46 protein-coding genes, 1 tRNA gene and 2 pseudogenes (1 of these 49 running past the window's edge) are annotated in these 57,671 nt (G+C 67.0%); 30 read left to right on the forward strand and 19 right to left on the reverse strand.

What is annotated here, in order from left to right; translation table 11 throughout:
- Positions 1-167: 167 nt before the first annotated feature.
- A tRNA-Ser gene (locus GFD21_RS04465) sits at positions 168-255 on the reverse strand.
- A gap of 627 nt (positions 256-882) precedes the next feature.
- Here GFD21_RS04465 and GFD21_RS04470 point away from each other — a divergent pair.
- From GFD21_RS04470 to rpsI, 7 genes are all read left to right on the forward strand, one after another.
- Positions 883-2,286: a CapA family protein gene (locus GFD21_RS04470; RefSeq protein ID WP_163196749.1), complete on the forward strand. Its 1,404-nt coding sequence runs from the start codon at positions 883-885 to the stop codon at positions 2,284-2,286.
- Between the two features lie 229 nt (positions 2,287-2,515).
- On the forward strand, positions 2,516-3,514 hold the full coding sequence (locus tag GFD21_RS04475; protein WP_225431692.1) for an NAD(P)-dependent oxidoreductase: 999 nt from the start codon (positions 2,516-2,518) through the stop codon (positions 3,512-3,514).
- Positions 3,514-4,155, forward strand: a complete 642-nt coding sequence (locus GFD21_RS04480; RefSeq protein ID WP_163196751.1) for an IMPACT family protein — start codon at positions 3,514-3,516, stop codon at positions 4,153-4,155. The genes GFD21_RS04475 and GFD21_RS04480 overlap by 1 nt, the downstream gene beginning before the upstream one ends.
- The gene (locus GFD21_RS04485; RefSeq protein ID WP_404801556.1) at positions 4,152-4,793 is read left to right on the forward strand and encodes an AbrB family transcriptional regulator; all 642 of its coding nucleotides are present in this window, start codon (positions 4,152-4,154) and stop codon (positions 4,791-4,793) included. Before GFD21_RS04480 ends, GFD21_RS04485 begins: the two co-directional genes overlap by 4 nt.
- Positions 4,794-4,874: 81 nt before the next feature.
- Entirely contained in the window at positions 4,875-7,040 is a 2,166-nt protein-coding gene (malQ, locus tag GFD21_RS04490) for a 4-alpha-glucanotransferase (protein ID WP_163196753.1), read from the forward strand.
- A 352-nt stretch (positions 7,041-7,392) separates the two neighbouring features.
- A complete protein-coding gene (rplM, locus tag GFD21_RS04495) occupies positions 7,393-7,842 on the forward strand; it encodes a 50S ribosomal protein L13 (protein WP_163196754.1) in 450 nt (149 codons plus the stop codon).
- A gap of 20 nt (positions 7,843-7,862) precedes the next feature.
- Positions 7,863-8,354: a 30S ribosomal protein S9 gene (gene rpsI / locus GFD21_RS04500; protein WP_163196755.1), complete on the forward strand. Its 492-nt coding sequence runs from the start codon at positions 7,863-7,865 to the stop codon at positions 8,352-8,354.
- A gap of 140 nt (positions 8,355-8,494) precedes the next feature.
- On the opposite strand, the gene glgX is transcribed toward rpsI, so the two are convergent.
- Entirely contained in the window at positions 8,495-11,194 is a 2,700-nt protein-coding gene (gene glgX / locus GFD21_RS04505; protein ID WP_163196756.1) for a glycogen debranching protein GlgX, read from the reverse strand.
- Positions 11,195-11,511: 317 nt separating this feature from the next.
- On the opposite strand from glgX, the gene GFD21_RS04510 reads away from it, so the two are divergent.
- The 3 genes from GFD21_RS04510 (at position 11,512) to GFD21_RS04520 (ending at position 14,615) form a co-directional block, all read left to right on the forward strand.
- The gene (locus GFD21_RS04510; RefSeq protein ID WP_163196757.1) at positions 11,512-12,516 is read left to right on the forward strand and encodes a zinc-dependent alcohol dehydrogenase family protein; all 1,005 of its coding nucleotides are present in this window, start codon (positions 11,512-11,514) and stop codon (positions 12,514-12,516) included.
- 154 nt (positions 12,517-12,670) lie between these two features.
- On the forward strand, positions 12,671-14,035 hold the full coding sequence (locus GFD21_RS04515; RefSeq protein ID WP_163196758.1) for an MFS transporter: 1,365 nt from the start codon (positions 12,671-12,673) through the stop codon (positions 14,033-14,035).
- Between the two features lie 178 nt (positions 14,036-14,213).
- Complete coding sequence (locus tag GFD21_RS04520; RefSeq protein WP_163196759.1) at positions 14,214-14,615, forward strand: VOC family protein; 402 nt, start codon at positions 14,214-14,216, stop codon at positions 14,613-14,615.
- A 460-nt stretch (positions 14,616-15,075) separates the two neighbouring features.
- Here the strand turns inward: GFD21_RS04520 and GFD21_RS11255 are convergent, their stop codons facing one another.
- Positions 15,076-15,204 carry a hypothetical protein gene (locus tag GFD21_RS11255; RefSeq protein ID WP_263862643.1) on the reverse strand — a complete coding sequence of 43 codons (129 nt, stop codon included), beginning with the start codon at positions 15,202-15,204 and terminating at the stop codon, positions 15,076-15,078.
- A 363-nt stretch (positions 15,205-15,567) separates the two neighbouring features.
- Here GFD21_RS11255 and GFD21_RS04525 point away from each other — a divergent pair, with 363 nt between their 5' ends.
- The 4 genes from GFD21_RS04525 (at position 15,568) to GFD21_RS04540 (ending at position 21,871) form a co-directional block, all read left to right on the forward strand.
- The gene (locus GFD21_RS04525; RefSeq protein ID WP_163196760.1) at positions 15,568-16,872 is read left to right on the forward strand and encodes an MFS transporter; all 1,305 of its coding nucleotides are present in this window, start codon (positions 15,568-15,570) and stop codon (positions 16,870-16,872) included.
- A gap of 113 nt (positions 16,873-16,985) precedes the next feature.
- Positions 16,986-18,026 (forward strand): NAD(P)-dependent alcohol dehydrogenase, encoded by a 1,041-nt coding sequence (locus GFD21_RS04530; RefSeq protein ID WP_163196761.1) that lies wholly within the window; start codon positions 16,986-16,988, stop codon positions 18,024-18,026.
- A 185-nt stretch (positions 18,027-18,211) separates the two neighbouring features.
- Positions 18,212-19,111, forward strand: coding sequence for a helix-turn-helix domain-containing protein (locus GFD21_RS04535; RefSeq protein WP_163196762.1), 900 nt, complete (start codon positions 18,212-18,214; stop codon positions 19,109-19,111).
- A gap of 243 nt (positions 19,112-19,354) precedes the next feature.
- Positions 19,355-21,871, forward strand: coding sequence for a glycoside hydrolase family 31 protein (locus GFD21_RS04540; RefSeq protein ID WP_225431693.1), 2,517 nt, complete (start codon positions 19,355-19,357; stop codon positions 21,869-21,871).
- A gap of 15 nt (positions 21,872-21,886) precedes the next feature.
- Here the strand turns inward: GFD21_RS04540 and GFD21_RS04545 are convergent, their stop codons facing one another.
- Positions 21,887-23,017, reverse strand: coding sequence for an ROK family transcriptional regulator (locus tag GFD21_RS04545; protein WP_191996859.1), 1,131 nt, complete (start codon positions 23,015-23,017; stop codon positions 21,887-21,889).
- 473 nt (positions 23,018-23,490) lie between these two features.
- On the opposite strand from GFD21_RS04545, the gene adhE reads away from it, so the two are divergent.
- The 3 genes from adhE (at position 23,491) to GFD21_RS11075 (ending at position 28,153) form a co-directional block, all read left to right on the forward strand.
- On the forward strand, positions 23,491-26,220 hold the full coding sequence (gene adhE / locus GFD21_RS04550) for a bifunctional acetaldehyde-CoA/alcohol dehydrogenase (protein ID WP_163196764.1): 2,730 nt from the start codon (positions 23,491-23,493) through the stop codon (positions 26,218-26,220).
- A 217-nt stretch (positions 26,221-26,437) separates the two neighbouring features.
- The gene (locus GFD21_RS04555) at positions 26,438-27,616 is read left to right on the forward strand and encodes a lactonase family protein (RefSeq protein WP_191996860.1); all 1,179 of its coding nucleotides are present in this window, start codon (positions 26,438-26,440) and stop codon (positions 27,614-27,616) included.
- A gap of 192 nt (positions 27,617-27,808) precedes the next feature.
- On the forward strand, positions 27,809-28,153 hold the full coding sequence (locus GFD21_RS11075) for a hypothetical protein (RefSeq protein WP_225431664.1): 345 nt from the start codon (positions 27,809-27,811) through the stop codon (positions 28,151-28,153).
- A 42-nt stretch (positions 28,154-28,195) separates the two neighbouring features.
- On the opposite strand, the gene GFD21_RS04565 is transcribed toward GFD21_RS11075, so the two are convergent.
- Positions 28,196-28,894, reverse strand: coding sequence for a LysE family translocator (locus tag GFD21_RS04565; protein ID WP_163196765.1), 699 nt, complete (start codon positions 28,892-28,894; stop codon positions 28,196-28,198).
- A 139-nt stretch (positions 28,895-29,033) separates the two neighbouring features.
- Here GFD21_RS04565 and GFD21_RS04570 point away from each other — a divergent pair, with 139 nt between their 5' ends.
- Complete coding sequence (locus GFD21_RS04570; protein WP_163196766.1) at positions 29,034-29,669, forward strand: HAD-IA family hydrolase; 636 nt, start codon at positions 29,034-29,036, stop codon at positions 29,667-29,669.
- Positions 29,670-29,771: 102 nt separating this feature from the next.
- Positions 29,772-30,320: a GNAT family N-acetyltransferase gene (locus tag GFD21_RS04575; RefSeq protein WP_191996861.1), complete on the forward strand. Its 549-nt coding sequence runs from the start codon at positions 29,772-29,774 to the stop codon at positions 30,318-30,320.
- Between the two features lie 42 nt (positions 30,321-30,362).
- Here GFD21_RS04575 and GFD21_RS04580 read toward each other — a convergent pair whose 3' ends face one another.
- Entirely contained in the window at positions 30,363-30,728 is a 366-nt protein-coding gene (locus tag GFD21_RS04580) for a VOC family protein (protein ID WP_163196767.1), read from the reverse strand.
- Between the two features lie 651 nt (positions 30,729-31,379).
- Positions 31,380-32,660: an MFS transporter gene (locus GFD21_RS04585; protein ID WP_191996865.1), complete on the reverse strand. Its 1,281-nt coding sequence runs from the start codon at positions 32,658-32,660 to the stop codon at positions 31,380-31,382.
- 545 nt (positions 32,661-33,205) lie between these two features.
- On the opposite strand from GFD21_RS04585, the gene GFD21_RS04590 reads away from it, so the two are divergent.
- Entirely contained in the window at positions 33,206-34,654 is a 1,449-nt protein-coding gene (locus GFD21_RS04590) for an InlB B-repeat-containing protein (RefSeq protein ID WP_163196769.1), read from the forward strand.
- Between the two features lie 190 nt (positions 34,655-34,844).
- Here GFD21_RS04590 and GFD21_RS04595 read toward each other — a convergent pair whose 3' ends face one another.
- Positions 34,845-36,038, reverse strand: a complete 1,194-nt coding sequence (locus GFD21_RS04595; RefSeq protein ID WP_225431665.1) for a PfkB family carbohydrate kinase — start codon at positions 36,036-36,038, stop codon at positions 34,845-34,847.
- A 347-nt stretch (positions 36,039-36,385) separates the two neighbouring features.
- On the opposite strand from GFD21_RS04595, the gene rpmB reads away from it, so the two are divergent.
- From rpmB to GFD21_RS04615, 4 genes are all read left to right on the forward strand, one after another.
- Positions 36,386-36,580, forward strand: a complete 195-nt coding sequence (rpmB, locus tag GFD21_RS04600; RefSeq protein WP_163196770.1) for a 50S ribosomal protein L28 — start codon at positions 36,386-36,388, stop codon at positions 36,578-36,580.
- 152 nt (positions 36,581-36,732) lie between these two features.
- The gene (locus GFD21_RS04605) at positions 36,733-39,279 is read left to right on the forward strand and encodes an ATP-dependent DNA helicase RecG (protein ID WP_163196771.1); all 2,547 of its coding nucleotides are present in this window, start codon (positions 36,733-36,735) and stop codon (positions 39,277-39,279) included.
- A 103-nt stretch (positions 39,280-39,382) separates the two neighbouring features.
- The gene (gene rsmD / locus GFD21_RS04610) at positions 39,383-39,985 is read left to right on the forward strand and encodes a 16S rRNA (guanine(966)-N(2))-methyltransferase RsmD (RefSeq protein WP_163196772.1); all 603 of its coding nucleotides are present in this window, start codon (positions 39,383-39,385) and stop codon (positions 39,983-39,985) included.
- 75 nt (positions 39,986-40,060) lie between these two features.
- Positions 40,061-40,660 carry a nitroreductase family protein gene (locus tag GFD21_RS04615; protein WP_101621814.1) on the forward strand — a complete coding sequence of 200 codons (600 nt, stop codon included), beginning with the start codon at positions 40,061-40,063 and terminating at the stop codon, positions 40,658-40,660.
- Between the two features lie 58 nt (positions 40,661-40,718).
- On the opposite strand, the gene trmD is transcribed toward GFD21_RS04615, so the two are convergent.
- From trmD to cysS, 7 genes are all read right to left on the reverse strand, one after another.
- Positions 40,719-41,552, reverse strand: a complete 834-nt coding sequence (trmD, locus tag GFD21_RS04620; protein ID WP_163196773.1) for a tRNA (guanosine(37)-N1)-methyltransferase TrmD — start codon at positions 41,550-41,552, stop codon at positions 40,719-40,721.
- Between the two features lie 76 nt (positions 41,553-41,628).
- On the reverse strand, positions 41,629-42,243 hold the full coding sequence (gene rimM / locus GFD21_RS04625) for a ribosome maturation factor RimM (RefSeq protein WP_163196774.1): 615 nt from the start codon (positions 42,241-42,243) through the stop codon (positions 41,629-41,631).
- A gap of 55 nt (positions 42,244-42,298) precedes the next feature.
- The gene (locus GFD21_RS04630) at positions 42,299-42,532 is read right to left on the reverse strand and encodes an RNA-binding protein (protein WP_163196775.1); all 234 of its coding nucleotides are present in this window, start codon (positions 42,530-42,532) and stop codon (positions 42,299-42,301) included.
- 89 nt (positions 42,533-42,621) lie between these two features.
- The gene (gene rpsP, locus GFD21_RS04635) at positions 42,622-43,080 is read right to left on the reverse strand and encodes a 30S ribosomal protein S16 (protein ID WP_163196776.1); all 459 of its coding nucleotides are present in this window, start codon (positions 43,078-43,080) and stop codon (positions 42,622-42,624) included.
- Between the two features lie 203 nt (positions 43,081-43,283).
- A complete protein-coding gene (locus tag GFD21_RS04640; RefSeq protein WP_163196777.1) occupies positions 43,284-44,324 on the reverse strand; it encodes an endonuclease/exonuclease/phosphatase family protein in 1,041 nt (346 codons plus the stop codon).
- Between the two features lie 168 nt (positions 44,325-44,492).
- Entirely contained in the window at positions 44,493-46,130 is a 1,638-nt protein-coding gene (gene ffh / locus GFD21_RS04645; RefSeq protein WP_163196778.1) for a signal recognition particle protein, read from the reverse strand.
- A gap of 91 nt (positions 46,131-46,221) precedes the next feature.
- Positions 46,222-47,871: a cysteine--tRNA ligase gene (cysS, locus tag GFD21_RS04650; RefSeq protein ID WP_163196779.1), complete on the reverse strand. Its 1,650-nt coding sequence runs from the start codon at positions 47,869-47,871 to the stop codon at positions 46,222-46,224.
- Between the two features lie 159 nt (positions 47,872-48,030).
- On the opposite strand from cysS, the gene GFD21_RS04655 reads away from it, so the two are divergent.
- From GFD21_RS04655 to GFD21_RS04670, 5 genes and pseudogenes are all read left to right on the forward strand, one after another.
- Positions 48,031-48,795: a type 1 glutamine amidotransferase gene (locus tag GFD21_RS04655; RefSeq protein WP_163196780.1), complete on the forward strand. Its 765-nt coding sequence runs from the start codon at positions 48,031-48,033 to the stop codon at positions 48,793-48,795.
- A gap of 42 nt (positions 48,796-48,837) precedes the next feature.
- Positions 48,838-50,752: pseudogene (locus GFD21_RS04660) on the forward strand (ABC-F family ATP-binding cassette domain-containing protein); the annotation flags it as partial.
- Between the two features lie 122 nt (positions 50,753-50,874).
- Positions 50,875-51,108 (forward strand): annotated as a pseudogene (locus GFD21_RS11420) (ABC transporter C-terminal domain-containing protein); the annotation flags it as partial.
- Between the two features lie 59 nt (positions 51,109-51,167).
- A complete protein-coding gene (locus GFD21_RS04665) occupies positions 51,168-51,749 on the forward strand; it encodes a hypothetical protein (protein WP_163196782.1) in 582 nt (193 codons plus the stop codon).
- A gap of 29 nt (positions 51,750-51,778) precedes the next feature.
- The gene (locus tag GFD21_RS04670) at positions 51,779-53,488 is read left to right on the forward strand and encodes a tetratricopeptide repeat protein (RefSeq protein WP_163196783.1); all 1,710 of its coding nucleotides are present in this window, start codon (positions 51,779-51,781) and stop codon (positions 53,486-53,488) included.
- A gap of 48 nt (positions 53,489-53,536) precedes the next feature.
- Here the strand turns inward: GFD21_RS04670 and GFD21_RS04675 are convergent, their stop codons facing one another.
- The 4 genes from GFD21_RS04675 to GFD21_RS04690 all read right to left on the reverse strand — a co-directional run bounded on the left by GFD21_RS04675 (position 53,537) and on the right by GFD21_RS04690 (position 56,705).
- Positions 53,537-54,046, reverse strand: coding sequence for a YbjN domain-containing protein (locus GFD21_RS04675; RefSeq protein WP_163196784.1), 510 nt, complete (start codon positions 54,044-54,046; stop codon positions 53,537-53,539).
- A 118-nt stretch (positions 54,047-54,164) separates the two neighbouring features.
- Entirely contained in the window at positions 54,165-54,593 is a 429-nt protein-coding gene (locus tag GFD21_RS04680) for a type II toxin-antitoxin system VapC family toxin (RefSeq protein WP_191996862.1), read from the reverse strand.
- Positions 54,577-54,897: a FitA-like ribbon-helix-helix domain-containing protein gene (locus GFD21_RS04685; RefSeq protein ID WP_163196785.1), complete on the reverse strand. Its 321-nt coding sequence runs from the start codon at positions 54,895-54,897 to the stop codon at positions 54,577-54,579. Before GFD21_RS04685 ends, GFD21_RS04680 begins: the two co-directional genes overlap by 17 nt.
- 170 nt (positions 54,898-55,067) lie before the next feature.
- Positions 55,068-56,705 carry a DUF3825 domain-containing protein gene (locus tag GFD21_RS04690; protein WP_163196786.1) on the reverse strand — a complete coding sequence of 546 codons (1,638 nt, stop codon included), beginning with the start codon at positions 56,703-56,705 and terminating at the stop codon, positions 55,068-55,070.
- A 237-nt stretch (positions 56,706-56,942) separates the two neighbouring features.
- On the opposite strand from GFD21_RS04690, the gene GFD21_RS04695 reads away from it, so the two are divergent.
- Positions 56,943-57,671: the 5' portion of a hypothetical protein gene (locus GFD21_RS04695; RefSeq protein ID WP_163196787.1), read on the forward strand. The gene runs 513 nt beyond the window's last position; 729 of the gene's 1,242 nt are visible here — the first part of the coding sequence; the start codon lies at positions 56,943-56,945; the stop codon falls past the right edge of the window.

The raw sequence follows: 57,671 nt of genomic DNA on the forward strand, positions 1-57,671 counted from the left end.
TGGGCAGGACGCTCAAAATAATCCACGCCACGCCGATGACACGCGCGGATAAGACCCACGTTTCTTTACTTAACCCCTAAAACACCACGTTTAGTTCCTATAGGCCCAATGCCGCCGTTTTCGGCATGAAAAAAGGGATTCATGGCGAACCATGAATCCCTGTCTTGCGGAGTGAGGGGGATTCGAACCCCCGAGCCGCTCAAAGCAGCTAACACCTTAGCAGGGTGCCCCTTTCGGCCACTCAGGCATCACTCCACATTGTGCAATAAGCACAACAGCATGCAACTATACACCATCGCGCGGATGTGACCCGCCGAAATCGGAAAACGGGCAAAGAAAAAACTCCGACCCCGCTTCATGCTCATGCGATGACGCATGTAGGCGGAGCCGGAGGTACGCCATTGTCCGTCCGTCTCCGCGGTCAAGTCTAATCCAACCGTTTTCGCGACACCCACACACACCGCACATCAAAACGAGCAATATCTCACAATAACTTCACGTGGGGCGGGGTGCGACGTGGGAGCGGCGTGTGCGTGGAAACGGATGGGTGAGCCATGGAGACCATATCCGGTGGAGGGGCCGGCAGAGGCGCATGAGCCGGGTCGTGTGGAGGGGACGTGAGCGGCCTGGACGGATCAGGCCGGAGCCGTCTGTTTGAGTTCGGTGCAGGAGGGATTGTGAGCGGCCTGGACGGGTACGCCACCCCCCGGATGGGCTCCTCCATCGCGGAGGATGCGGCACGGTTCTGGATATTGAGGCGCGAACCCCGTACGGGGGCACCGGGCGATACGCTCGTGATACGAGAGTCGCAGAAGATGCGGGAAACGCAGGGAGCCACGACGGCCGCGGAGAGGGCGGCCGGTCGGGGAAGGCGGGAGAAGGATGAACCATATCAACGGACATGGGCGTCACGCGCCGTTGCAGGAAAAGCCGTCCAGGGCCGTGATCGCCGCGGCCGTCGCGTTGGTCGCATTGCTGGCCGTCGTGCTCGGCGTGGGCGCGTGGGCGGTCTCCACGGGCAGGCTCGGTTTCGGCGCGGGCCCGGTCGGCGGCGCCTCCGTCTCGAACACGGCATCGGGCTCCGCGCTCGACAAGGCGGAGACCGCCCCCAAGCCGGCCGCCGAACATCACGGCAACTCCCCGGACTGCCCGGACACGGACTGCATCTCGATGCTCGTCAACGGCGACCTGCTGTTCCATGAGGGCCTGTGGGAGCATTTCGCCGGACCGAACACGTCCGCCACCGACGGCACCGCGTTCGACTTCGACCCGTTGTTCGAACCGATGAGGAAGTACATCCAGGCCTCCGACATCTCCGTATGCGAGTTCGAGACGCCGATCGCCCCGCGCGGCGGCCCCTACTCGGCCTATCCGATCTTCAACATCCCGCCCGAGGTGGCGGACGCCGCCAAGCACGTGGGATACAACGCGTGCACGCATGCCACGAACCATTCGTGGGACCAGGGCGCCGACGGCATCGCCCGCCTGTGGGACACGCTCGAATCGGAGGGCATCGCGCAGACCGGCTCGTACAAGACCGAAGCGGATTCCGTCAAGCCCCTCGTCATCGACTCGCCGACCGGCGGCGGCAAGCTGGGCCTCGTCACCGGCACCGTGTCGCTCAACGGCATGAGCGCCGACCAGGACTGGCAGGTGGACCGTCTACGCGAGGACGGCGACCCGCACCATGATTCCGACATCCAGCGCGCGGTCGACAAGGCGAACAAGGCGCGCGAGCAGGGCGCCGACGTGGTCGCCATCTCCATGCATTCGGTGCAGGAGTATCTCGACGACGCCGACTCGTGGCAGGTGTCCGAGGCGCACGAGCTCGCCGACACGGGCGCGTTCGACGTGATCTACGGCGCCGGATGCCATTGCGTGCAGCCCATCGAGCACTACAACAACACGTGGATCATCTACGGCACCGGCAACGCGGTCACCGTCACCTCGTACATCCCCGGCAACGAGGTGAACAACCAGGGCATGACGGCGCGCATCCAGTTCGCCGGCAAAAAGGGCGTCAAAGGATCGTGGCGCGTGAACCGCATCGACTGGCTGCCTACCGCGAACATGCGCCAGGGCCAGTACGTGTGGTGCCCGATCTCCTCCGACCATCCGGACGGCACCTGCTGGAACGACGCGGAGGACGCCAAACAGCGCCAGCGCATCTCGGACGTCATCTACAAGATGGGCGCCGACCCGAACGTCGTGCGCGAATGGAACATCACCGCCGAGCAACAGGCGAAGCAGGCGCAACAAACGGGGCAGGCGGACCAGGACAAGTAGACCCGGTGGGAACCCCGGCGACCCGGCCGCAACGTCCCCGGCACACTCCCGGCGGTAAGGTGAAGCCATGACCGAGACCGAGAAGACCGAGACTCCGGGCACCGGGCCCGAAACCCACCCCGGGAACGCAACCCCAAACGCCCCGAACACCCCGGACGCCCTCCACGACGCCGCCCACCCCGTCATCGCCGACACGCAGCCCGACCGCCCCGACCTGCCGCTGGTCGTCATGCCCGCCGTGCTCGACTCGATGGTCGCGCCGCTCACCGCGCGGTTCGACATGCTGCGCGACGTGGCCCGCGTGCGCCTGTACGGCGATTTCACGGAGGACGAGGACCTCATCGCCGCCCGCTGCGCCGACGCGGACGTCATGCTCAACGGCGGGCCGCACCTGTCCGACCGGCTGCTGCGCCGCCTGTGCGGCGGCGTGCGCGGCGGCGAGGGCGGCCACGTGCGCTGCATCGTCTTCTCCGGCACCGGCGTGGCCAGCTACATCAACCTGGCCCTGGCGCGCGAGCTCGGCGTGCGCGTGTGCAACGCCGTGCACTACGGCGACGCGGCCGTGGCCGAACACACCTTCGCGCTCATCTTCGAACTGCTGCGCCACGCCGGCGCGTTGGACGCGGGCATCAAGGCGGGCGGATGGTCGGGCGCGCTCGCCGACGGCCGCCAGCTCTCCGGCCGTCGTCTCGGCATCATCGGCCTTGGCGGCATCGGCGCCACCGTGGCGCGCATCGCCCGCGCGTTCGGCATGGAGGTGTCCGCGTGGCGTTCCGGTCACACGCCGGAAAGCCGGTTCGCCGAATCGGGCGTCACGCCCGTCGACGACCTGAACGCGCTCATCGACGGCTCCGACGTCGTCTCCGTGCATCTGCCGCTCATCGACGGCGCCACGCGCGGCCTCATCACCGCCGACAACCTCGCGCACCTGAAGCCCGGCACGCTGTTCGTCAACACGGCGCGCGCGGAGGTCATCGCCCCCGGCGCGCTCCTCGCGAGGCTGGAACGCGGCGACGTGCCGGCCGCGCTCGACGTGTTCGACCGCGAACCGCTGCCGGCGGACGATCCGTTGCGCCGTCTGCCCGGCGTCGTCCTGACGCCGCACGTCGGCTGGCGCACCGACGGCGCGTTCGTCGACCTGACGCGTCAGATGGTCGAGGCGACGCGCGCGTTCCTCACCGGCGGCGAGATGAACGTCGTCGTCTCCGAGCACGACGCGGAGACCTGATGCGCACGATCCTCGATCCGGTCGACCGGCCCGCGCATGACGCGTTCGTCGAGAAGAAATCCGAGTTCATCGGCGACGCCGCGCACGTGGATTCGCTCGATGAGGCGCTCGCCTTCGTCGAAACGATCCGCGACCTGCACCCGAAATCGCGCCACGTCGCCTACGCGGCGGTGTGCGGCGGCGCCGACGGGCGCGTCGCCGAGCGCATGAGCGACGACGGCGAGCCGTCCGGCACCGCCGGCAAGCCGATCCTCGACGTGATCCGCGCGAACGACCTCACCGACTGCGTCGTGGCCGTGACCCGCTATTTCGGCGGCATCCTGCTCGGTTCGGGCGGGCTCATCCGCGCGTATTCGACCGGCGCGTCCATCGCCGTCAAGGCGGCCCGGCAGGCGGCCATCGTGCCGTGCCGGCGGTATCTCGTCGCGTTGCAGTACCCGCAGCTCAAGCGTTTCGGGCAGATCCTCGCCTCGCTGGACGGCATGCAGTCCGACGAGACGTACGCGGCGGACGTCACGCTCGTCGCGTCGCTGCCGGCCGACGCCGCCGCGCGCTTCGAGGACCTCGTGCGCGAGACGTTCAACGCGACCGTCACGCCGGAGCCGATCGACATGGTGAACCGGGCCGTCGCCCTCGGCTGAGGCGCGTCTCGGCTAAGCTGGGGCGCATGACCGACTTCGAACCGCTGACCGTCACCTACGAGCATCTGCGCCATTCCACCGATTCCGCCGAACTGTCCGAGTTCGCGCGCCGCGACCTGCCCGACCGTGCCGACCAGGCCGCGTTCTCCCGCGCCACCGCACTGCTCGAGGCGGTGGGCGGCAATCCGAACACCCCGGTGGAGGACCGCGTGTTCCTCGCCGAGACGATGCCGTTCCCGAACGTGCTGGTCAAGCTGGCGGCGGACCCGGAGCCCGCGGTGCGCAAGGCGGTGGCCGGCAACGCGAGCGACAAGAACTGGCTGGTGGGCCGGCTGACCAAGGACCCGGTCGCCGAGGTGCGCGACACGGCGCTGCGCAACAAGAAGACCTCGTGGAAGATGCGCCTCGAGGGCGCGCAGAACCCGGAGGTGGACGCGGCCACGCTCGCGTTCCTCGCCACGCTGGGCACCGAGCTCGAGCCGGACGCCCCCGCCGTGCTCTCGTCGATGGTGCGCCGCGCGGTGGCGCTCAACCCGAACGTCACCCCGGAGACGTTGGAATCATTGGCCGCGGACCCCTCCGAGGAGGTGCGTCACGCGGTGGCCAGGAGGAGGGCCTCGCAGGTGGCCAACGGCTGAACGGGAGGTGAAGTGTACGACACCTTGCGTGGATGACCGTGGCGTCGGCGTTTTCTCCACATCAGCGTTACACTGGGAACCATGACTGAGAGAACGGAAAGTGATGAGCGTCTTGCCCGTCCGCTGATCCAGTTGGCCAAATTGGTCGGCATCGGAACCAGTTACGTCGGGATGAGCGACGACTACCACGAGATCGACGATGATGTCCTGGTGGCCGTGCTCGCCGCGCTCGGCGTCGACGCCTCGAACGACGAGGCGATCGCGCGATCGACCAAGCAGATCAAGGATTCCCGGCGCAGCCGCCTGGTCGCCCCGACCGTGTTGCACACGGTCGGCGAGGAGACCCGCGTGCTGGTCAACAACGGCGTGTTCGAACTGCCCTCCGCGCGCATCACGCTGGAGAACGGCGAGGACTATGGCAAGCCTCTGGCGTTCGGCGCGGGCGACGGCGCCAAGGCCTACGTGCTCAACGACAAGTTCATCACCACCTCCGCGATCGTCATCCCGGCGGACCTGCCCGCCGGCTACCATACGCTGCACGTCGAGGTCGGCGGCCGCAGGCAGGACGCCACGCTGATCAGCGCGCCCTCCCGCGTCGAGCTGCTCGACGAGATGAAGGACGGCCACCTGTGGGGCTGGATGGCGCAGCTGTACTCCATCCGCTCCGCCGACTCGTGGGGCGTGGGCGACTTCCAGGATCTCGCCGACCTGCTCAGGGACGCGAAGGCCCATACGGGCAGCGACTTCGCGCTCATCAACCCGGTGCACGCCGCCGAGCCGGTCTCGCCGCTCACCCCGTCGCCGTACCTGCCGATCTCGCGCGGACTGCTGAACTTCACCTACATCCGGCCCGAATCCATCGAGGAGTACAACCTGCTCGGCAAGGAGAGCCTCGAGCAGGTGCAGCAGCTGCACGCCTCGGTCGAACCGCTCAACGGCGACGCGCAGCTCATCGACCGCGACGGCATGTGGCGCGCCAAGATGCACGCGCTGTGGATCATCTTCAAGCTGGGCCGCTCCCCGGAACGCCAGCAGGCGTTCTCCGACTTCTGCGCCAAGGCCGGCGACGACCTCGAGGGCTACGCCACCTGGTGCCTGTGCTACGACAAGTGGGGCGCGCCGAGCATGGACCCGGAGAACTGGGAACGCAAGTTCACCAAGGACTCGCCCGAGGTGCAGGGACTCAAGCAGCAGTTCCCGGACACGCTGAACTTCTACCGCTGGCTCGAATGGATCGCCACCGAGCAGCTCGACCGCGCGCAGGCGCAGGCCCGCGAGGCCGGCATGCGCATCGGCGTCATGGCCGACATGGCCGTGGGCGTGCATGCGCTCGGCTCCGAGGTGTGGTGGCATCCGGAGAACTTCGCCAAGGGCGCGACCGTCGGCGCCCCGCCGGACATGTTCAACCAGCAGGGCCAGGACTGGAGCCAGCCGCCGCTCAACCCGATCGCGCTGGAGAACACCGGCTACGCCCCCTACCGCAACCTCGTGCACAACATGTTCGCGCACGCGGGCGCGGTGCGCATCGACCACATCCTGGGCCTGTTCCGCCTGTGGTGGGTGCCCGCCGGCCGCAAGCCGCTGGACGGCGCGTACGTGCACTACGATTCCGAGATCATGCTGGGCATCCTCGCGCTCGAGGCGTCCCGTGCGGACGGCGTGGTCGTCGGCGAGGACCTCGGCGTCGTGCCGGCCTACGTGGCCGACTCCCTGTCCAAGCACGGACTGCTCGGCTGCGCGGTCGAATGGTTCGAGCAGCGCGACGGCAAGTTCCGCGCCCCCGCCGACTGGCGTCCCTACGCGCTCGCCTCGGTGAACACCCACGACCTGCCGCCGGCGGCCGGCTACCTCGAGCTGGAGCACGTCGAGCTGCGCGAGCGCCTCGGCCTGCTGGCCGGTCCCAAGGAGGAGTTCGAGCGTTCCGCCATGGCCGAGCAGGACGCCATGCTCGAGATGCTCGTGCGCAACGGCTACCTCGACGCCGACTTCGCCGAGCACCGCAAGGAGCATGAGCAGGACATCATCGAGGCCCAGTACCGCGCGCTCAAGGGCTCGCCGTGCAAGCTGCTCGCCGCCTCCGTCACCGACGCGGTGGGGGAGAGGCGCGCGCAGAACCAGCCGGGCACCAACAACGAGTACCCGAACTGGCGCATCCCGCTCGGCGACGGCGACGGCAACGTCGTGCCGGTCGAGGGCCTGTTCGAACGCGAGTCCGTGCAGCGCATCGCGAAGATCATGAACGACTGACGGCGGGCGGCCGGTACCTGCCGCCGCCGGCTGCCGGCCCGAACCGATCGTCTCCGGAGCCCCTCCTCGCGAGGGGCTCCTCGCGTATCCCCGCGCATGTCGCGGGGCCGGCCCGGGCTGCCCCCGGCACCGCCCCGGTGCTGCGACACGCCCGGGGCAATGTCAGGCCCGGCGATATACTAGTGGATTGTTGTGTTTCCCTAAGGGGTCCTTCAAAGCGCTTTCCCACTCGCCACCGAGGACTTTCAGGGAGCCCACGGATAAAGAGGTCGAGGCCTCTCGGGCCGCGCGCCCCAACCAAGCGCACGCCGAGCAGCCGAAACCCGGAACACAATAGTGAAAAGGTAGAACAGTGAAGACTTTCACCCCGAAGCCAGCTGATCTGACTCATGACTGGTACATCGTCGATGCCACTGACGTGGTGCTTGGTCGTCTCGCCTCCCAGGTTGCGACCCTGCTGCGCGGCAAGAACAAGCCGACCTACGCGCCCCACGCCGATTCCGGCAACTTCGTTATCGTGATCAACGCCGACAAGATCGCGCTGACCGGTAACAAGATGGGCAAGGAACTGTACACGCACTCCGGTCGCCCCGGCGGCCTGCGTCGCGACAAGTACGCCGAGCTGCTCAAGCACAACCCGGAGCGCATCATCACCACCGCCGTCAAGGGCATGCTGCCGAAGAACCGTCTTGCCAAGGTGCAGCTCGGTCGTCTGCGCGTGTTCGCCGGCGAGGCCCACCCGCACACCGCCCAGAAGCCGCAGGTCTTCGAGATCCAGCAGGTTTCTCAGCAGGCTAAGTGAACCGAAGGGAGATAGAGAACATGGCTGAAAACACCAACAACTCCGCGGTTCAGGAAACCGAAGAGGAGCTCACCAGCTACACCACCGAGACCAACGCCGGCGCCGGCACCGGCACCTCCGCGATCGAACCGGGCTACGGCACCGGTCGCCGCAAGGAGGCCGTCGCCCGCGTCCGCCTGATCCCGGGCTCCGGCAAGTGGACCATCAACGGCCGCACCTTGGAGGAGTACTTCCCCTCCAAGCTGCTGCAGCGTGAGGTCAACTCCCCGATCGTGCTCCTCAAGCTCGAGGGCAAGTTCGACGTCGTCGTCCTCGTCGACGGTGGCGGCACCACCGGCCAGGCCGGCGCCATCCGCCTCGGCGTGGCCCGTGCGCTGAACGCCATCGATCGCGACGCCAACCGTGCCGCCCTGAAGAAGGCCGGCATGCTGACCCGTGACGCCCGCGTCGTCGAGCGCAAGAAGGCCGGTCTGCACAAGGCCCGCCGCGCCCCGCAGTTCTCCAAGCGTTGATTTCGCTTGGGCGTGCTGCCCATATGCGCAGGAACCCCGTCACCGTTCGTTCGGTGGCGGGGTTCCGTCGTATTCGGGGATTGCTGCGTATTCGGGGAGTCGCCGCGGGCCCGAGCCGGCTCGGTGCCGGCTCGGAGGGGTCAGCCGAGCTGTTTCATCAGCGAGATGCTGAACGCCGGGAACGTCCACACGTTCATATCGGGTTCGGCATCCGTCGCCGCGCCGGTCGCGTCGGGCGCCGTCTGCGACGGGTCCGATGAGGCGGGCGGCTGCGACTGCATCTGCTGCTGGGGCGTGCGCTGCGTATTGCGTGCGTGCGCGCGGTACGCGGCGATGTTGGCGCCCGCCGAGAAGGCGTCGTCGTCCTCGCCGGACATGGCATGCGTCGCGGCGGCGGCCTGTTTCGCCTGTCGCGCCTGCTCGCGTTCCGCCTTGGCCGCGGCTTCGGCGTGCGCGATGGCGCGCATGTCCGCGTCGAGCGCGTCGCTGAGCTGACGCGCCGTCGCGCCGTCGGCGCCGTCCTGCATGCGCTCCACCAGGGTGTGGATCTCGCTGTTCTCGGGCACGCTGTACGTCCATACGGTCGGCTGCCCCTCCAGCTGCAGGTCGGCGACCTTCATGCCGCGGCCGGGCATGTGGCCGGTGCTTTCCGCCGAGCACCAGGCCGGCGTCCATTCGTTGTCGGAGGGCAGACGGAACTGCTTGTCCTCCGGCACGCCGTTGATCACGATGAGGATATCGGTCTCGCTGGCGTCGAGCAGCTGCATCGCGAAGCTGCGCTGCCCCAGGTCGAACCAGTCGCGTTCCATCGGCGTGGTGCCGTTCGGCAGGAACCATTGAATGCGGCTCGACGGCTTGAGCAGGCCCAGCTGCGTGAGTCGGGTGAAGAAGCCCTCCTGATGGTAGAGATCGAGCGACTTGCGCAGCGCCACCAGCTTCGAGACCGTCTCGAGGCGGTGCATGTGCCAGCTTTTCTTCGGCTGGTACAGCCAATCCCATTTCAGGTAGCTGATCGGGCTGTCCTGGCAGTAGGCGTTGTTGTTGCCGTCCTGCGAGTTGCCGAACTCGTCGCCGGCGAGCATCATCGGCGTGCCGAGGCTCAGCAGCAGCGTGCCGAGCATGTTCATCGCCGCGCGTTCGCGCCGCGCCACGATCGTCACGTCGTCGGTCTCGCCCTCCGTGCCGAAGTTCACGGAATTGTTGACGTTCGATCCGTCGTTGTTGTTCTCGCCGTTCGCCTCGTTGTGCTTGTTGGCGTAACGGGTGAGGTCGGTGAGCGTGAACCCGTCGTGGCAGGCGACGAAGTTGATGGACGAGGCGGCGCCGCGGCCCGGATCGGTGGCGAACAGGTCCGCCGAACCGCACAGTCGCGTGGCCATCTCCTGCATGCCGATGCGGCCCACTCGTCCGCCGCTTTCCACGTCGGTGAGCCAGAACTGGCGCGTGGTGTCGCGGAAGCGGTCGTTCCATTCGGCGAACGGCACCGAGAACTGGCCGGTGCGCCAGCCCAGATTGCCCAGATCCCACGGCTCCATGGTGAGTTTGAGGTTACCGAGCAGCAGGTCGGATCGCAGCGCGTACAGGAACGGGTGATGCTGCGTGAATTCGCCGTTGAGGCGGGCGAGCGAGACGCCCAGGTCGAAGCGGAACCCGTCGATGCCGATGCGCTTCGCCCAGTAGCGCAGCGAGTCGATCGCGAAGGTGACGACGTGCGTGTTCGTGAAGTCGAAGGTGTTGCCGCAGCCGGTCGTGTCCTCGAGACGGCCGATGTTGTTCTTCTGGCGGCGGTAGGTGGAGATCGCGTCGAGGCCGCGCCAGCAGACGGTCGGGCCCTCCACGCCGCCTTCGCACGAATGGTTGTAGACCACGTCCATGATGACCTCGAACCCGGCCTCGTGCAGGGCGCGCACCATGTCGATGACCTCGTTGCGCACCGCCTCCGCGCCCCGCTCCTGTGCGGATTTCGTGGCGTATGAGGGTTCGGGGGCGAAGTAGCCGAGCGTGTTGTAGCCCCAGTAGTTGGGCCGCTCGCGTTCCTGGAGGAACACCTCCGGCTGCTTCGCCTGGATGGGCAGCAGTTCGATGGAGGTGACGCCGAGCCCCTGCAGGTAGGCGACCGTGGTCGGGTGCGCGAGGCCCGCGTACGTGCCGCGCAGCTCCTCGGGCAGCCACGGCGCCTGCGCGGTGAAGCCCTTGACGTGCAGCTCGTAGATGACGGTCTTGCTCCATGGGATGTGCGGGTGGTCCGGGTCGGCGTCGTGCTTGGTTTTGTCGCGGTCGTCGATGGCCACGGAGAGCGGCATGTGCCCGAGCGAGTCGACGGTGCTCATGTTGCCGAACGCCGAGCCCATGACGCGGTTGTCCTTCACCTCGCATTCGTAGGAGAAAGCCGCGGGGGAGAGCTCCATCTTCCCGTCGATGCCCTTCGCGTACGGGTCGAGCAGCAGCTTGTACGGGTTGAAGCGCACGCCGCGGCGCGGATCCCATGCGCCGTCGACGCGGAAGCCGTAGCGCATGCCGCTCCACGCCTTCGGGATGTGCACGTACCACAGGCCGTAGTTCGGGCCGTGCATGCGGAACAGCGTCTCGCGCACGTACTGGTCCTCGATGATGCGCATGCAGACGGGGAACTCCCGGATCTGGTCGACGAACGGCACGTTGGGTACGGGGAACAGGCGGATGGCGTCCTGGTAGAACGCGGTGGGATCGTCGAGTGATTCGATGACGCTCAACCACACCTGATCGGCGGTTTCGGAACGGACGACGACGTCCGCGCCGCCGTCCTCGGTGAAGTAGAAGCCGGGGCGGGTGGCGTAGCGATGCAATGGCGGGTTTCTCATACACCCATTGTAGACGTGTGGGGTTTTGCTGCTTTCCCGGGGGATTCCTGGGGCGATGCGGTCGGTGTGGTCCATGTTCGCGTTCCGGCATGGTGCGTTCCGGCATGGTGCGTTCCGGCATGGTGCGTCCCGACACGCCGATGCTATTTGGTTTTAGAAAACGAATTTGCAAAACAAAAAAGAAAAAGCTATAGTGTGATTCAACACCTCGCAGGGAACGCGGGATGAACGAACTTCAACACCGTCGGCGACGACGGAAGAAACAACGGCAACAACCAAGGCCTTCGCAGTCGAAGGCCGCATCGAAAGGAACCATCATGAAGGCACTCGTGCTCACCGGCGTCAAGCAGTTCGAGATCCAGGACCTGCCCACCCCCGAGATCGCGCCGAACGAGGTGCTCATCAACACCGCCTACGCCGGCGTGTGCGGCACCGACCACGACCTGTACGCCGGACGCCCCGGCTCCGCCGCGGCCGTCCCGCCGATCGTCCTTGGACACGAGAACTCCGGCGTCGTCGAGGCCATCGGCTCCGAGGTCACCAACGTCAAGCCCGGCGACCGCGTCGCCGTCGACCCGAACATCTACTGCGGCCAGTGCGAGTTCTGCCTCACCCAGCGCCCGGAGCTGTGCGACCACCTGTCCGCCGTCGGCGTGACCCGTGACGGCGGTCTCGCCGAGCAGTTCACCGCGCCGGCCACCGTCGTCTACAAGCTGCCGGACAACGTCTCCCTCAAGGACGCCGCCGCCATCGAGCCGATCTCCTGCGCCGTGCACGGCGTCGACCTCCTCAAGCTCAAACCGTATCAGAAGGCCCTCGTCATCGGCGACGGCTTCATGGGCCAGCTCTTCGCCCAGATCGTGCAGGCCTACGGCGTGCACCAGGTCGACCTCGCCGGCATCTTCGACGAGAAGCTCAAGCGCAACCAGGAGCTGTTCGGCGTGAAGAACATCTACAACACCACCCGCGAATCCATTCCGGAGGGCGCCTACGACGTGATCATCGAGGCCGTCGGCCTGCCGCAGACCCAGGCCCAGGCCGTCGCCGCCGCCAACAAGGGCGCCCAGGTGCTCATGTTTGGCGTCGGCCCGCAGGAGGCCCACTTCGAGATGAACACCTACGACATCTACAAGAAGCAGCTGACCATCCAGGGCTCCTTCATCAACCCGCTCACCTTCAAGGACGCCATCAGCCTGCTCGAATCCGGCAAGATGAACGTCGCCCCGCTCATCAGCCACGAGCTCGAGCTCGAGCAGGTCCAGGACTTCCTCGACGGCAAGATCACCGGCGTCTCCAAGGCCGTCGTCAAGCTCGCCCACTGATCCCGAACCCGGCTCCATTCCAAGACCCGGCCGCCGGTTTTCCCCTTTTCCCCGGCGGCCGTCGCTCTTTTCTTTCCGCCTCGCCGTCCGATCGCCGTGCCATCATCGTGAGGCGGCCTCCCATCCGACAACGACGTTATGTAGGGATTGATCCATGATTCGCTTCTTCGAAAAGTTCGGCATCCCCCGCGTGCTGCTCCTCGGCTTCCTCGCCGTGGCCATCTTCATGACGGGCGACGGCTTCGAGCTCACCTTCCTGTCCAAATACATGGTCGACCAGGGATTCACCGCCGCGCAGGCGTCCGGCCTGGTCACCGTCTACGGCCTGTTCGCCGCGCTCGGCGGCTGGACCGCCGGCGTGCTCGCCGAGATGTTCGGCGCCCGCCGCGTCATGATGTTCGGCGCCTGCTGGTGGATCGGCGTCCATCTGGTCTTCCTCGCCCTCGCCTTGCCCAGCGGCGTCTACCCGTTCATCCTCGCCGTCTACGCGGTGCGCGGCATCGGCTATCCGCTGTTCATCTATTCGTTCGTCGTGCTCATGGCGCAGTACATCACCCCCGCGCGCCTCGCCTCCGCCACCGGCTTCTTCTGGACCTGCTTCTCGCTGGGCATCGGCGTGTTCGGCGCCTACCTGCCGAGCTTCATCATGCCGCACTTCGGCGAATACCGGACCTTCTGGTTCGCGCTGCCGTTCTCGGTCGTCGGCACGATCATGTGCTTCCTGTTCGTGCCGAAGAACAAGGTCGTCAAGGGCGAGGGGCTGAGCACCAAGGAGAAGCTCAAGGAGCTCACCGACGGCGCCACCATCCTGGTCACCAACCGCAAGATCGCCGTGTGCGCCGTCATCCGCATCATCAACAACCTGCTGCTCTACGGCTTCCCGGTCATCATGCCGCTCTACCTGTGCACCACGAAATACGGCGGCATCAACATCTTCCGCACCGAGGAATGGATGCGCATCTGGGGCTTCGTGTTCGTCGTCACCCTGATCTTCAACACCTTCTGGGGCTGGTTCATGGACCGCTTCGGCTGGGTGTGGCCGATGCGCTGGTTCGGCTGCGGCGTGCTCGCCGTCGGATCCGTCGCCTTCTACTACATTCCCCGGTGGTTCGGCGCGAACGCGGCCATGATGATCGTCGCCTCCATCATCGTCGGCATCGGCACCTGCGCGTTCTCCTGCCTGCCGACCATCATGACGCTCGAGGCCCCCGGCAAGCAGGGCGCGGCCCTGTCCGCCTACAACCTGGCCGCCGGCCTCACCACGTTCGTCGGCCCCGGCATCGCCACGGTCCTGCTGCCGTCGATCGGCATCGAAGGCATCTGCTGGACGTACGCCGCGCTGTATGTGGTGGCGCTGCTGCTCACCTGCACCCTGCACCCGAAGCAGCCCGGCTTCGACGAGAAAGGCCACCGCATCAAGGAGACGAAGCCGGAATCCGCCGAAACGGCGGCCGGGAACGCCGTCGCGTCCCATCCGATCGAGGTGACCGTGGCCGCGCAGGCCGCCGCCGTGGCCTGAACGCGTCTCCCATCCCCTCATCGCCGGTTCCGGCGCCATTTCGGAAAACGATGACAAAACACCATCATCCGACGATTCCCGCGGCGTGGCGTCGACCATGCCGTAGGAATCGCCGGGCTACCCTGAGACCGTCCGCGCAACCGCCGCGCCATATAGCCATATGTGAAGGAGCATTATCATGGCCGAGAAAATGACCGCATTCACCACCGATTTCCAGCATTCCGGCATGCCCGCCAAGGACTTGGACGAGACCATCGGGTTCTACACCGAGAAGCTCGGCTTCGAACTCGCCGGCCTGTTCCACAACGGCGGGAACCGCTGCGCGTTCCTGCGCTACGGGCATCTGACCATCGAGACCTGGGAGGGCGATCCCGCGCCGATGACCACCGGCGCCATCAACCACTGGGCGTTCGACACCCCGGACATCGAGGCCGCGTTCGCCAACGCGAAGGAGCTGGGCCTCAAGCTCAAGGACACCGAGATCCAGTCCATTCCGAGCTTCTGGGACAAGGGCATCCGATACTTCAACGTCTACGGCCCCAACGGCGAGACCATCGAATTCTGCCAGATCGTGAAGTAGTCTCCGTCATCCCCTCTTGACCAACCAACACGGCCGTCGGCCGGCGCATTGCAAGGTGCGCCGGCCCACGGCCGTGTTGTCGTGTATATGGTGATCGTCGGGCGTGTCGTCGCCGGATGCCTTGATGCGGGCGGGGTGATGCCGTTCCCGCCATCCCGGCTGAAACCCCCCGTTATCGGCTGTTTGCGGCGTCAAATACCCGTTCTGGGCCCATCGAAACGGGTATTTGACGCTGTAGAGTCCGGATTCCGGGTGTTTGGGCTGGGGGAATTGACGCGCGATCGACGCCGGCGGGGTTGTCGGGGCCGGTGGAGAGGTGGAATCAGGTCCGATGAATAGGGATGTCCGGTCTGGTGGATGATTGCCGGAGAATAATGTCTCTCGCGTGGTGCGTGATGGCGAATGGTGGGAGGGACTCCGTTGTCCGTGCTCCGCATCGCCGTCGGATGATGATCCGTGTTCAGCGCTTTTCGATGGCTTCGAACGCCTTGGTGGTGGCCTCGCTGTAGCCGGCCTGGGCGAGGGCGCTCACGCCGCTGGCCTCGAATCCGCGCATAACTGCCGCCATGAACTTCTTTCCGCTCATCATGATGATCTCCTTTCGTTGGTGCGCCTGTGGCGCATTCGGGCGGCGTCTCCGCCCGTCGGTTCCCAAGGGTAGACCTTGACGCCGACTTAAGTAAAGCCGCTTTATGGAAGATGGTTTCCATGGGGATGGGAAGCGTCGGCGGACGAATGGCGTTCTTTCGGATCGGCGTTCCGGATCGGCGTTTCCGGATCCGCCTTCCGGGCATGCGTCCCGTGCATCGGACTCCATGCGCACCGCGTGCAAAAAAGTATCAATTACTGCGCATGCGTGCGGGGAAAACCCGCTGTTTCTGGCCGGACACTTGTATTAACGCTTCAACGAGGGGCGGCAACAGGACAACGAGGTTTTGACAAGGAGACGACCATGGCCAAAGGGCTGACGAGAATGCTGATACCGGGATTCCTGGCGATCGCGGTGTTCATGACGGGAGACGGCTTCGAACTGACGTTCCTGTCCAAATACGTCGTGGATCAGGGGTTCAGCTCGGCCCAGGCGTCGCTGCTGTTCACCATGTACGGGCTGGTGGCGGCGCTCGCCGGCTGGTCGTCCGGCGTGCTCGCCGAGATGTTCGGGGCCAAGCGCATCATGCTCGTCGGCGCGGTCTCGTGGATCGCGCTGCATCTGGTGTTTATCGGCGTGGCGCTTCCCAGCCATATCTACCCGCTGATGCTGGTGTCGTACATGCTGCGCGGCATGGGCTATCCGCTGTTCATCTACAGCTTCGTGGTGCTGCTCGCGCAGACAGTCGACCCGGGCAGGCTCGCCTCGGCCATGGGCTGGTTCTGGACCTCGTATTCCTTCGGCATCGGCGTCTTCGGCGCGTATCTTCCCGCGTTCATCACCCCGATGATCGGCGAATACTATTCGCTGTGGATGTCGCTGCCGTTCTCGATCGTCGGAACCCTGATCTGCGTCATGCTCGTGCCCAACACCACGAACGCCGAACTCGAGTCCATGAGCACCGCCGACAAGCTGCGTGAGCTCTCCCGCGGCGTCACCATCCTCAAGGACAACCGTCAGATCGCCTTCGCGGCCGTGCTGCGCGTGATCTGCAACCTCACCCTCTACGGGTTCCCGGTCATCATGCCGCTCTATCTCGCCACCCACACCAATGGCGGCGGCGCGTGGTTCAAGGTCACCGAATGGTCCACGATCTGGGGTCTGCTCTTCGTCGTCACCGTGTTCGGCAACGTGTTCTGGGGGCGCATGGGCGACCGCTTCGGCTGGATGCGCCAGATGCGCTGGTGGGGCTGCTGGCTCTCCGCGCTCGGCACGCTCGCCATGTACTACGTGCCCCAGTTCTTCGGCCGCAACCTGCCGCTGATGTATCTGTGCGCCGTGGTGCTCGGCATGGGCATCTCCGCGTTCGTGCCCATGGGAGCGGTGTTCCCCGCGCTGGAGCCCGAGCACAAGGGCGCTGCGGTCTCCGCGCACAACCTCGCCTCCGGGCTCACCACCTTCTGCGGCCCGTTCATCGCCACGATGCTGCTGGAGACGGTCGGCTTCGCCGGCGTGTGCTGGGCGTACGCGATCTGCTACATCGCCGGCTCCGTCGTCTCCCTGGGCATCCGGCCGAAGCAGCCCGGATTCGACGAACGTGGACGACGTCTGGCTCCGGTCGGCCGACCGTCCGGCGGCGTCGCAGCCATGGAGGCCGCGACGGCCTGACCGGGCTGCCGTTCGCCGGGACGGGCCGCCGGGCGCCCGGCGGACCAACCAACAAACCAACCAACCAACCCAACCCAATCAACAACCCAACAAACAAACAAAGGAGATCGATCATGAAGGCCGTAGTTCTGGAGAAGCAGGGCGTCATCAACGTGCGCGAGGTGCCGGACGTCAAGGCGCCCGGCCCCGGCGAACTGCGCATCGCCCCCCACACCGTGGGCGTATGCGGCTCCGACCTGCACTACTATACGCATGGGCGCGTCGGCAAGTACGTCGTCGAGCAGCCGATGATCCTCGGCCATGAGGCCGCCGGCACCGTGCTCGAAGTCGGCCCGGGCGTCACCGGATTCAAGCCCGGCGACCGCGTCGCCCTCGAACCCGGCATCCCGGACATGAGCTCGCGCGCCAGCCGGTTGGGCATGTACAACGTCGATCCGGCCGTCCGCTTCTTCGCCACTCCGCCGATCGACGGCTGCCTGTGCGAGGAGGTCATCCACCCGGCCGCGTTCACCTACCATCTGCCCGATTCCATGAGCTTCGGCGAAGGTGCCCTGCTCGAACCCACGGCGGTGGGCATGTGGGCCGCGACCAAGGCGCGCATCAAGCCCGGCGACGTGTGCGTGGTGACTGGCTCGGGCACCGTGGGCATGCTCACCGCCTCGGCCGCGCTGGCCGGCGGCGCCTCCAAGGTGCTCGTCTCCGATGTGTCCGAGGTCAAGCTCGGCATCATCGGCCGGATTCCCGGCGTCATCCCGGTGGACCTGGCGAAGGAGGACCTCGTCGAACGCGTGCGCGAGGAGACCGGCGGATGGGGCGCCGATGTGGCGTTCGAATGCTCCGGCGCCCCGAAGGCCTACGAGACCTTCTGGAAGCTCATCGCGCCGGGCGGATGCGCCGTGCTCGTCGGCATCCCGGTCAATCCGGTCGCCATCGACATCACCGAACTGCAGGCCACCGAGGTCCGCATCGAGAACATCTTCCGCTACGCCAACGTGTACCAGAAGGCCATCGACCTGGTCGACAGCGGCAGGCTGAACCTCAAGCCGTTCATCACCGACACGTTCGCCATGGAGGACGCCAAGTCCGCCTTCGACCGTATGGATGAGGGCCGTCCGGGCGACATCAAGCTGCAGATCACCGTCGACCATCGCTGATCCGCGGCTTCCGGCCGGCGGCAGGCCGACGTGATTCGATCGACTTCCTGCGTGGAGCGGGTTTCCTTCCCCTCCTCCCGCTCCCCGGAGTCGGCCGGATCTCGTCGGTCGGCCGCCGGCCGTCCCCGTCGGACGGGGAAGCCGTATACAGTGGATGACGACCGGGCGATGGGAGGATTCGGGCAATGGATTCGCATGCTATGGGAGCGTCGCCGCATCTCGACTCGGGGACGTTGGAGGTCATCGTGCCGGACGGCGAGGCCGCCGTCCGCTGGGCCAGCCACGGCTACCCGAGCGCGTTGGCGCGATGGCATTATCATCCGCAGATCGAGATCCACCTCATCCGCGAGGGGAGCGGGCAGCTGATGGCCGGTGACGGCCTGATGCCTTTCGAGGCCGGGCATGTGGCGCTGATCGGCTCGAATCTGCCGCACAACTGGCTGTCGGACGTCATCCCCGGCGAACGGCTGCGGCACCGTGACGTGCTGTGCCATGTCCGTCCGCAGACCATCCGCATGCTGATGGCGGCGTTCCCCGAGACCTACGGCTTCGAGCAGGTGATGCGCCGGTCGGCCCATGCGCTGGTGCTGTCCGGAGACGCGGCGCGGGAGGCGGGCGACCTGCTTGTGGCGATGGGCGATCATGATCCCGCCCGCCGTGTCGCCGATCTCGTCGCCATCCTGTCGGTGTTCGAACACGCTCCCGCCGGGGAGAGCCGGACCGTGGTCGCGCCCGAGTATAATCCCGCGGTCGCGGCCGGCGCCGAACAGGGCATCAACGCGGCCATATCGTACATCTCCGACCATCTGGACGACGTGAACCTGCCGGATGCCGCCGCGGCCGCGTCGATGAGCGTGTCGACGTTCTCCCGGTTCTTCAAACGCGTCGCCGGCATAGGATTCGCCGATTTCGTCAGGAGGCTCCGCATCGGCCGCGCATGCCGCCTGCTGACCTGCACGGACATGCCCGTATCGAAGATCCAACGCATGAGCGGATACGACAACGCCTCCAATTTCAACCGCCGGTTCCGCGCCGAGACCGGCATGACGCCATCCGCCTACAGGCGGCTCCATGCGGCCCGGTAGAGGGGAGACGATGAAAAGAATAATGCATGCACGCCGTTGTGTATGCAAGCGCTATGATAGTCTCGCAACCGCGAAAACATATTGATATTCCACAGAATGAAATTGCGATTTTTGATCGTGTGGCGCATATTATGCAAGCGCTATTATCGTAAGGGTCAGGCGATACACGACACACGACCAAAGGAGTTCCACGTGGTAGACCGCAATCTCTTCTCGCTCGATACGCTCGGCGCGCATCCGGCCATGGACCCGGACCGCGTCATCCAGGGAGACCGGTGGCGCATCGGCGTCATCACCGAATCGCTGATCCGCTTCGAATGGTCCGATTCGGGCCGCTTCGTCGACGACGCCACGCAATCCGTGCTCAACCGCGACTTCGGCGGCGAGAACCCGTCCTTCAGCGTCACCGAACGCGACGGATGGCTGGAGATCGATACGCCGTCGCTCCACATCTCCTACAACCAGGCCCCGTTCAGCAAGGAGGGCCTGTACGCCACCATCAAGAACGTCAAGGCCATCGACAACACGTGGCACTACGGCGACGACCAGATGCGCAACCTCGGCGGCACCGCGCGCACCCTCGACTTCGCGAACGGCCGCATCCCCGTCGGCCCCGGCGTCAACGGCACCGACGGCTGGGCCGTCATCGACGATTCGCGCTCGAACATCATCCGCGAAACCACAACCGTCAACGGCAAGGAGAACCCGTTCGGCACGTGGGTGACGCCGAAGAGCGAGCCCACCACCGACTTCTACCTGTTCGCCTACGGCCACCGCTACCGCGAGGCCGTGCACGACCTGTACCGTCTGACCGGCCCGACCCCGCTGCTGCCGCGCTTCACGCTCGGCAACTGGTGGAGCCGCTACCACCGCTACACCGAAGGCGAGTACATGACGCTCGTCGAACGGTTCAAGAAGGAGGGCCTGCCGTTCACCACCGCCGTGGTCGACATGGACTGGCACCTCGTCGACGACGTGGACCCGAAGTACGGCTCCGGCTGGACCGGTTACACGTGGAACAAGGCGTTCTTCCCCGATCCGAAGCGCTTCATGGCGTGGCTGCACGAACAGGGCATGAAGATCACGCTCAACGTGCATCCGAAGGACGGCGTGCGCGCGTTCGAGGAGCGCTACCTGGAGCTCGCCGAGGCGATGGGCATCGACCCGGAGACGCAAGAGGCCGTGCAGTTCGACCTCACCGATCCGAAGTTCATGGAGGTTTACTTCGACAAGCTCCACCACCCGATGGAGGACGAGGGCGTCGACTTCTGGTGGCTCGACTGGCAGCAGGGCGGCACCACCCGCCAGCCCGGCCTCGACCCGCTGTGGGGCTTGAACCACCTGCACTACCTCGACTCGGCGCGCGCCGACGGCAGCGACTACGCCGCGCGCAACCCGCGCCCGCTCACCTTCTCCCGCTACGCCGGCCCCGGCTCGCACCGCTATCCGATCGGCTTCTCCGGCGACACCGTCGTCAACTGGGATTCGCTGAAGTTCCAGCCCGAATTCACCGCCACCGCCTCCAACATCGGCTACGGCTGGTGGAGCCACGACATCGGCGGCCACATGTTCGGCTACCGCGACGAGGAGCTCGAAGCGCGCTGGTACCAGCTCGGCGCGTTCAGCCCGATCAACCGCCTGCACTCCACCGACTCGCCGTTCAACGGCAAGGAGCCGTGGAACTTCCACGGCGACACGGCCGCCGCGATGACCGCCGCGCTGCGCCTGCGCCACGCGATGATCCCGTACCTGTACACGATGAATCGCCGCGCCGCCTACGAGGGCGAGCCGCTCGTCCAGCCGCTCTACTGGGACTGGCCGGAGATCCGCGACGCGTACAAACTCGTCGACGAGTTCCGCTTCGGCACCGAACTGCTCGTCGCCCCGATCGTCGATCCGGCCGAGAAGAGCGTCCAGCGCGCGAAGGCCGACGTGTGGCTGCCGCAGGGCACGTGGTTCGACTTCTTCGACGGACGCCGTTACGAGTCGCGTCCGGCCTCCGGCCGCCGCATCGAGGCGTGGCGCGCGCTCGACCGCATCCCCGTCTTCGCGAAGGCGGGAGCGATCGTGCCGCTGCAGGAGGTGCCGGAGAACGGCGACGAGGGCGACCTCAACTCGATCGCGAATCCGAAGTCCCTGCGCGTGGTCGCCTTCCCGGGCGCGAGCGGGTCGTTCACGCTGTGGGAGGACGACGGCGCGCCCGAGGCGTCCGTGCGCTGGGCATCGACCGAACTGTCGCTGGACCTCGACGACGGCGCCTCCGACGGCGGCCACGCCGCGATATTCACGGTCTCGCCGGTCGCCGGCGCCGCCGACGTCGTGCCCGAGGCGCGCGACTGGACGATCGTCCTGCGCGGCGTCGACGCGGCCGCGATCGGTGCCGACGCCGCGAACGTCGCCGTCACGTCCGCCGGACGCACGGTCACAGCCGAAGTCGGCTACGACGCGGCGACGCTGAGCGTCGTCGTGCGCGTCGCCGGCGCCGCCGCCGCGGACGGCCTCACGGTGACGTTCGCCGCCGGTCTGCCGCTCGCCGGCGACACCGTGGTCGAGGACGCGTTCGCCGTGCTCAAGGACGCGCAGATGCTCTACCTCACCAAGGAGACCGCCTACGCGATGGTCAAGGAGCTCGGGCGGGACGCGCTGCCGGCGCTGCACACCATCGAGGACCTGCACGGCGTGGACGAGAGCCGCGAATTCGACTCGCACATGCCCCAGCCGGTGATCCAGGCGCTCGCCGAGGTCCTCACGCGCGCCTGAGGCGCGTGAAATGCGTCACTCGCCACAGATCTCGGCCAGATAGGTCTCCACGTATCTGAGCGCCGCGCCGATGATCGTCTGATCCTCGGCGCGGTAGCTGCGGCGCAGGGTGAACCGCTCCGTGCCGAACGGGCTGCGCTCGACGACGCGGCGTTTGAGGTCCTCGATGTCGGAATCCTCGAGATACTGCGAGGCCTCGCCGCCGACGATCACATCGCCGGCGATGACGGACCTCGCGTTGACGATGGCCTGCGCCACGTAGTCGAGCCACTCGTTCATGCGCTCGCGGTGGTGGCGCTCGCCCTGTTCGAGCACGCTGAAGAAGCCGGGGATCGACTCGTAGTCCTCCGGCAGCGATTCGGGGGAGCAGTACGGGTCCATGCAGCCGCGGTTGCCGCAGTAGCATTCGCGCCCGCCCGGCACGAGCGTCATGTGCTCGATGGCGCCATTGCACATGTTCGGGCCCTGGTACAGCTTGCCGTTCACGATCACGGCGCCGCCGGGGCGGCGTTCGAGGTAGACGCATACGGCGTCGGTGAGCGTATGGTCGAACCAGAGCTCCGCCATCGCGGACGCGTCGGAGTCGTGGATCATCATGCACGGGCGGTGCACGGACTGCGCGATCGTCTCGAGCGTGAGCCCGGTGTTGCGCATGATGTTGCCGAACGTGATCGTCTCGCCGTCGGGGGAGACGATGCCCTGGATGGAGAAGGAGACGCCGAGCACCGCGCCGTGCCGCTTCTCCACCTCGGCGGCGAAGTTCTCGATGACGGCGCCGATGCGCTGGTAGTAGACGTTGGCGTTGCGGTAGGGGAGCGTGCGTTCGAGCCGCTCGACGACGGCGCCGTTGAGGTCCACCGCGCACATGCGCACCTCGTTGGCGCGCATGGCCACGCCGATGGCGGTGCGGTGGTCCGGGTTGAACTCGTAGCCGCGCGCCTTGCGCCCGCCCGTGGAGCTCTGCAGTTCGCCCTGCCGGATGATGCCGTCCTGTTCGAGCGCGCGCAGGTTCTGCGTGATGGTGGGCAGGCTCAGCCCCAGTTCCCGTTCGATCTCCTGTTTGGTGACGTGCTCATGGTGGTACAGGTATTGGGTCATGGCGATGCGGTTGTGCGTCTTCACCGCCGTCGATGGCATAGCCTTCATACGGAACCTCCATTGGATGCGTTGATTGCAGTGTACTTTTATAAAAGTGATTTCGCATATTGGCGGGCGTGGCGTGGCATGCGCGGCGGAATGGCGCGGGCCGAGTCGCCACGCTTTTGGTAATCGTCTTTGTGTATGTGCATGTGTCGTGGATACTTTTAGAAAAACATTTTCAATAAGTTGTAAGGTACGACCTTTCGCAGGAGTGTGATTTTCGCTGAAAAGTGAACAAAAAGTATCAAATATCTGAGTTTTGGGTGTATTTGTGCGCTTATTCTTACAGAATCGCACAAATACATACCAAAATCACACGCGAAACGCCGTCGATTTTGTGCGCATGCGGCTTGTTGTCCGATTCGTTATATTGTGACCCAGGCCACAAAGAAACGCGAAGTTGAGTTGGCTGACCGATGTCCGCCCCAGCGGCGGGAGATTCCAGCAACGAATTTGCTCAAGCAAATCGAGGAGGATTCATGGCAGAAGCAAAGAAGACCGAGGCTCCCACCAAGCCGAGCCCGGAGGAGAAGCAGGCCGCCGCGCAGGCCGAGGTCGACGCCCTCGTCGCCAAGGGCCTCAAGGCCCTGGCCGAGTTCGAGAAGCTCGACCAGAAGCAGGTCGACCACATCGTGGCGAAGGCGTCCGTCGCCGCGCTGAACAAGCACCTCGTGCTGGCGAAGATGGCCGTTGACGAGACCGGCCGCGGCCTCGTGGAGGACAAGGCCACGAAGAACATCTTCGCGTGCGAGCACGTGACCAACTACCTGGCGGGCCAGAAGACCGTCGGCATCATCCGCGAGGACGACGTCATGGGCATCGACGAGGTCGCCGAGCCGGTGGGCGTGGTCGCGGGCGTCACCCCGGTCACCAACCCGACCTCCACCGCGATCTTCAAGTCCCTGATCGCCCTGAAGACCCGCTGCCCGATCGTCTTCGGCTTCCACCCGGGCGCGCAGAAGTGCTCCGTCGAGGCCGCGCGCATCGTGCGCGACGCCGCCATCGAGGCCGGCGCCCCGGAGAACTGCATCCAGTGGATCGAGCACCCGTCCATCGAGGCGACCGGCGCGCTCATGAAGCACGACGGCGTCGCCACGATCCTCGCCACCGGCGGCCCGGGCATGGTCAAGGCCGCGTACTCCTCCGGCAAGCCGGCCCTCGGCGTCGGCGCCGGCAACGCCCCGGCCTACGTCGACTCCGACGTGGACGTCGTGCGCGCCGCCAACGACCTGGTCCTGTCCAAGCACTTCGACTACGGCATGATCTGCGCCACCGAGCAGGCCATCATCGCCCACAAGGACGTCTACGACCGTCTGGTCGCCGAGTTGAAGCGCCGCAAGGCCTACTTCGTGAACAAGGAGGAGAAGGCCAAGCTCGAGCAGTACATGTTCGGCTGCACCGCCGGTTCCGGCCAGACCCCGAAGCTCAACTCCGTGGTGCCGGGCAAGTCCCCGCAGTACATCGCCAAGGCCGCCGGCTTCGAAATCCCCGCCGACGCGACCATCCTCGCCGCCGAATGCTCCGAGGTCTCCGACGACGAGCCGCTCACCCACGAGAAGCTCGCCCCGGTGCAGGCCGTCCTCAAGGCCGACGACAAGGAGCAGGCGTTCGAGATGTGCGAGGCCATGCTCAAGCTGGGCGCCGGCCACACCGCCGCCATCCACACCAACAACCAGGATCTCGTGCGCGAGTACGGCCTGCGGATGCACGCCTGCCGCATCATCTGGAACCAGCCGTCCTCCCTCGGCGGCATCGGCGACATCTACAACGCCATCGCCCCGTCGCTGACCCTGGGCTGCGGCTCCTACGGCGGCAACTCGGTGTCCGGCAACGTGCAGGCCGTGAACCTGGTCAACATCAAGCGCATCGCTCGGAGGAACAACAACATGCAGTGGTTCAAGATCCCGGCCAAGACCTACTTCGAGCCGAACGCGATCAAGTACCTGCGCGACATGTACGGCATCGAGAAGGCCGTCATCGTGTGCGACAAGGTCATGGAGCAGCTCGGCATCGTCGACAAGATCATCGACCAGCTGCGCGCCCGTTCCAACCGCGTCACCTTCCGCATCATCGACTACGTCGAGCCGGAGCCCTCGGTCGAGACCGTCGAGAAGGGCGCCGAGATGATGCGCGAGGAGTTCGAGCCGGACACGATCATCGCGGTCGGCGGCGGCTCCCCGATGGACGCCTCCAAGATCATGTGGCTGCTCTACGAGCACCCGGAGATCTCCTTCTCCGACGTGCGCGAGAAGTTCTTCGACATCCGCAAGCGCGCGTTCAAGATCCCGCCGCTGGGCAAGAAGGCCAAGCTCGTGTGCATCCCGACCTCCTCCGGCACCGGCTCCGAGGTCACGCCGTTCGCGGTCATCACCGACCACAAGACCGGCTACAAGTACCCGATCACCGACTACGCGCTCACCCCGTCCGTCGCGATCGTGGACCCGGTCCTGGCCCGCACCCAGCCGCGCAAGCTCGCCTCCGACGCCGGCTTCGACGCCCTGACCCACAGCTTCGAGGCCTACGTGTCCGTGTACGCGAACGACTTCACCGACGGCATGGCCCTGCACGCCGCCAAGCTCATCTGGGACAACCTGGCCGAGTCCGTCAACGGCGAGCCGGGCCTGGAGAAGACCAACGCGCAGGAGAAGATGCACAACGCCGCCACCATGGCCGGCATGGCGTTCGGCTCCGCGTTCCTCGGCATGTGCCACGGCATGGCCCACACCATCGGCGCCCTGTGCCACATCGCGCACGGCCGCACCAACTCCATCCTGCTGCCGTACGTGATCCGCTACAACGGCCAGGTGCCGGAGGAGCCGACCTCGTGGCCGAAGTACAACAAGTACATCGCCGACGAGCGTTACCGCGACATCGCCGTCAACCTCGGCATCGACCCGGGCAAGACCCCGGCCGAGGCCGTCGAGAACCTGGCGAAGGCCGTCGAGGACTACCGCGACAACAAGCTCGGCATGAACAAGAGCTTCCAGGAGTGCGGCGTGGACGAGGACTACTTCTGGAGCGTCCTCGACCAGATCGGCATGCGCGCCTACGAGGACCAGTGCACGCCGGCCAACCCGCGCATCCCGCTGATCAACGACATGAAGGACATCGCCGTGGCCGCCTACTACGGCGTCTCCCAGGCCGACGGCCACAAGATCCGCGTCGAGCGCGAGGGCGAGGCCGCCACCGAGGAGGCCTCCGAGCGCTGAGCCGGATCCCGTCCCGCCGGTCCCCGATGACGGGACCGGCGGGACGGACCGGGCGGTGACGATCCATCTTCCGCATGACATGAACAAGGCCCCCGACCGAAATGATTCGGTCGGGAGCCTTGTTCATGTTCGCGCCCGTTCCCGTTCGGGCGGCGTCCATCCCGCGACGCGGGAACCGGCCGCCCGCGCCTGCGGCCGTTTCCTACACTTAAGGACCATGAGCGAAGACATCGATGTGCTGGTGGGCGGGTTCGGCGCCCTGCAGGGATCGCACAGCCCGGGAATCGAACGATACATATTGCATGCGGGCGGACTCGCGGGCGGACTCGCGGGCGGACTCGCGGACGGGGATACGGACGCGTCGACGCCGACGGTCCGGCTGGAACGCGCCGGACTGCTGTCCGACCTGCCCTCGCCCTCATGGATGGAACGTGACGGCGGCATGGTGTACGCCGTGCTGGAGAACAGCGACGAACTCGCCGCACTGCGCCTCGAACGCACCGCCGACGGCCCGCGTCTCGACCTGGTCTCGCGCGTGCCCGTGCCCAGCGCCGGCCCCACGCACGTGACGGTCGCCGTGGACGACCGCGGCGCGAAGCACGCGATCGCCGCCTGCTACGTCGGCGGCGCCATCTGCGTGTTCCCGATCGGCGGGGACGGCGGGCTGGGCCCGGCCGGGCAGGTGCTGTACGGCGAGGGGCATGGCCCGTTGCCCGCCCAGGAGGGGCCGCACGCGCACTGGGCGCTCGCCCTGCCCGACGGCCGCGTGCTGAGTACCGACCTGGGCGCGGACCGCATCCACGTGCACCGTTGGCGCGACGGCATGCTCGTGCGCACGGGATCGGTGGAGCTTGCGCCGGGCACCGGTCCGCGCGACATGCATCCGCTGCCCTCACGCGACGGCGCATGGCGCGTGGCCGTCGTCGATGAATGGGGCGATACGGTCACGTTGCTGGGACCGCGCGAAGATGATCCCGCCACAGCGGCGGCGGACGGCATCGCGGTGCTGCGGACCGTCGATCTGGGCGGGGATGACGGCGATCAGGCCGCGTCGTTGGCCTTCGTGCCGGATTCCGACGATGCGGGCGGCCCGTGCGCCGGCATGGCCTACGTGGGTCTGCGCGGCTCCGAGCGCATCGTCGCCTTGCGCTGGGACGGTGCGCGGCTGCACCGCCTCGCCGATCCGGATGCGCCCGGCTGGCGCGGCCGCGGCGTGTCCAGCGGCGGCAGCCGCCCTCGCCACCTGCGTGCGATCGGCCGGTTCGTCGTCGCGGCGAACGAGGTGTCGGACGATCTGACGGTGTTCCATATCGCCCCGGACGGCGAACCGGTGCCGCGCGCCACGCTGCCCGTCGGCTCGCCCACCACCGTCCTGCCGCTTCCGGCGCGGTCCTGACGCGATCGCGGCGAGACGCGGCGGTCCGGCGGCGCTGCGGGGCGCCGGGCATGAGCAAGGTCACAGCGGGGGCCGTCGCGCACCATGCCGACATCGGATACAGTGGACGGCGGAGGTGCGGCGGGCCGCTGCGCCGTATGGGACGGTCGGTGCGGGCGTCCCATACCGACCGACTACACGAAGGGGTATGGCATGGGGCTGTTCGACGGCATCAGGAATCTGGTGGGCGGCGCATTGGGGGATGTGGTCGGCGGCGTCGATCTGAGCGCGATCGGCGACCTGCCGGCGGCGGTGACGGAACAATTCGACGCCGGGCAGCTCGGCGAGATAGCACAGTTCGCCGGCGACCATCTCAACGCGGAACAGCTCGGCGACCTGACCGCATTGGCCGAGGAACACATCTCCGCCGACCAGATCGGGAACGTGGCCGGCATGATCCAGGAGCAGGGCGCGAACCTCGACCTCGGTGCGATCGCCGAACAGGCGGGGCTGCCCGGCGACGTCATCGGCCAGATCTCCGGCCTGCTCGGCCGCTGAGCCGTCACGGGCGCCGCCGAGGACGCGCGGGCGCCGGTCCGATCAGGCGGCCAGACGGCTGCGGATCGCCTCGGTGACGGTCACGCCGCCCAACACGGCCATGATGCCGGCCGACACCAGGCTCAGCACGCGGCGCGAACGTCCCGACCTGAGCCTGCCGGCGAAGAACGCGGCCATGCAGGCGAGCGTGACGAGCACCATCATGCTCTCGACGAAATGGATGAGCCCCAGCGAGACGCCCATCCGCAGGTGATCGACGCCCGGCACGAGGAACTGCGGGATGACGGCGATGTAGAACACGCCGATCTTCGGGTTGAACAAGTCGGTGAGGAACCCGCGTACGAACGAGGAGACGATGGGGGAGGCGAACGGGCCGCGTCCGGCGTTCCCGTCCATGACTGCCGCCGCCGGTTCGGACGATTCCGTTCCCGCCGGAGTCCCGGCCTTGCCGTCCTTCGGCCTGCGGACGAGACTGAACGCCAGATAGCACAGGTACAGGCCGCCGAGCAGACGGATCGCGTCATAGGCGAGCGGGAACGCGTTGATGATCGCGGCGAGGCCGACCGAGGCGGCCACCGCCCACGCGAACACGCCGAACGAGATGCCGCACGCCGCCGCTATGCCGCGCCTACGCGTCGAATTGATGGTCTCGTTGACCACCATCATCATGTCCAATCCCGGCAGCAGGGCCATCGAACCCGCCACCAGCGCGAACCCCAGCAACGCCTGCATGTACGTCATATCCCGTCTCCCTTTCCGCCGGCCGACCGCGTCCCCGGTCGCGCCCCGTGACCCATAGGTTTTCGGTCCACTGTATCGCCCCCGGATTGCGGCGGACGCGCGCCGTCTCGCGCGACGGCGTGGGTGTACGGTGTCGCGTATGAGCGTTTCCCCCGTGCGTCCCGCATACGACGATGTGATCTTCGATTTCTGCGACGTGCTGGTCGACTGGCGGCCGCGAGCCGCCGTCGACGGCGTGGTGCCGTCCGACGTCGCCGACCGGCTGTTCGACCGCGACGACCCATACGGATTCTGGCATTACGACGAACTGTCCGACCTCGGGTGGGGCGAGGAACGCATCCTCGCCGACTACGCCGCGCACCACGCGGCCGAATCGTCGGAACTTGCGGCGTTCCGCACGTATTTCGTGCGCCAGCGGCTCGCGCTCACCGGCATGCTGCCCGGCATGGCCGGACTGCTGCGCGACCTCGACGAGGCCGGAGTGCGCTGCTGGGGGTTGACGAACTTCACCGTGAAATACGTGGACGCCGCCCGCGAACTGTTCCCCGCACTGGGACCGCTGCGCGACGTCGTCGTCTCCAGCGCGGAACGCATCCACAAACCCGACCCGGAGATATACCGCCGCGCCGTAGCCCGCTTCGGCATCGATCCGGCATGTGCGGCGTTCGTCGACGACAAGCAACGCAACACCGACGCCGCGGCCGCCGCCGTCCCCGGCCTGACCGGCATCCGCTTCACCGACGCCGCCTCGCTGCGCGCGCGGTTGTTCGCGTAGCCTAGGCCGGAACATCGCAGCGGAACGATGCCATGGTGAGATGTTGCTCCGATAGGCGGGTTCAGGAAGATTGACGATGGGAGACAAGGAATGACACGGAAAATGGTGCTGGAGACACAACGGCTCGTCATGCGGCCGTTCACGCTTGATGATGAGGACATCATCTCCGAACTGTACGGTGATTCCGACATCATGATGTTCATGCCGTGCGGCCGGCTGACGGATGAGGAAATCAGGGCGCATACAAGGCAGGTGGTATCCGATTGGGACGTGTGCCCGCAAATGAATTATGAGATGGCGGTGATCGCCAAGGCCGATTCGAGGAAAATCGGACGGGCGAGAATCCACATGGATTATGGAAACGACACCGCGATGCTCGGATGGCTGCTCGTGCGCTCCGAGTGGGGCAAGGGGTATGCTACGGAAATCATCAGATCTTTGCTTGGATACTGTTTTGACGTGATGCGGGTCCATCGCGTATGCGCGCTTTGTCATCCGGACAACATCGGCTCATGGAAGGTGATGGAGAAATGCGGTTTGCGTCGAGAGGCCCATTACGTCCGGAAAGTGAAATATCTGAGTGATGACGGAACGCATTGGGAGGATGAGTTGGAATACGCGATGCTGGACGAAGAGTTTCGACGGATGTGAGCCGATGGAACCCTTCGCCCAGTCCGGCACGCCGCTATGCCGCTACTGCAGGCAGGCTTCGATGTTGTTGCCGTCCGGGTCGTGGATGAACGCGGCGTAATAGGTCGGGCCGTAGTTCGGGCGTGGGCCGGGCTGGCCGTTGTCCGTGCCGCCGGCGGCGAGACCGGCCGCGTGGAACGCCTTGACGGCGTCCTGATCGGCGGCGCGGAACGCCAGATGCGACGGGACGATCGGGTTGCCGCCCTTCGGCGACTGGATCCACACGCTGTCGCCGTCCGCATCGTTCGCGAAGCACACGGCGCCCGGGAACTCATGCTTCTTCGCATACCCCAACGGCGCCAGCAGTTTCTCGTAGAATCCCGCACGTTCGTTCGCGTCCTTGACGAACAATCCGACATGATCGATCATGACAGCCTCCTTATGACTGGCCTGCGGTCGGGCGCCGACGCCCGATCCCGTCGTCATTCAGTCTAGTGCCGGCGAATCGCCGCGACGCATGGAGCATCGATCCTGGTTGGGGTTGATGCTCCATGTGAGGCGTGGCATGATACGGCGGCCCGTGATGCCGTCCGCCGATCGACGGGTTTGAGCCCGACGATGCAGGCGGCCAGGCCGGTGATGGGCGGGGTTCTCGGGCCGGGGGACGGGCGGAAGCCTCTCCCTCAACCCGTGCCGTCTCATTTTCCGGGTTGGGTGAGAGGAATCGACTTCCCCTCAACCTGCGTTCGCCCGTTTTGCAAGTTAGGGGAGAGACCGGTGCGGCACCCAATGTCGTAAACGGCCGGATCGTGGTTGAGTGCGATATCGGCCGGGCCGGTGATTCATTGGAAAACGGCGGTTTTGTGCGAGCTTGGACCGTATGCCCCATGGCCCGTCCTGGAACCGTGTTCTCCCTCAAGTCGAAAACCCGCCTCCGCAGGATTGGGGGAGGCCGTAATCCTCGCACGCAACCATGAAACGGGCCTGCGCCGGGTTGAGGGGGTCTTGATTTTCGCGCCTAGGCGGGGAACAAGCCTCCATCGGGTCGTGTGGCGAATCCGGATGATTCGGAACGGGGCGTCAGTTCCTGGTCGGGTCCTTCTGGAGCGTGAGGAAGATGAGGGCGACGGCGAGAAGGATCGCGATGGAGAGGACGCCGAGCGACGCGTTGCCGGTGATCGAGGTGGTGGTCGCGACGAGGAACGTGCCGATGATGCTCGCGGTCTTGCCGAAGATGTCGTACAGGCCGTAGTACTCGTTGGCGTGCTCCTTGGGGATGATCTTGCCGTAGTAGGAGCGGGAGAGCGCCTGGATGCCGCCCTGGAACATGCCGACCAGGATCGCGAGGATCCAGAACTGCACGGCCGAGCGCAGGAAGAACGCGGCGAAGAACACGATGCACATGTAGGCGATCACGGCTGCGACGATCATCGGCTTGCAGCCGAACCGGCCGGCCAGACGCCCGTAGAGGATCGCGCACGGGAACGCGACGAACTGGGTGACGAGCAGCGCCACCACCAGCTGCGTCGAATCGATGCCGAGCTCGGTGCCGTACGAGGTGCTCATCGAGATCACCGTGTTCACCGCGTCGATGTAGAAGAAGAACGCGACCATGAACATCCACAGCGGCTTGTTCCTCACGAGCTTGCGCAGCGTGCCGCCGAGCTCGGCGAACGTGCCGCGCACCGCCTCGCGCGTATGGTCGCGGGTCGCACGGTAGTGCACCTGCCGGTAGCTGGTCAGCAGCGGGATCGTGAACGCCACCCACCATGCGGCGGTGATGACGAACGTGGCGCGCGTGCATGCGGCCGTCGACCAGCCGAACAGCGCCGGCCCGCCGAAGATCAGCGCGATGCACGCGATGAACGGGATCGTGGACCCCACGTACCCCCAGCCGTAGCCGTGCGACGAGACCTTGTCCATGCGCTCGTTCGACGTGGTGTCGATGAGCATCGAATCGTAGAAGGTGAGCGAGCCGTTCAGGCCGATCGTCGCCAGCACGTACACGATGAGGAACGGCAGCCAGGTCAGCGGCAGCGCGAGCGCCGCGCAGGTGACCACGCCGGTGCCGAAGAACCCGAGGAAGAACCTGATCTTCATGCCCTGCACGTCGGCGATCGAACCGAGCAGCGGCATGAGCAGCGCGATCACCAGCGAGGCGATGGTCTGCGCGTAGCCCCACGCGGACACGATGTTGCCGTCGGCCGGCATCAGCGACTTCGCGTAGATCGGCACGACGGCCGTCGACAGCAGCACGAACGCCGAGTTGCCCACGTCGTAGACGATCCACTTCTTCTCGCGTGGCGTGAGTTTCGCCGTGGCGGACGGAGTCGCGGTCGCGGCGGCTTGCGGTGTCGGCATGGCGGCGTTCTGGGACATGATGCGTGTTCTCCCTACGGTTGAATCGGCTCCAATCGTAGGGGAGGCGGCCGAGAGGGCGGGCCCGCACAAGATGAACGCAGGATGAATTATCGATGCGGCCCCTTGGTCCGATCACGGTTCCGTGGCATCCTCCACCCGTTGCGCGACATAGTCGTGCCTCCGCTGTGTTCCCGGTCCCGCCCTGTGGGTGGAGCCGTCGAAAACGTTGCCGTTGCAGGGGAGCACGGACGGTCTGGTTCCGTGGACGAGGACTTCCGGTGCTGCGGGGTGGCGGATGGAGGGCGGCCTGCCGGTGACGAATACGTTGTTTTCATGATGGTTACGGGGATGATTCAGCATCTATGCAGGGAACTATCGGGGATGTACAATGCCGCGTAAGGGGAGCGGCATATGCAGTGTTGATGTCCTGTATCCCCTCACGTATCGGCGGTTACGCCACCGGCACGCATAACAGACAGTGGTTTCCGAATCAGTGCGCCGGGGCATTCCAATGCCGCATATGCACACCGAAGAAGGGGTATCAGATGAAGAAGATGAACAAGGCGGCGATCGTCGCAGCGGTCGCATTGCTGACCGCGGGCCTGAGCGCCCCGGTCGCGTTCGCCGAACCGGCCGCGGCCGAAGGCCGGTCGGACACGACCATCACGACCGAAGGCGACGGCGCGACCGGCGATCAGCCGGCCGCCGGCCAGCAGTCCGAATCGGCCGGACAGGACGGATCCGCGACCGGGCAGCAGGGCGGATCCACCGCCGAACAGCAGCCGGCGCAGGGCGACGGCGACGCGCAGCAGAACGCCCAGACGCCGCAGCAGACGCCGCAGGACAACACCCCGAGCGCCACGCCGGACGAGGGCACCGCCGAATGCCCGCTGCCGGTGACGAACACGTTCCACCGCGACAACATGACGTTCACCGTGACGACGAACTGCCCGCAGTACGAAGGCCGCCAGGTCCCCGCGATCCTGTTCAGCAACGTCATCACGCAGGGCAACGACTCCTACACGTACGCCTTCCAGAAGGGCGAGTCCTCCACCTCCTGGCTGTACCGCAACAACAACGGCGACTACAAGAAGCTGTCCACGAACACCGGCGCCGTCCGCTACCAGGTCATCGACAACGCCGGCCGCAAGGACGTGCAGGTCGTCAACCATCTCACCGGCGAAGGCGACGTCAAGGTCAAGACCGTCGAGCTGTTCCAGGTGACCGATGCCGGCCAGCTGCGCCACACCATCACCTACACCAACGAAGGCTCCGCGCCGCTCACCGGCACCCTGCTGCAGACGCTCGACACCGACCTCAACGGCGACGACCGCACCACGCTGTACGCCGACGGCCAGGGCGGCGCCTACATCACCTCCGACAACTTCACGCTGACCTCCCAGAAGCTCGACGGCACCGCGAACCTGTACGCCGGTTCGTGGACGAACGTGGAGGACAAGCAGAACGTCTCCGGCCTCGGCAACGGCACCGTGGTGCGACAGAACCTCGACACCGCCATCTACTACGAGTCCGCGCCGCTGAACGTCGCCCCCAACGGCACCTACACCATGGCCTTCCAGGAGTCCGTGTACAAGGCCGGCGAGTACGTGCCGGGCGTCGTCTCCAAGAAGCTCACCTTCGACACCCAGGGCGGCTCCTCGGTGCCGGACCAGTACGTGCCGACCGACGGCGTGACCTTCAAGCCCGCCGACCCGACCCGCAACGGCTACACCTTCGCCGGCTGGACCGTCGACAAGGAGGGCACGACCGCGTTCGAGTTCGGCAAGAAGCTCACCGCCGACCAGACCATCTACGCCCAGTGGAAGAAGGCCCCGGCCCAGCCGGCGCCCGCCACGCCCGCCAAGAAGCCGGCCAAGAAGGCCGTCAAGAAGCTGTCGAACACCGGCTCCTCGGTGGCGGTCATCGCCGGCGTCGCGGTCGCCGGAGCCATCGCCGGCGGCCTGGCGCTCGCGGTGAAGCGTCGCCGCGCGTGACCGACGTCTGAACCGCCCTGCCGCGCATAGGCGTGCAGGGCGTGCGTAGGACACGCAAAAAGGGGGAGGTGCTCCCGATGATTTCGGGAACACCTCCCCTTTCCACGTATGTTCGGCGGTCATGGCCGGCCTGTGCCGGTTATGACCGCCGGAATCTCACGGCCTGATCGCATCGACGGGAATGGCGGCGTCACTCGCCGCGGCCCGCGTCTCCGGCCGCCGGGGTCCCGCCCTTCGCCGCCAGTCCGGCCAGCGAGACCGCCTCCCCGTAACCCGGGCAGACGGGCACGCCGGCGTGGTGGCGCTGGATGGCGAGCGAGGCCGCGGCGTTGGCGATCGCCACCGCGTCGGCCAGCGACCAGCCCTTCGCGAGCATCGCGCACATGGCGCCCGTGTGGCAGGATCCCGCCGAACGGGTGTGCACGCCCTTCGTCGGGTGGCCCTCCACGTGCAGCACGTCCCCGCCGGGATTGCGCACCCATGCGCCGCGCGAGCCGGCGCGCACGACCAGCGGGGCGCGCAGCGCGTTGCCGAGCGCGTCGCACAGCGCGTTCATCGCCTGGTCGAACCCGCCGCCGACCGTCAGCGCCCCGGCCTCGCCGAGGTCCACGCCGAGGCGTTCGGCCAGCGTGGTCGCCTCCTGGCGGTTGCACGACCAGATCGGCCGGGCGAGCACGAGGTCCTCGAGCAGATGGTCGTTGACGAGCTTCAACGTGTTCGTCGGGTTGATGACGAGCTGGTAGGGGCGGGCCTTCGGGTCGGATCCGGCCCGGTGCATGAATTCGTCGATGCCGGCCGCGGTGTGGTCGAGCATCGTGTTGCCGCTGATGTGCACCACGTCGCCGGCATCCGGTTCGAGCGCGTCGAACGTGTTCTCGTCGCCCTGCGCCTCCGCGCCGTACCGCGCCACGAACGTCTTGCGCCCGTCGCCGTCATGGAAGACGAGGCGGAAGCCGGAATCCACGTCGAGCCGGCTCGGGCCCACGTGCGCGATCCCGTCGTGTTCGTACGCCTCGCGGATCATCGACGCCCACACGCCCCGGCCGATGACCCCGGCGTGTTCGGCGGGCACGCCCATGCGGCTCACCGCGTCGAGCACGCGGTAGCTGCCGCCGACGACCGGGCGTGCGGCGTTCGAGATCGCGAAGCCGCCGGGCGCGGGCAGCTCGTCCACGTCCATCATGATGTCGACCCATACCTGCCCCAGCGAGATCACCGACGGGATGTGTTCGAGGGGCGCGCCCGGCGTCCCCTGCGTCGCGGGGCGCGGCGCGTCCGCGGGCGTCGCGCCGTCCGCGCCGTGTTCGCGCGACGTGCGTTCCTCCTTCTTCCTGGCGAGCAGGTCGCCCAGCATGGTCCCCTCGTTGATGTTCAATCCAAGCATGACGTCCTCCTTGACCGCCGGAACCGCGTCCGCCCGTTGCGGTCGCCACCACGCGATCGGGGCCGTCGCCCGGGCGTGGTCGTCGCGGTGGTCCCATTCTAGACCGTGAACCGTCGGTTTCCCGTGATTCTAGGCGCATCGTCGCATGGCGCAATGGACGGCGCACCCCGTCGGCGTCGGGTATCGGGGGAGTGCGGGCGCATAGGATACCACGCCGCGGTTGCGTTTGTCGCCATGCTGGGATATATTCGTGAAGTTGTGTGTTCGGCTAAGCGTGTTCGCCTATGCGTGCGTGCCCGGCCGGAACGCGAAAAAGACTTGACAGTCAAGGTTAAAGGGAGTCCATCATGGCAGCTCGTTGTGCAGTGTGCGGCAAGGGTCCGCAGGTCGGATACACCGTGTCTCACTCGCATATCCGCAACAAGCGCACCTTCCGCCCGAACCTTCAGCCCGTGCGCACCACGATCGACGGCGAGAACGTCCGCGTCCGCGTGTGCGTCAAGTGCCTCAAGGCCGGCAAGGTCCAGCGCGTGGTTGCGTGAGTGCGCGAATAGTGCGTTAACGCTCGAAGCCCCATCGGTTCGCCGATGGGGCTTCGCTTGTTTTGCGCGGATCGCGCATCTCCGCGGCGAATCGTCGTGGCGGGGGGCGTCGCCGTGGGGCGAGTCCGCGCGTATGGGGAGAATGGACCGCTATGGGCATCACGTTGGACACTCCGATCGCCGCGCTGCTGGCGAACAAGCGGCGCGCGTCCACGCTCAAATCGTTCGGCGTCGTCACCGTGGGCGACGCGCTGACCTACTATCCGTTCCGCGTGGCCGACCCGGTGCCGGCCCGCGCCGTGGGCGAGGCGCGCGTCGGCGAGGCGATGGCGTTCGCCGGCGTCGTGCGGTCCTCGCGTGTGATCGCCGGGCAGCGCCGCAACATGCGCCTCGTCGCCGACGTCGACGACTCCGGATTCGCCGCCGCGCGCGGCGTGCCCGCCGGGCGGGCGCAGCTCGTGTTCTTCTCCGGCAAGAAGGGGTACCTCGACTGGATGGCGCGCCGCCTCGCCGCCGGCGCCACCGTGGTCGTGGCCGGCACGCCGACCGAATACATGGGCCAATTGCAGTTCAGCCATCCGCAGGTCCTCACCGTCGCCCCGGCCGATCCGGCCGTACCGGTCGGGAACGCCGGAACGGCGGCGCCGGCCGGCGACCCGTGGCGCGATGTCGCCATGTCGGCGGGATACGCCGCCGTGCGGCCCGCGGCGCAGTCGTATGACGCGAAGACGGTCGCCGAGGCCATGGCGCGCGTGACCCGCCCGAGGCCCGTCTACCATGCGTCCGCGCGCCTGTCCAGCGAACGCATCCACGAAACGATCCTGAGCCTCATGTGGGCGCTCGGTGGCCGCGACATGGCCGCGCCCGGCACCGACGACATCGCCCTGCAATCGCACGACGACGAGGAACGGTTCGCCGGCACGCTCGCCGGGGCCGTGCCGGACATCCTGCCCGAACCGGTGCGCGCCGCACGCGGGCTCATGCACCGCGCCGAGGCGTTCCGCGCCATCCACGAGCCCGCCAGCGTGGAGGCGTTCCGCAAGGGCATCGACACGTTGCGCTACGAGGAGGCGCTCGTCTGCCAGACCGCGCTGCTCGAGGCGCGGTGCAACGCGCACAAATCCGCCGCGCACCCCTGCCCGCTCGACGCGGGGGAGCCGGGCGGCGACGCGGCCGGCGAAGGCGCCACGCGCACGCCGCTGCGCGACCGGTTCATCGCGTCGCTGCCGTTCACGCTCACCGGTGGCCAGCGCGACGTCATCGACGACATCGCCGCCGACATGGCGAAGGACACGCCGATGCAGCGCCTGCTGCAGGGCGAGGTCGGCTCCGGCAAGACCGTGGTGGCGCTCGCCGCGATGCTGCAGGCCGTCGGCGCCGGATACCAGGCCGTGCTCGTCGCGCCCACGCAGGTGCTCGCCGAACAGCACGTCGAGACCATCACGCGCATGATCGCCGCGATGGACGAAGCCGCTCCGGCGGGCGCCTCCAGTGGCGCCGCCGAACCATCCGTGCCGGTCACACTGCTCACCGGCGGCATGAGGCTCGCGGCGCGGCGCAGGGCGCTCGCCGCCGCCGCGGCCGGCACGCCCGGCATCATCGTGGCCACGCACGCCGCGTTCTCCAAGACGTTCCAGGCGCCGAGGCTCGCGCTCGTCGTCATCGACGAGCAGCACCGCTTCGGCGTCGAACAGCGCGAATCGCTCAACACGAAGGCCGCGGACGGCACGGCGCCGCACCTGCTGGTCATGACCGCCACGCCGATCCCGCGCACCGCCGCGATGACCTGGTTCGGCGACCTCGACATCTCGTGGCTCACCGAACTGCCCGGCGGGCGCAAGCCGATCCGCACCGTCGTCGTCAACGAGGCGGACGGGCGCACGATGGGGCGCATGTTCGCGCATATCCGCGCGCGCATCGACGCGGGGGAGCGCGCCTACATCGTGTGCGCGCGCATCGACGCCGACGAGGATGACGGGGCGGCGGGCCACGGCTCCCGCGGGGGCCGGGCCGGGGAGTCCATGCGGGACGGCATCGACGACGCGTACGAGACGCTCGACGAGAACGGCGAGGCCGTCGCACGCCCGCCGCTGCATTCGGTGGCGGAGATCGCGGCGCGGCTCAAGGCCCTGCCGCAGTTCGCCGGCATCCGGTTCGCCACGCTCACCGGCCGTGACAAGGACGACGTGAAGACGCAGGTGATGGCAGGTTTCGCCTCCGGCGAGACGCCGATCCTCGTGTCCACCACCGTCATCGAAGTGGGCGTGGACGTGAAGCAGGCCAGCTGCATCGTGATCTTCGACGCGGACCGCTACGGCCTGTCCCAGCTGCACCAGCTGCGCGGCCGCGTGGGGCGTGGCGGCACGAACAGCTGGGCGTTCCTCGTCTCGCGCGCCGAGCCGGGCACGCCGGGCGAGGCGCGGCTCGAGGTCATCCACGATTCGCTCGACGGCGCCGAGATCGCGCAGGCCGACCTGGAGTTCCGCGGCGCGGGCGACGTGCTCGGCGACGCGCAGTCCGGCGCGAAATCGAGCCTCAAACTGCTGCGCGTCGTCAAGGACGCGGAGCTCATCGCCGACGCGCGCTCGCAGGCGGAGCGGCTGCTGGCCGCCGACCCGGAGCTCGCTCACGAGCCGCAGCTCGCCGGCGCGGTGCTCGACTTCACGCGCGGCAACGAGACCTTCCTCACCTCCAACTGACGTCCATGGCCTCCGGCGCCTCCCGTTGTCGGGAGGGGGGGCGAGGCGGGGCGGTGCCGTGCCGGAGGGCGGACGACGTGGCGTACCGCTAGAGTCGGTAGCCATGCGCGTGATTTCAGGACGATTCAAGGGCGTGGCGCTGGCCACGCCGAAGACCGGCACCCGGCCCACCACCGACCGTACCAAGGAGGCGATCTTCTCTCGTCTCGACGCGTGGGGCGTGCTCGACGACGCCCGTGTGCTGGACCTGTTCGCCGGCACCGGGGCGCTCGGCATCGAGGCGCTGTCGCGCGGGGGCCGCGAACTGGTCGCCGTGGAGGCGTCGAAGCCGGCGGCAGCGCTCATCGTGAAGACCATCGCACAGCTCAAGCGCAACCGTTCGTGGACGTCGGAACTCGCGGCGCTCGTGGTCGTGCGCAAGGCCGAGGCGTACGCGTCCGGCGCCGCCGCGCAGCCGTTCGACGTGATCTTCATCGACCCGCCGTACGCGTTCGAGACCGAGGCGTGCGACCGGCTGCTCGCCGATCTGGCGGCGAACGGCGCGGCCGGCGACGGCACGGTGATCGTGCTCGAACGGTCTGCCCGGTCCGAGCGTCCCACGGCCCCGGAAGGATGGGAGATCACGGACGACCGCGATTACGGGGAGACCGCCGTGTACTACATCGAACACGCCGAAGATACCTCGAATCGTGACATGCATGTATAGTCATATCTCGAAACGAGATATTGCGGATGCCGCATGGGCATGCGCATCCGGACCACGAACGAAAGAGGGGAAACCATGTCCTTCGTCACCGCCCTTGAAACCCGCCGCTCCCAGTACGCGCTGACCGACGCCTCGCCGATCAGCGACCAGGAGATCGCCGACCTCGTCAAGAAGGTCGTCGTCGACGTGCCGAGCGCCTTCAACTCCCAGCCGCAGCGCGCCGTCGTCCTGTTCGGCGACGCCAGCCAGAAGCTGTGGGACATCGTCAAGGAGACCCTGCGCAAGGTCGTCAACGACGAGGAGGCCTTCAAGTCCACCGAGGCGAAGATCGACTCCTTCGCCGCCGGCCACGGCACCGTCCTGTTCTACGACGACGAGGACGTCACCAAGCAGCTGCAGGAGAACATCCCGGCCTACGCCGCCAACTTCCCGGGCTTCGCCCGCGACGCCGCCGGCATGCTCCAGCTCGCCGTGTGGACCGCCCTCGCCGAGAAGGGCCTGGGCGCCTCCCTGCAGCACTACAACCCGCTCATCGACGAGGCCGTCGCCGCCGAGTTCGGCCTGCCGAAGAGCTGGAAGCTCCAGGCCCAGATGCCGTTCGGCGTCGTCGCCCAGCCGGCCGGCCCGGTCGAGAAGCAGCCGGCCGACGACCGCGTCAAGGTGTTCGGCCTGTAAACCCCAGTGGTTTCCGGTTCACGATTCCGCAACGGCCGGAATCGTGAACCGGACTTTTTTACTTCATTCTCCTGGGATGGGCGGCGGAGACCTCCCAGCCCAGGGCCATCAGGGTCTTGCGGTCGGCCTTGTCCAACGTCTTGCAGTCGAGCCTTTCGATGAGGTCGGGGCGGATCTCGTCCGTGCGCGCCAGCGCCTCGTCGCGCCGGAACCGGTCCACCTTGCCGTGGTCGCCGGACAGCAGCACGTCGGGCACACGGATGCCGCGCCATTCCGCCGGCTTCGTGTACTGGCGGTGTTCCAACAGGGCGTTGGCGCCCGTGTAGGATTCCTCGACGATGGAGTCGGCGTTGCCCATGAAGCCCGGGATGAGGCGCGTGATGGCCTCCAGCATCACCGAGGTCGCCACCTCGCCGCCGTTGAGCACATAGTCGCCGATCGAATACTCGCGCACGTCCACGCCACGCGAGCGGTAGTACTCGGGGATGCGCGCGTCATAGCCCTCATAGCGGCCGCAGCCGAACAGCAGGTGGTCGGCGTGCGACAGTTCGGTCGCATCGCGCTGGGTGAACAGCGGCGCGGACGGGTTCGGGAAGATGAGCACCGGGGCCCGGTCTTGGGAGGCCCGGTCTTGGGAGGCCTGCGCATCGTCGCCGTCCTCCGTGAGCCCCAGCAGCTCGTCGAGGCATTCGGCCCAGACGACCGGCTTCATCACCATGCCGGCGCCGCCGCCCACCGGGGTGTCATCGACCGAATGATGCACGTCATGGGTCCAATCGCGCAGATTGTGCGTGGCGATGCTCAGGAGGCCCTTCTCCTGCGCCTTGCCCATCAGCGACAGGTTCATCACGTCGAAATACTCGGGGAACACGGATACGATGTCGATTCTCATGAGTCCCCACCTTACAGGCAGTGGCCGATGCGCACGCACCGGCCGCCGCCGTGTTCGCGGAGTCGACGGTGATTGGTCAGAGCCCCGGGATCAGCCCTCCCGGAGGATCGAGGGTGAGATAGCCCTCCTCCAGGTCGATGTCCGGCACGAGCTCGTCGACGAACGGCACGAGCGCGGTCTTCTCGAACACCGGCGTGCCGTCCTTGGCCTCGCCGACCCGCACCGGTTCGGTCAGACGGATCTTGAGCAGCGACTGGGCGGGGGAGTCGACCACGTCGACCACCTTGCCGACCACAAGCCCGTCCTCGGCGCCGATCCCGTTGCCCTCCGCCATGCGGGCCTCAAGCCCGATGAGGTCCTTCGGATACCATTCGTCCGCCTCGAGCATCTCGTCGGGGTCGTCGGCCTCGCCGTACAGTTCCGTGCCGTTGAGCGCCTCGGAGGCGTTACGGTCGTCGCAGCCCTCGAGCTTGATGATCCAGCGCTTCTTGAAGGTGCGTGAGGACTCCACCACGTATTCGGTTCCGCCGTCGCGCGAATACAGCACGCTGCCGGGTTCGAAGCGCCATTCGGGTTCGTCGGTGAACACCTGCACGGTGACCTCGCCCCTCATGCCCTGCGCGCGACCGATACGACAGACCCTCAGCAGCTCGGGCTGCTGAGGGTCGTCATGCATGTTCTGATCTGCCATGCCAAGCAGTGTACCCTATCGAGTACCTATATCGGCTCCGCCTATGGACGGGGCGTCAGCGACGCACGTCCATGATGTCGACGCGCACCTTGTGGTCGGCCAAGGCCTGCACCACCGTGCGGATCGCGTTGGCCGTACGGCCGGAGCGACCGATGACGCGGCCGATGTCCTCCGGGTTCACGCGCACGCGAAGCAGCTCGCCGCGCGCGTTCTCGTGGGACTTGACGGATACGTCATCCGGAAAGTCGACGATGTTCTTGATGAGGTGTTCCACTGCCTGTGCGAGCATGATCAGTCAGCCTTTCTATGCGACATTGCCTTCCCTCACATTACTGCGAGGAAAGGCGCATTCGTCGTAGGGGCGCCTTGCGGCGTGGCTCACTCGGCCTCGGCCGGAGCCTCGGCTTCCTCAGCCGGGGCCTCCTCGGCGGCGGCAGCGGCCTCAGCCTCGGCCTTGGCCTTCGCCTCGGCCTCGGACTTGGCGGCCTTGAGCTTCTGGGCCTCGGCGTCGACGGCCTCGACGCGGGCGGCGGCATCCGGGCCGGCCTCAACGGTCTTCAGGGTGCCCTCGGCACCGTCGAGACCCTTGAACTTCTGCCAGTCGCCGGTGATGTTCAGCAGCTTGTAGACCTGCTCGGTCGGCTGGGCGCCGACACCCAGCCAGTACTGGGCGCGCTCGGAGTCGATCTTGATCGTGGAAGGCTGGGTGTTCGGATCGTAGGTACCGATCTCCTCGATGGCGCGGCCATCGCGCTTGGTACGGGAATCCATGATGACCACGCGGTAGAACGCGTAGAACTTCTTACCCATGCGCTTCAGACGAATCTTGGTTGCCAAAGTGGCTCTCCTTAAATATTCAGGGGTGTGTGTTCGGTTCGCATTGTGGGGCGCAGCTCGCCGAGCCCACGTGTTCCTCGCGGCACGGGGTGTAGAGGGCGCCACGCACGCGCGAATAACTGGCCCATTATAGCGCCGCGCCCCGGACCGGGCGACACGCGGGGGATGCCGCTCGGAGTCCGGTCTGGGGCGCGGCGGCCCGTTCAGCCCTTGAACCCGATCCTGGCGGTCAGCGCCAGATGGTCGGTGTCGGGCACGACGAACGAGGACACGTGCGAGAACGTCGCGTCGCCGCGCGTGGCCAGGATGTGGTCCAGTTCGATGCGCGGCCAGACGAGCCAGCGCGGGAACGTGAGGTTCGGCCCCTTCGCCTGGGTCAGGCTGGCGTCGCGGAATCCCGCGGCCAGCAGCCTGCGGAAGCTCGGATGGTCGGTGGAGGAGTTGAGGTCGCCGAGCACCACGACGGTGCCGTGGTCGCCCACGTATGCAGACTTCGCCAGCGCGCCGAGCCCGATGATGCCGGCCGACCAGTCGCGGGGGCCGCGCATCGGGGATTTCGGGTGCGCGGACGCGAGCGTGACGGTGCGCCCGCCCGCCGCCGCCAGCGTGACCGCGGGGACGTCCGCCGCCGGGATGTCGACCGCGGACGGTGTGGAGTCCTGCGGCTCGAAGCGGGAGAACACCATGTTGTAGCCGCCGTTGTCCGTCTCCTTCGCCTCGCCGGACCGCCGGTAGGGGAGGAGATCGGCGATGCCGGCCGCGTCGAGACGCGCGACGAGGCCGTCGGTCACCTCCTGCAGGGCGAGCACGTCGACGCCACGGTCGCGCGCCTCGCGCACGATGGCACCGGCGTCGGCGCGGCCGTAACGGCAGTTGAGCGTCATCAGCGTGAGCGACGACGGCGGTTCCGCCGATGACGCTTCGGTAGGTGTTTCACGAGACGTTTCACGGGAGTCGGAATGTGTTTCACGTGATGTTTCACGGCGGGGGTGCGGGTCGGTGCCCCAATACGCGATGCGGCGGGTCGACGCGGACAGCGCCACCGCCAGCAGACAGCACATCGCGCCCCACTCGCGCAGATACGCCGCCACCGCGGCGCACGCGACCAACGGCACCCACAGGAACGGGATCAACGCGATCATATACGGGAACGGCATGCGCGCCTCCATGCCGGCGGACAACTGGCTGAGCAGCACCCACACCGAACCGACGAGCATCACGCCCCACAGGAACCAGACGAGCATGAATCAACAACCTTTCGACGACGGGACCCCGGCGGAATCCGACGGGACCCCGGAACGGACACGGGAACGAATACGGATATGAATACGAAGAGGCCCCCTCGCCGTGAGGGGGCCGTGGAACGACCGTGGGAAGAAGCCGATCGGCGGCGTTCCCACGGTCGTCATGCGTCAGTGGAGCAGACCGGCCAGACCGCCGCCGAAGTTCGGCGGAAGCTCGCCGCCGTTCGCGTCCAGCGCCTGCTGCAGGCCGGCGGGCAGCGCCGGGTTCTGCGGCTTGGCGAACGCGGAACCGGAGGCGCCGCCCGACTTCCTGCCGGACAGACGATCGCGCAACGCCTTCTCCTCGGCCTCGCGCTTCATCGGGTTGCCGGAACGGCCCTTCTTGTTCTTGCCCTTGCCCTTCTTGTTCTTCTTGCCGCCGGAAGCGGGGCCGCCGAAGCCGGGGATGCCGCCGCCCGCGCGGTTCGACATGCGCTTCATCATCTTCGCCGCCTGCTCGAAACGCTGCAGCAGCGCGTTGACGGCCGACACCGTGTTACCGGAACCATAGGCGATGCGCGCACGGCGGGAACCGTCGATGATCTTCGGATTGCGGCGCTCCTCGGGCGTCATCGAACGGATGATCGCCTCCGTGCGGTCGATCTCGCGCTCGTCGAACTGCTCGAGCTCCTTGCGATGCTGGGCCATGCCCGGGATCATGCCGAGCAGCGACTTCATCGAACCGAGCTTCCTGACCTGCTGCAGCTGCTCGAGGAAGTCGTCCAGGCCGAACTCGCCCTCGGCCATCTTCTGCGCCGCCTCGCGGGCCTGCGCCTCGTCGAACTGCTTCTGCGCCTGCTCGATGAGCGTGAGGATGTCGCCCATGTCGAGGATGCGGGAGGCCATGCGGTCCGGGTGGAAGACCTCGAAGTCCTTCAGGCCCTCGCCGTTCGAGGCGAACAGGATCGGCTTGCCGGTCACGCTCGCGACCGACAGGGCCGCGCCGCCGCGGGCGTCGCCGTCGAGCTTGGACAGGACCACGCCGGTGAAGTCCACGCCCTCGTCGAACGCCTTCGCGGTGCGCACCGCGTCCTGGCCGATCATCGCGTCGATGACGAACAGGATCTCGTTCGGGTTCACGGCGTCGCGGATGTCTCGCGCCTGCCGCATGAGCTCCTCGTCGACGCCCAGGCGGCCGGCGGTATCGATGATCACCGTGTCGTACAGCTTCTGGCGGGCGAATTCGATGGAATCGCGCGCCACCTTCACCGGATCGCCGGAGGTCTGGTCCGGGGCCGCGACCGCCTCGCCGCCGTCCGACTGCACGCCCTTCTCCGGGGCGTACACCGGCACGCCGGCGCGCTCGCCGACCACCTGCAGCTGCGTGACCGCGTTCGGGCGCTGCAGGTCGGCCGCGACCAGCAGCGGGGTGTGGCCCGCGTCCTTGAGCCAGTAGCCCAGCTTGCCGGCGAGCGTCGTCTTGCCGGCGCCCTGCAGGCCGGCGAGCATGATGATCGTCGGCGGGTTCTTCGCGAAGTTCAGCGGACGATCCACGCCGGCGCCGAGGATCGCGGTCAGCTCCTCGTTGACGATCTTGACCACCTGCTGCGCGGGGTTCAGCGCATCGGACACCTCGGTGCCCAGCGCGCGCTCGCGCACACGCGCGGTGAACGGACGCACCACCTCGAGCGCCACGTCGGCGTCGAGCAGCGCGCGGCGGATCTCGCGGATCGTGCCGTCGATGTCCGTCTCGGAAAGCTTGCCCTTGCTCTTCAGATGCTTGAACGCATTCGAGAGCTTGTCAGTCAAAGAACTAAATGCTGCCATAATGGGCAACAGTCTAGCCGTGGCGGGGGAAAACGAAGGACCCGGACACCATGCGGCATCCGGGTCCCGTGAGGGTGATGGCGGCGGAAGCCTACTTGAGGCTCCAGGTGGAGCCCTGGGGGCCGTCCTCGATGGCGATGCCGGCTTCGGCCAGCGCGTCGCGGATCGCGTCGGCCTTCGCGAAGTCCTTCGCCTTGCGGGCCTCGGCACGGGCGGCGAGCTGTTCGCCGATGAGCTTCTCCAGCGCCACATGCTCCGGCGACTCGTCGGCGCCGTCGCCCGCGCCGCCGGCCGCGCCCGCGGACACCCACGGCTCGGCCAGCGGGTCGAGGCCCAGGGTGTCGAGCATCGCGCGCACGGCGACGAGCGAGGCGCGCACCTCGGCGCGGGCCTCGTCGGAGTCGGCGTGGTCGGCGAGCTTGGAGAGCAGCGTGTTGCCGGAGCGGATCGCCGTGAAGATCGCGGCGGTCGCGCCGGAGACGTTCACGTCGTCGTTCATCGCGGCCGTGAAGTCGGCCGGCAGGTCGTCCGCGGAGACGGCCCCGATCTCGTCGCGCGAGGGCTGGCCGCCCAGCGCGACGCCGGCGCGCTCGATGAAGTTCGCGATGCGGTCGTACGCGGCCTGCGCCTCGACGAGCGCCTGATCGGACCATTCCAGCATCGAACGGTACTGGACGGAGCCCAGCGCGTAGCGCACCACCCACGCGGAATGCTCGGCGAGCACGCTCGGCACGGACAGGCCGGTGCCCAGCGACTTCGACATCTTCTCGCCCTTGGCGGTGACCCACGCGGAATGCATCCAGCGGGCGGCCGAATCGTAGCCGGCGGCGCGCGTCTGCGCCATCTCGTTCTCGTGGTGGGGGAAGCGCAGGTCGAGGCCGCCGCCGTGGATGTCGAAGCCGTCCTTCAGGTAGCGGTGGCTCATCGCCGAGCATTCGATGTGCCAGCCCGGGCGGCCCGTGCCGAACGGCGTCGACCAGCGGGCGTCCTCGGGGTCGGTGTCCTTCGGGGCCTTCCACAGGGCGAAATCGCGTGGATCGTGCTTGTCGGGGGAGGCGTCGGCCGGGTCGACCGGATTGTACTTGTCGTCGCCGGCGGCGTCGACGGACGGGCCCATGCGGTCGGCCACGGCGGCCGCCTCGTCCACCTCGGCGGTCTGCTTCTGGTGCGTCAGCTCGCCGTAGTGCGGCCACGACGCCACGTCGAAGTACACGTTGCCGGTTGGCCTGCCGTCCGCGTCGGTCACCACATAGCCGTGGCCGTTCGCGATGATGCGCTCGATCAGGTCGATCATGTCGGACATGTGGCCGGTCGCGCGCGGCTCGACCGTGGGCGGCAGCACGCCGAGCGTCTCGTAGGCGTGCGTGAACTCGCGCTCGTAGTAATAGGCGCGCGCCCACCACTGCTGTCCCGCGGCGGCGGCCTTGTCGAGGATCTTGTCGTCGATGTCCGTCACGTTCCTCACGAACGTGACCTTGTAGCCGAGCTTCAAAAACCAACGGCGCACGATGTCGAACGCGACGGCGGCGCGGATGTGGCCGATGTGGGGCGACGACTGCACCGTCGCGCCGCACACGTAGATGCCCACCTCGCCGGGCTTGATCGGCGTGAACACGCTCGTCATATGCGAGGCGGTGTCGTAGAGCTTGAGGCCCGCGGCGGCCTTGGCGACCTTCACCGGAGTGAACGCGCTGGGCATCACGGAAGTGCTGAAATCATGCGGTTCTTGGCTGTTTCCCATAAGTCAACAGAGTATGTGCGGAAGGCGACGGGCGCAAGGCGGCATGCGGGGTCGGCGATAGGCGGAATCTATGACGCGCGGCCGGCCCGCGCCCGGACGGTGAAACGGTCGGCGGCGCGACGGAACGCCGTTTACGTGGGTCGTGCCACAATAGGAGGCATGACGCCACAAGTGCTTGTTCTGCAACATGTCCCATGGGAGAAGCCCGGTCGCATCGCCACCGCCTTCGACGAGATCGGGCTCGGCTACCAGATCCTCAACGTGGTGGACAAGAAGAAACCCGACCTGCCCTCGTTCGACGAGGTCGCCGGCGTGGTCATCATGGGCGGGCCGATGGGCGCCACCGACTACGACAAGCACCCCGGGCTCAAGGCCGAGGCGAAGCTGGCGCGCGCGGCCATCGCCGTGAACAAGCCGGTGCTCGGCGTGTGCCTGGGCCACCAGATCATCGCCACCGCGCTCGGCGCGAAGCTCCACCGCGGCGAAAGGCCCGAGATTGGCTTCGGCCCCATCAAGCGCGTCGACAAGCACGACTACTTCTCCATGTGGGACAAGCAGATCAACGTGCTGCACTGGCACAACGACGTGGTGGGCCTGCCCGAAGGCGCCCAAGTGCTCGCCCGCTCGCCCCTCACCAAGGTGCAGGCGTTCCGCGCCGGATCGGCCCTCGGCCTCCAGTTCCATCTCGAGGTGAGCTCCGCCCTGCTCGAGGAGTGGCTCGACGAGCCGAGCATGGTCAAGGACCTCAAGGCCGCCGGCGGCTCCAAATCGAAGCTGCGCGAGGACTTCGCCCAATACAACCCGCTGCTCCACCCGCTCGCCGACCAGGTGTTCACCGGCTTCGCCGCCCGCTGCAACAGCTACGCGCGCCGTCTCGTCCGCGAGGCGGAGGCCGCCGCCCCTAAGGACCCGGTCATCTGCTGATTTCCCGGCCCATGCCCGGTGGTGGCGCTAAGTTAGTGGCTTATGCCGACTTACGATATTGGACTGGAACACGTTTCGCTCGCCTTCGCCACCAAGACCATCTTCACCGACGTGACGCAGGGCGTGTTCGAAGGGGACCGCATCGGCATCGTCGGCCGCAACGGCGACGGCAAATCCACGTTGCTCTACCTGTTCCGCGGCACCCAGGAGCCGGATTCCGGCCGCGTGACGAAGCGCGGCGGACTCACCTTCGGCATGCTCGACCAGCGCGACCCGCTCGACGACGACGCCACCATCCGCGAGGCCGCGCTCGAGGGCCGCGCCGACTACGAATGGGCGTCCGACAACACCTCCCGCGAGATCGTCGAGGCATTGCTCGGCGGCATGAGCCTCGACGCGAAGGTCGGCTCCCTGTCCGGCGGCCAGCGCCGCCGCGCCGACCTCGCCCGACTGCTCCTCAAGGACTGGGACATCCTCGCGCTCGACGAGCCCACCAACCACCTCGACGTGGTCACCATCCACTGGCTCGCCGAACACCTCAAGAACCGCTGGTCGAAGGGCGCCGGCGCGCTGCTGCTCGTCACCCACGACCGCTGGTTCCTCGACGAGGTGTGCGAATCCATGTGGGAGGTGCACGACGGGGTCATCGAACCGTTCGAAGGCGGCTACTCCGCGTACATGCTCCAGCGCGTCGAACGCGACCGCCAGGCCGACGTGCGCGAGACGAAGCGCCGCAACCTCGCACGCAAGGAGCTCGCCTGGCTGTCGCGCGGCGCCCGAGCCCGCTCCACCAAGCAGAAGTTCCACGTCAAGGCCGCGCGCGAGCTCATCGCCGACGTGCCGCCGATGCGCAACACGCTCGAGCTCAAGCAGATGGCGACCTCGCGTCTCGGCAAGCAGGTCGTCGACCTCGTCGACGTGACGCAGATCTTCGAGAAGACCGCCGTCGAGGTCGATCCGGACGCGGCCGCGCTCGCCGACTCCGCCTCGCGCGTGGACGTGGTGGAGCCGATGTACGCCGAACCGCAGCCGCACGGTTCCGTCGAGGTGGCCGTCACCGACATGACCGACCCGCGTCTCGTCGACGCCGGCGTGCCCGAGGCGGTCGCCGCCGCCGAGGAGGTGCGCGCGAAGGCCGAGGCGGAGGGCGGCGCCGCAACGTCGGACGACGATCGCGCCGTGCGCCGCATGAACACCGGCGGCGAGTCCATCGGCGTGGACGACGCCGTGGCGGCCGCGGACGGTGCCGCCGGCACGTCCGCCGCGCGCAAGGTGACCGTTTCCGGCCGCGAGATCCTCGACGACGTGACCTGGCTCATCGGCCCCGGCGACCGATTCGGCATCGTCGGCGCGAACGGCGCCGGCAAGTCCACGCTGCTCAAGCTCATCGACGGCACGCTCACCCCGACCGTGGGCCACGTGAACATCGGCAAGACCGTGCGCTTCGCCGTGCTCTCCCAGCGGCTCGACGAACTCGAGAAGCTCGGCAAGTACAAGATCAAGGAAGTGCTGTCGCGCTACAAGCCGAGCTACATCGTGGACGGCAAGGAGGTCACGCCAGGCCAGCTCATGGAACGTCTCGGCTTCGAATCGGCGCAGCTCATGACCCCGATCCGCGACCTGTCCGGCGGCCAGAAGCGCCGCATGCAGCTGCTGCTCATCCTGCTCGACGAGCCGAACGTGCTCATCATGGACGAGCCCGGCAACGACCTCGACACCGATATGCTCGCCGTGATGGAGGATCTGCTCGACACGTGGCCGGGCACGCTCATCGTCGTCTCCCACGACCGTTACCTGCTCGAACGCGTCACCGACCAGCAGTTCGCGCTGATCGGCGGCAAGGTGCGTCACCTGCCCGGAGGCGTGCAGGACTACCTCGACATGGTCGAGTCGATCAAAAACGGCAAGGGCCTGCCCGACGACGCCCCCGGTTTCGCGGGCACCGGCGGCAGGTCCGGGCGGACGTCCGCGAAGGCGTCCGCCGCCGCGAAGGAGGCCGCCATCGGAACGGCCCCGGCGGGGGTATCCGCTCCGGATGCCATGGAGAACGCCGGCTCGGACGGCGGCGCGGCCGCACAGCCGAAGCTCACCGGCAAGGCGTTCCACGACGCCTCGAAGCGCGTCGCCGCGATCGAGCGCAAGCTCGACAAGCTCGAGGAGCAGAAGGCCGACCTCGAATCGCGGATGGCCGCGCATGACCCGAGCGACTACGAGGGGCTCAACGAGCTCAACGGCCGGCTCAAGGCCGTCGCCGACGAGTCCGACGAGCTCACCATGGAATGGATGGACCTGTCCGAGCAGCTCGGCCGGTAGACGGACGTGTTCGGCAGGTACGTCCCTCCCGCGGGACTTGATGGGGAGAGGAGGACGGCATGATGCGGAACTGCAGGATAAGCGTCTGCTCCTCCGAGGAGCTGTACGACGACCGCGTGAGCATCGGCGACCTGTTCCTCAAACTGCGCAACGGCGACACCACGGCGCATGGGGAGCCCGTCACGCTGCGGCCGTACAAGTGGGAGTACGATCCTGGCATCGTGCGCACGGACTCCACGCAGGCCGAATACGATCGCTACATCCGCGACAGCGAACTGGCGTTGCTGCTGTTCCACACCCGCTGCGGCAAATGGACGATGCACGAGCTCTACGTGGCGCTTACGCAACGGGCCAGGACCGGTCTGCCGCACATCGCCGTCCTCGTCAGGGGCCTCGCCCCGGGCGAAACACGCACGCCGGAACTGCGGCTCCTGCTCGACACGATCGCCACCCTGGGCGCCGTGGACGAGGAGATCCAGCCCGTCACCTACGCCACGCGCGACGAACTCATGGTCGCCGTGGTGCGGTCCCTGCAGTCGATCGGACTGGAGCTTCCCATCAAGCGGAAGCCCGATGCCCAAGGCCGCACCAGACTCGTCGTCGACGGCCTCGGAAGCGAAACCATCGCCACCCTGTTTTGATAGGATGTGCGGTGTCGGAGGGAGACGCGATGGCGCGTGTGCTGGTGTTCATGGTGGCGGACGGCGAGCTGGACGCGGACCGGCGCGGGGTGCGCGACCTGCTGTCCGGCCTGTCCGACCTGTACCTGGACCGGGGCGTGGATCTCAAGGTCGTGGACTGGGACCCGCACGAGCCCGACCCCGAGGTGCGGGAGGGCAACCGGCGTCTGATGGAGGGCTGCGACCTGTGCGTGTTCCTGTTCCTGACCCGGGTCGACCCGCAGGTCGCCGACGAGCTCGAACGGCTGATCGGCCTGACCCGCGAACGGGGCGAACACGGGCGGCCGGGACGCCCGTACGTGGCGACCTGGTTCCGCGACCCGCCCGATGGAGAGGTGACTCCCGGGCTGGAGCGTCTGCGTTCGCGTCTGTCGGACGGATACGGGCATTTCTGGAACAAGTACCCCCACGTCGACTCCCTCAAGCTCGGCATGGTCCTGCTGCTGGTCAGGTGCCTCGACACCGGTGCGGGCGTCGAGATCCGCGGCGACGGCGACGGCACGGCCGTGTATCTCGACGGCCGACGTCTGGACATCGACCTGAACGATGTGGCCTCCTACCGGGGCTATCGCAGGATTCGCGAGCTCGACGACCGCTACCGCGACTGCGATCTGGAGTACCGGTCCCTGCGCGAGGAATACCGGCACGACCGGGATGATGACGAGCTGAGGGACCGGTACGCACGGGTCGCGTCCGAGCATGCGTCCCTCCTTAGGGAGCTCGAACGGGCGTACGAGGACTACCTGCGCCTGCTGAACGACATCGCCGCCGTCAACGACGGCGGGCGCCCGCTCTCCGCGCGTCTGACGGACGCCTACCACGCGCTCCAGGACGGCGATACGGACCGGGCGCTCGAGATCCTCGACCTCGAGGCCATCACGGCGGACGCCGAGCACGACGCATCCGCGTACCGTGCCGAACAAGCGGCCGCCGAACTGCACACGCGTCTCGCCGAGAAGCATAAGGACAACCTACGCGACCGCGTCGCCGAACTCCTCGCCAGAGACAGTGCCCTGTGGTCAAAGCCCGACACCCCCGCCAACCGCGAGCAACGCCTACGTGTACTCAAGGCTGCCGCCGACCTCGAGCTCAAGTTCCGCCTCGGAGTCATCGCCCAGAGTCATCTCGCCAGATACTATTACGATCAAGAAGATTACGACCAGCTGGTGAGCGTATTGACACGCGTTCCTGATCTCGAACGGCTCGTACGTGAGAATCCCGATCATCGGAATCGTGACCTCGCATTAGGGTTGGGGGCCCTTGCAAACCTGTACTGGGATGTTGACCGTATCGACGAGGCCGCGAAAGCATACGAAGCGGCAATCAGGCTGGATCGAGAACTTGGTCGGTGCAATCCCGATCCATGGGACCGTTTTCTCGCCGATAATCTGTGCTCCCTCACGGTCCTGTATGAGCACGCAGGTCGATTCGATGAAGCGGAAAACGTGTACAAGGAATCGATTGAATTGTGCCGTGAGCGTGCGCAGCAGCATCCCAACGACTGTCCTGACGTATGGGGATCCGCCCTTATCATCTGTCTGAAGGATCTTGCCTATCTGTACTATCGCACCGGTCGGTACGAGGAGGCGAAGCGGGAATGGACGGAGGCGCTGCGTTTGGCCGAGCTTTGTTCCCGTCCCGACAGGGATCTGATCAAGGACATCACCGAGCAACTGCGGCTGCTTGATGACGAACGGTGACGTGGGTGACCGCCGGAGAACTATAACGCCGGCGGTCACCCGTCCACGTCACTGTTCCCGTCGTCGTTCTTCGCTGTTCTCGTTCCGCCGGTGCTCGGTCAGCAGATCGATGTACCGGTCGCCGACCCGCGGCCACATGAGGACGGCGCTGCCCAGCATGAACTCCAGCGTCTCCATCGAGGGCAGATCGCCGCCCATGCACGGTACCCCGATGCGGAACATGATGGTGCCGTCGTCCTCGTCGATGAGGAAGGCACCCATCCGCAGCCCGGCGTTCTCGTGATTCACCATCGCGATGAGATCGGCGACGCAGGATCTGCTGGGCGCTTCCGGGAGGATAGGCAGGATCGTCGTGAACGTGATGCTGCCGGCATTGGGGCCGAAGGTGACGACCAGCGAGAGCCTGTCGATCTGCCCGGGCGTCGGGGCGTACGTTTCGGATATATCCATGCGGCAGATGAACCTGCCGGTCTCCCAATTGACGCCGTAGCGCAGGTCCTTCGATTCGAGGAACCGGGCCACGAGGTCCTGGAGTCGCTCGTTATGGCGCGAGGTCATGGTCTTCCTTTCGGTGCGGGGCGGCTTCCTGTACCGCCCGATGTCTCATATAGGCGTATCGGACGGGAGCTCCACCGGAAAACCGCCGGAAACCGTCAGGCAACCGGCGTGGCGGCCGTCAGCCCGTGTACTCCCACGGATTGACGAGTGCGACCCCGGTGCCCTCGAAATCCTTGATGTTGCGCGTCGCCACGGTCGCGCCGTGCGCCCGTGCGATCGCCGCGATCATCGCATCCTGTGTTCCTATGGGGTGCCCTGATGCCCGTCGTGTGGCGACGATGGCCGCATAGTGCGATGCGGACGCGGCATCGAAGGACAGCGTTCTATGCCGGAAGTTGTCGATGATCGCCGACGTGGTCTGTTTGAGCGTCTCTTTTCTGCGTGATTCCGGCAGCAGGGCGACGCCATACAGCAGCTCGGCGATGGTGATACTTGTGGTGTGAAGGGTCTGAAGACGCTGCGATATGACCCAATCGCGGACGTTGACGTTCATGGGGCTTCTGCTGGTGACTTCGCTGATGACGTTGGTGTCAAGGACGGTGATCATCGTCGTCTCCAAGACCGAGGTCCACGGGGCGTGGGCCGAAATCGTAGGTGTTGCGCGGCGGGCACAGCTCCTCGTCCGGGCCGAGGCCATCGCCGTCGAGCAGACGCTGCATTTCCGCCACGAGGTCGGCGGAGGTGGTGATGCGGTGCGCCAGATATTCGGTGGTGCAGTCCTCCAGCAGCGAACGCACCTCCGCCTCCATGGAGCGGTTGTTGTCCTTCGCCATCCTTTTCAGCGTGTCCAGGCAGTCCGCGGGCACCTTGCGGACGGTGATGGTGCCGGTCGTCTCACTCGTGCTCATCATTGCCTCCTCGCCGTTTCGCCATGACAACACCGTCATGCTGTCATCATGCAGTCATATATGCAAGCACAATGCTAGCAGATGAGGGCAAGGGAAAGGGGGTTGGGGATGTCGCTCGACATTCCCAACCCCCTGCCCGGTGCTGATGGCCGGAGTGACGGAACGTCGCACGCTCAGATGCTCAGCCAGCTGCTGTCCGGCTTGCAGATGGTACGGGCATTGACGAACGCCATCGGCAGGGTCAGGATGGTGTGCGCCTGGGCCGTGCCGTTGGACTGGGACTGCACCACCAGCGCCACGTCCGCGTCCATATGGTCGTTCAGGCAGACCGGCAGCAGGAACTGCATGCTGTCGGTGGTGGGGTAGTAGGAGGGGATCGCCACCTTGTAGTCGAGGCCGACACGCACCAGCGTCTGTTCGATGGCGAGTTCCAGGCGCATGCGCAGGGCCCGGAAGGTGTGCGCATCCTCGAGCACGGCATGGCCGAAGGCTTTCCATGCGGGGTCCTGGGGGTCTTCCGGCAGTTCGCCGAAGCGCTGGCGCGCCGGCGAATCCGGGTGGATCTCGCGCTCGAGGAACGATTTCGGGAGGCGGCCGATGTTGTCCCCGATGATGTGGCTGTAGTCGACCCGGAGCATGTCCCGGTCCTGGATGTCCAGCAGCACGTCGCTCAGGTTCCTGAAGTACGAGGCCCGGCGGGGCAGCTCGGGACGTCCGTTGCGGGCGGGCAGGTTCCGGCTCATCTGCTTGCCGAGCTGGCCGTTGCCCAGTACGCAGAACCCCTGAAGATGCCATTTCGGCATCTGCGGGTTGCCGTACGTCCACACGTTGTGGTCGAAGACCATGTAGATCGGCTCGTAGGAGCCCCGATCCACCAGTCCGGTGTTGACGGCCGCGAAGCCGGAGGGGACGTCCTTGTTGAAGACGATCTTCCCTTCCTTGTGCAGGTGGTGGAACGTGTAGGTGATGTAGGTCGCCAGCAGGGCGTGCGCGTGCTGCTGCCCCGGCATCTCCCAGTTCTCGGGCAGCGCCATGGCGGCGAGCCCGTCGATCTTCGCCTGGTAGGAATCGGGCGATTCGGGGTTGGCGCCGCCGAGGAACGCGAACGTGCGCAGCGTGTCCCTGGCGGCCGTGGCACCCGCTCCGTTCGCCGCGTCCACGCGGCTGAGATAGAACGGCAGACGCGAGTCCGGGCGGGAGCGCTTCACCGTCAGACGCAGCGTCGTCGCGCCGCCGGGCGCCCGTCCGTCCGTCTGCGCGGTGAAGACGGCGCTTTCGCCGTCGTCGGTCACGGTCACGGCATGATCGTCGAGGGCCTTGGCCCAGGCGTCGTTCAGGAAGTCGGCCGGCTCGGTCGCCGCGCCGATGCGGGGCAACAGTCGGGCGATGGACGTGGAGGGGGTGAGCACCCAGTCGGCGAACGCCGTGCCCGCGTCCATGTACCGTTCCAGCGACGGGGAGGCCTCGGCCGGCCGGTTCGGGGTCGCCTGCGCCTCGGCCGGCCGTGCGGGCATGGATGCGGGAGTCGTCTCCGGCGCCGCCTCGGCCGGGGTGATGAGGTATTGGGGCGTGATGGTGGGGGCGTCGGGGTCCGGTGCGATGTGGATGACGCCGTGCAGCTCCACCATGCGGAGGAATTCCATGAGCCTGTACCCGGCGTAGTCCACGCCGGCCTTCCTGAGCTTCTTCCCGGCGAGGATGGAACCGATGGACGTGGTGCCGTCGCCGAACAGCGCGTCGCGCACCGAGACCGCCGTCTCCATGTCCACCGTGACCTTGTGGGACGATGCGATGGTGTTCTGGTCCTGCATGATGACTCCTTTGCCGCATATACGCCGGGCGGCGGTATATGCCTGAATATCGATCGGTTGAATTTGGGTGATGCCGTGCATAGACGCATCCGGAGGCGAATCGGACGGAAAACCGGAATCCGTTTGAGTCGGTTGCGAGTCGGTTGCGGATCGGGCGCGAACTATGGATGCGGCCGCACGGTAGGATGACGGTAGGAGTCGGGAGGCCGGTCGGACGAACTTCGGTGAGGAGGTCGCATGGAAACGTCGTCGCCCGTCGTCGGGGCTGCCCGTACGGGCGCACGCAGGGCCGTCGCGCCCGGTGACGGCGGCCGGCGCGTGCGCGTCGTCCTGCTGACGGTCGTGGCCGTGCTGTCCGTGCCGATGGCCGCGTACGCGGTGTGCGCGAACATGTTCGATCTGGTTCCCGCGGCATTGATGACGGACGTCGTCAAGCCCGTCTACCCGTGGTTCAACGATTGGTTCCTCATCGCGGCGCCGGTTCTGGCCGCGGCGTCGTCGCTGCCCGCATGCGCCGGGGACGGCGACGCGTACGCGCGTTGGCGTCGTGGCATTGTGGCGCCGTTGGCGGTCGGCGCCGTGCTGTGCGCGGCGAGCGGCGTGATCCGCGCATTGTTCGTGATCATCGCGCGGCGGACGTATACCGCGTCGCAGTCGAAGCCGTTCGTCGGCACGGAACCGTCCTCGCGCGCGGCGGACGCGTACCACATGCTGATGAGCTGCGTCGAGATCATGGGAGCGGCGGTGACGGTGACGTGCGCGCTGCTGCTGGCCGTCGCGGCGTTGCGGTCACGCTCGTTGGCCGCACATGACGGCGGCATGACCACCGGTGGCGCCGTGGGCGCGGTCGCGAACGCGTCGTTCGCCATGACCTGCGTCGCCGCGGCGGCGAAAGGCGCGCACGGCCTGTCGATGCTGCTGCTGGAGATCCGGGAGATCGCGCGCAACGGTTCGGTCGTCGACAGC

The organism is Bifidobacterium platyrrhinorum (assembly GCF_010667645.1).
In the GTDB taxonomy this organism is placed as follows: domain Bacteria; phylum Actinomycetota; class Actinomycetes; order Actinomycetales; family Bifidobacteriaceae; genus Bifidobacterium; species Bifidobacterium platyrrhinorum.

Coding starts and splice junctions, on each gene's coding strand:
- GFD21_RS04590 (WP_163196769.1), top strand. CDS start 33,206: ATGAAGAAGATGAACAAGGCGGCGATCGTCGCAGCGGTCGCATTGCTG.
- rpsI (WP_163196755.1), top strand. CDS start 7,863: ATGGCTGAAAACACCAACAACTCCGCGGTTCAGGAAACCGAAGAGGAG.
- GFD21_RS04655 (WP_163196780.1), top strand. CDS start 48,031: ATGACGCCACAAGTGCTTGTTCTGCAACATGTCCCATGGGAGAAGCCC.
- ffh (WP_163196778.1), bottom strand. CDS start 46,130: ATGGCAGCATTTAGTTCTTTGACTGACAAGCTCTCGAATGCGTTCAAG.
- GFD21_RS04540 (WP_225431693.1), top strand. CDS start 19,355: ATGGACCCGGACCGCGTCATCCAGGGAGACCGGTGGCGCATCGGCGTC.
- GFD21_RS11075 (WP_225431664.1), top strand. CDS start 27,809: ATGGGGCTGTTCGACGGCATCAGGAATCTGGTGGGCGGCGCATTGGGG.
- GFD21_RS04555 (WP_191996860.1), top strand. CDS start 26,438: ATGAGCGAAGACATCGATGTGCTGGTGGGCGGGTTCGGCGCCCTGCAG.
- rpmB (WP_163196770.1), top strand. CDS start 36,386: ATGGCAGCTCGTTGTGCAGTGTGCGGCAAGGGTCCGCAGGTCGGATAC.
- GFD21_RS04595 (WP_225431665.1), bottom strand. CDS start 36,038: ATGCTTGGATTGAACATCAACGAGGGGACCATGCTGGGCGACCTGCTC.
- rimM (WP_163196774.1), bottom strand. CDS start 42,243: ATGGCAGATCAGAACATGCATGACGACCCTCAGCAGCCCGAGCTGCTG.
- GFD21_RS04670 (WP_163196783.1), top strand. CDS start 51,779: ATGGCGCGTGTGCTGGTGTTCATGGTGGCGGACGGCGAGCTGGACGCG.
- GFD21_RS04690 (WP_163196786.1), bottom strand. CDS start 56,705: ATGCAGGACCAGAACACCATCGCATCGTCCCACAAGGTCACGGTGGAC.
- GFD21_RS11255 (WP_263862643.1), bottom strand. CDS start 15,204: ATGATGAGCGGAAAGAAGTTCATGGCGGCAGTTATGCGCGGATTCGAG.
- cysS (WP_163196779.1), bottom strand. CDS start 47,871: ATGGGAAACAGCCAAGAACCGCATGATTTCAGCACTTCCGTGATGCCC.
- malQ (WP_163196753.1), top strand. CDS start 4,875: ATGACTGAGAGAACGGAAAGTGATGAGCGTCTTGCCCGTCCGCTGATC.
- GFD21_RS04570 (WP_163196766.1), top strand. CDS start 29,034: ATGAGCGTTTCCCCCGTGCGTCCCGCATACGACGATGTGATCTTCGAT.
- GFD21_RS04580 (WP_163196767.1), bottom strand. CDS start 30,728: ATGATCGATCATGTCGGATTGTTCGTCAAGGACGCGAACGAACGTGCG.
- GFD21_RS04480 (WP_163196751.1), top strand. CDS start 3,514: ATGCGCACGATCCTCGATCCGGTCGACCGGCCCGCGCATGACGCGTTC.
- GFD21_RS04565 (WP_163196765.1), bottom strand. CDS start 28,894: ATGACGTACATGCAGGCGTTGCTGGGGTTCGCGCTGGTGGCGGGTTCG.
- GFD21_RS04530 (WP_163196761.1), top strand. CDS start 16,986: ATGAAGGCCGTAGTTCTGGAGAAGCAGGGCGTCATCAACGTGCGCGAG.
- GFD21_RS04615 (WP_101621814.1), top strand. CDS start 40,061: ATGTCCTTCGTCACCGCCCTTGAAACCCGCCGCTCCCAGTACGCGCTG.
- GFD21_RS04665 (WP_163196782.1), top strand. CDS start 51,168: ATGATGCGGAACTGCAGGATAAGCGTCTGCTCCTCCGAGGAGCTGTAC.
- rsmD (WP_163196772.1), top strand. CDS start 39,383: ATGCGCGTGATTTCAGGACGATTCAAGGGCGTGGCGCTGGCCACGCCG.
- GFD21_RS04575 (WP_191996861.1), top strand. CDS start 29,772: ATGGTGCTGGAGACACAACGGCTCGTCATGCGGCCGTTCACGCTTGAT.
- glgX (WP_163196756.1), bottom strand. CDS start 11,194: ATGAGAAACCCGCCATTGCATCGCTACGCCACCCGCCCCGGCTTCTAC.
- GFD21_RS04640 (WP_163196777.1), bottom strand. CDS start 44,324: ATGCTCGTCTGGTTCCTGTGGGGCGTGATGCTCGTCGGTTCGGTGTGG.
- GFD21_RS04685 (WP_163196785.1), bottom strand. CDS start 54,897: ATGATGAGCACGAGTGAGACGACCGGCACCATCACCGTCCGCAAGGTG.
- GFD21_RS04585 (WP_191996865.1), bottom strand. CDS start 32,660: ATGCCGACACCGCAAGCCGCCGCGACCGCGACTCCGTCCGCCACGGCG.
- GFD21_RS04605 (WP_163196771.1), top strand. CDS start 36,733: ATGGGCATCACGTTGGACACTCCGATCGCCGCGCTGCTGGCGAACAAG.
- adhE (WP_163196764.1), top strand. CDS start 23,491: ATGGCAGAAGCAAAGAAGACCGAGGCTCCCACCAAGCCGAGCCCGGAG.
- GFD21_RS04630 (WP_163196775.1), bottom strand. CDS start 42,532: ATGCTCGCACAGGCAGTGGAACACCTCATCAAGAACATCGTCGACTTT.
- trmD (WP_163196773.1), bottom strand. CDS start 41,552: ATGAGAATCGACATCGTATCCGTGTTCCCCGAGTATTTCGACGTGATG.
- GFD21_RS04525 (WP_163196760.1), top strand. CDS start 15,568: ATGGCCAAAGGGCTGACGAGAATGCTGATACCGGGATTCCTGGCGATC.
- GFD21_RS04520 (WP_163196759.1), top strand. CDS start 14,214: ATGGCCGAGAAAATGACCGCATTCACCACCGATTTCCAGCATTCCGGC.
- GFD21_RS04675 (WP_163196784.1), bottom strand. CDS start 54,046: ATGACCTCGCGCCATAACGAGCGACTCCAGGACCTCGTGGCCCGGTTC.
- GFD21_RS04535 (WP_163196762.1), top strand. CDS start 18,212: ATGGATTCGCATGCTATGGGAGCGTCGCCGCATCTCGACTCGGGGACG.
- GFD21_RS04475 (WP_225431692.1), top strand. CDS start 2,516: ATGCCCGCCGTGCTCGACTCGATGGTCGCGCCGCTCACCGCGCGGTTC.
- GFD21_RS04510 (WP_163196757.1), top strand. CDS start 11,512: ATGAAGGCACTCGTGCTCACCGGCGTCAAGCAGTTCGAGATCCAGGAC.
- GFD21_RS04470 (WP_163196749.1), top strand. CDS start 883: ATGAACCATATCAACGGACATGGGCGTCACGCGCCGTTGCAGGAAAAG.
- GFD21_RS04515 (WP_163196758.1), top strand. CDS start 12,671: ATGATTCGCTTCTTCGAAAAGTTCGGCATCCCCCGCGTGCTGCTCCTC.
- GFD21_RS04680 (WP_191996862.1), bottom strand. CDS start 54,593: ATGATCACCGTCCTTGACACCAACGTCATCAGCGAAGTCACCAGCAGA.
- GFD21_RS04545 (WP_191996859.1), bottom strand. CDS start 23,017: ATGAAGGCTATGCCATCGACGGCGGTGAAGACGCACAACCGCATCGCC.